The organism is Salinispora oceanensis, from assembly GCF_000383575.1.
GTDB lineage: Bacteria > Actinomycetota > Actinomycetes > Mycobacteriales > Micromonosporaceae > Micromonospora > Micromonospora oceanensis.
The window spans coordinates 1,163,768-1,218,805 of record NZ_KB911579.1; the positions used below are offsets into that span (position 1 = coordinate 1,163,768).

The 55,038-nt window shown below is 70.2% G+C and carries 60 protein-coding genes and 1 riboswitch (2 of these 61 only partly in view); of the genes, 11 read left to right on the forward strand and 49 right to left on the reverse strand.

Annotated features, from left to right (window positions below):
• The 8 genes from tsaB to glmS all read right to left on the reverse strand — a co-directional run.
• Positions 1–127 carry the beginning of a tRNA (adenosine(37)-N6)-threonylcarbamoyltransferase complex dimerization subunit type 1 TsaB gene (gene tsaB, locus SALPAC4_RS0105180; RefSeq protein WP_018729159.1) on the reverse strand. The gene continues 551 nt to the left of window position 1, outside the view, so only the first 127 of its 678 coding nucleotides appear in the window; the start codon lies at positions 125–127; the stop codon falls past the left edge of the window.
• A 79-nt stretch (positions 128–206) separates the two neighbouring features.
• Positions 207–908, reverse strand: coding sequence for a uracil-DNA glycosylase (gene ung, locus SALPAC4_RS0105185; RefSeq protein WP_019869436.1), 702 nt, complete (start codon positions 906–908; stop codon positions 207–209).
• 112 nt (positions 909–1,020) lie between these two features.
• Positions 1,021–1,530: a tRNA (adenosine(37)-N6)-threonylcarbamoyltransferase complex ATPase subunit type 1 TsaE gene (tsaE, locus tag SALPAC4_RS0105190; protein WP_018734103.1), complete on the reverse strand. Its 510-nt coding sequence runs from the start codon at positions 1,528–1,530 to the stop codon at positions 1,021–1,023.
• Positions 1,527–2,621, reverse strand: a complete 1,095-nt coding sequence (locus SALPAC4_RS0105195; protein WP_019869437.1) for an alpha/beta fold hydrolase — start codon at positions 2,619–2,621, stop codon at positions 1,527–1,529. Before SALPAC4_RS0105195 ends, tsaE begins: the two co-directional genes overlap by 4 nt.
• The gene (alr, locus tag SALPAC4_RS0105200) at positions 2,618–3,736 is read right to left on the reverse strand and encodes an alanine racemase (protein ID WP_019869438.1); all 1,119 of its coding nucleotides are present in this window, start codon (positions 3,734–3,736) and stop codon (positions 2,618–2,620) included. Before alr ends, SALPAC4_RS0105195 begins: the two co-directional genes overlap by 4 nt.
• Before the next feature lie 21 nt (positions 3,737–3,757).
• On the reverse strand, positions 3,758–5,263 hold the full coding sequence (locus SALPAC4_RS0105205; protein ID WP_027644388.1) for an NAD(P)H-hydrate dehydratase: 1,506 nt from the start codon (positions 5,261–5,263) through the stop codon (positions 3,758–3,760).
• Between the two features lie 43 nt (positions 5,264–5,306).
• A complete protein-coding gene (locus SALPAC4_RS0105210) occupies positions 5,307–5,675 on the reverse strand; it encodes a holo-ACP synthase (protein ID WP_018252420.1) in 369 nt (122 codons plus the stop codon).
• A 127-nt stretch (positions 5,676–5,802) separates the two neighbouring features.
• On the reverse strand, positions 5,803–7,716 hold the full coding sequence (gene glmS, locus SALPAC4_RS0105215) for a glutamine--fructose-6-phosphate transaminase (isomerizing) (RefSeq protein WP_018729153.1): 1,914 nt from the start codon (positions 7,714–7,716) through the stop codon (positions 5,803–5,805).
• Between the two features lie 162 nt (positions 7,717–7,878).
• On the opposite strand from glmS, the gene SALPAC4_RS0105220 reads away from it, so the two are divergent.
• The gene (locus SALPAC4_RS0105220; protein WP_027644387.1) at positions 7,879–9,069 is read left to right on the forward strand and encodes a pyridoxal phosphate-dependent aminotransferase; all 1,191 of its coding nucleotides are present in this window, start codon (positions 7,879–7,881) and stop codon (positions 9,067–9,069) included.
• Between the two features lie 113 nt (positions 9,070–9,182).
• Here the strand turns inward: SALPAC4_RS0105220 and glmM are convergent, their stop codons facing one another.
• From glmM to SALPAC4_RS0105250, 6 genes are all read right to left on the reverse strand, one after another.
• Positions 9,183–10,538, reverse strand: coding sequence for a phosphoglucosamine mutase (glmM, locus tag SALPAC4_RS0105225; protein ID WP_019869441.1), 1,356 nt, complete (start codon positions 10,536–10,538; stop codon positions 9,183–9,185).
• Positions 10,539–10,650: 112 nt separating this feature from the next.
• Positions 10,651–11,115 carry a 30S ribosomal protein S9 gene (gene rpsI, locus SALPAC4_RS0105230; RefSeq protein WP_018222625.1) on the reverse strand — a complete coding sequence of 155 codons (465 nt, stop codon included), beginning with the start codon at positions 11,113–11,115 and terminating at the stop codon, positions 10,651–10,653.
• Between the two features lie 20 nt (positions 11,116–11,135).
• Complete coding sequence (gene rplM / locus SALPAC4_RS0105235) at positions 11,136–11,579, reverse strand: 50S ribosomal protein L13 (RefSeq protein ID WP_019869442.1); 444 nt, start codon at positions 11,577–11,579, stop codon at positions 11,136–11,138.
• A gap of 243 nt (positions 11,580–11,822) precedes the next feature.
• Positions 11,823–13,193, reverse strand: a complete 1,371-nt coding sequence (locus SALPAC4_RS0105240; protein WP_019869443.1) for a NarK family nitrate/nitrite MFS transporter — start codon at positions 13,191–13,193, stop codon at positions 11,823–11,825.
• A gap of 198 nt (positions 13,194–13,391) precedes the next feature.
• The gene (locus tag SALPAC4_RS0105245; RefSeq protein ID WP_018735892.1) at positions 13,392–13,685 is read right to left on the reverse strand and encodes a type II toxin-antitoxin system PemK/MazF family toxin; all 294 of its coding nucleotides are present in this window, start codon (positions 13,683–13,685) and stop codon (positions 13,392–13,394) included.
• Positions 13,675–13,932: a hypothetical protein gene (locus SALPAC4_RS0105250; RefSeq protein ID WP_019869444.1), complete on the reverse strand. Its 258-nt coding sequence runs from the start codon at positions 13,930–13,932 to the stop codon at positions 13,675–13,677. Before SALPAC4_RS0105250 ends, SALPAC4_RS0105245 begins: the two co-directional genes overlap by 11 nt.
• 120 nt (positions 13,933–14,052) lie before the next feature.
• Here SALPAC4_RS0105250 and SALPAC4_RS0105255 point away from each other — a divergent pair, with 120 nt between their 5' ends.
• Genes SALPAC4_RS0105255 through SALPAC4_RS0105275 form a run of 5 tightly spaced genes read left to right on the forward strand, consistent with a single transcriptional unit; the run spans position 14,053 to position 21,573 of the window.
• Positions 14,053–16,200, forward strand: coding sequence for a molybdopterin oxidoreductase family protein (locus SALPAC4_RS0105255; RefSeq protein WP_050564967.1), 2,148 nt, complete (start codon positions 14,053–14,055; stop codon positions 16,198–16,200).
• On the forward strand, positions 16,197–17,633 hold the full coding sequence (locus tag SALPAC4_RS0105260) for an FAD-dependent oxidoreductase (RefSeq protein WP_019869446.1): 1,437 nt from the start codon (positions 16,197–16,199) through the stop codon (positions 17,631–17,633). Before SALPAC4_RS0105255 ends, SALPAC4_RS0105260 begins: the two co-directional genes overlap by 4 nt.
• Positions 17,630–20,143, forward strand: coding sequence for a nitrite reductase large subunit NirB (gene nirB / locus SALPAC4_RS0105265; RefSeq protein WP_019869447.1), 2,514 nt, complete (start codon positions 17,630–17,632; stop codon positions 20,141–20,143). The genes SALPAC4_RS0105260 and nirB overlap by 4 nt, the downstream gene beginning before the upstream one ends.
• Positions 20,140–20,484 (forward strand): nitrite reductase small subunit NirD, encoded by a 345-nt coding sequence (nirD, locus tag SALPAC4_RS0105270; RefSeq protein ID WP_019869448.1) that lies wholly within the window; start codon positions 20,140–20,142, stop codon positions 20,482–20,484. The genes nirB and nirD overlap by 4 nt, the downstream gene beginning before the upstream one ends.
• Positions 20,485–21,573, forward strand: coding sequence for a uroporphyrinogen-III synthase (locus SALPAC4_RS0105275; protein WP_019869449.1), 1,089 nt, complete (start codon positions 20,485–20,487; stop codon positions 21,571–21,573).
• A gap of 89 nt (positions 21,574–21,662) precedes the next feature.
• Here the strand turns inward: SALPAC4_RS0105275 and SALPAC4_RS0105280 are convergent, their stop codons facing one another.
• The 5 genes from SALPAC4_RS0105280 to SALPAC4_RS27700 all read right to left on the reverse strand — a co-directional run bounded on the left by SALPAC4_RS0105280 (position 21,663) and on the right by SALPAC4_RS27700 (position 26,376).
• Positions 21,663–22,280 carry a GTP-binding protein gene (locus tag SALPAC4_RS0105280; RefSeq protein WP_018729141.1) on the reverse strand — a complete coding sequence of 206 codons (618 nt, stop codon included), beginning with the start codon at positions 22,278–22,280 and terminating at the stop codon, positions 21,663–21,665.
• A complete protein-coding gene (locus tag SALPAC4_RS0105285) occupies positions 22,261–22,626 on the reverse strand; it encodes a DUF742 domain-containing protein (protein ID WP_018252433.1) in 366 nt (121 codons plus the stop codon). Before SALPAC4_RS0105285 ends, SALPAC4_RS0105280 begins: the two co-directional genes overlap by 20 nt.
• A gap of 86 nt (positions 22,627–22,712) precedes the next feature.
• Positions 22,713–23,120, reverse strand: coding sequence for a roadblock/LC7 domain-containing protein (locus SALPAC4_RS0105290; RefSeq protein ID WP_012015079.1), 408 nt, complete (start codon positions 23,118–23,120; stop codon positions 22,713–22,715).
• Entirely contained in the window at positions 23,120–26,197 is a 3,078-nt protein-coding gene (locus tag SALPAC4_RS0105295; protein ID WP_019869450.1) for a sensor histidine kinase, read from the reverse strand. The genes SALPAC4_RS0105290 and SALPAC4_RS0105295 overlap by 1 nt, the downstream gene beginning before the upstream one ends.
• Positions 26,194–26,376, reverse strand: coding sequence for a hypothetical protein (locus SALPAC4_RS27700; protein WP_155252730.1), 183 nt, complete (start codon positions 26,374–26,376; stop codon positions 26,194–26,196). The genes SALPAC4_RS0105295 and SALPAC4_RS27700 overlap by 4 nt, the downstream gene beginning before the upstream one ends.
• Before the next feature lie 260 nt (positions 26,377–26,636).
• Here SALPAC4_RS27700 and SALPAC4_RS0105300 point away from each other — a divergent pair, with 260 nt between their 5' ends.
• Positions 26,637–27,815, forward strand: a complete 1,179-nt coding sequence (locus tag SALPAC4_RS0105300) for an ABC transporter substrate-binding protein (protein ID WP_019869452.1) — start codon at positions 26,637–26,639, stop codon at positions 27,813–27,815.
• 56 nt (positions 27,816–27,871) lie between these two features.
• Here SALPAC4_RS0105300 and SALPAC4_RS0105305 read toward each other — a convergent pair whose 3' ends face one another.
• Together SALPAC4_RS0105305 and SALPAC4_RS0105310 are read right to left on the reverse strand one after the other, a co-directional pair.
• A complete protein-coding gene (locus SALPAC4_RS0105305; RefSeq protein ID WP_019869453.1) occupies positions 27,872–28,720 on the reverse strand; it encodes an ABC transporter permease in 849 nt (282 codons plus the stop codon).
• 88 nt (positions 28,721–28,808) lie between these two features.
• Positions 28,809–29,828: an ABC transporter substrate-binding protein gene (locus SALPAC4_RS0105310; protein WP_027644386.1), complete on the reverse strand. Its 1,020-nt coding sequence runs from the start codon at positions 29,826–29,828 to the stop codon at positions 28,809–28,811.
• Positions 29,829–30,089: 261 nt separating this feature from the next.
• Between SALPAC4_RS0105310 and SALPAC4_RS0105315 the strand changes: the two genes are divergently transcribed.
• The 4 genes from SALPAC4_RS0105315 to SALPAC4_RS0105330 all read left to right on the forward strand — a co-directional run bounded on the left by SALPAC4_RS0105315 (position 30,090) and on the right by SALPAC4_RS0105330 (position 33,601).
• A complete protein-coding gene (locus tag SALPAC4_RS0105315; RefSeq protein ID WP_019869455.1) occupies positions 30,090–30,866 on the forward strand; it encodes an ABC transporter ATP-binding protein in 777 nt (258 codons plus the stop codon).
• A complete protein-coding gene (locus tag SALPAC4_RS0105320) occupies positions 30,866–31,816 on the forward strand; it encodes an LLM class F420-dependent oxidoreductase (protein ID WP_019869456.1) in 951 nt (316 codons plus the stop codon). The genes SALPAC4_RS0105315 and SALPAC4_RS0105320 overlap by 1 nt, the downstream gene beginning before the upstream one ends.
• On the forward strand, positions 31,813–32,115 hold the full coding sequence (locus SALPAC4_RS0105325; protein ID WP_018222607.1) for a cupin domain-containing protein: 303 nt from the start codon (positions 31,813–31,815) through the stop codon (positions 32,113–32,115). The genes SALPAC4_RS0105320 and SALPAC4_RS0105325 overlap by 4 nt, the downstream gene beginning before the upstream one ends.
• 82 nt (positions 32,116–32,197) lie before the next feature.
• A complete protein-coding gene (locus SALPAC4_RS0105330; RefSeq protein ID WP_027644385.1) occupies positions 32,198–33,601 on the forward strand; it encodes a hypothetical protein in 1,404 nt (467 codons plus the stop codon).
• A 129-nt stretch (positions 33,602–33,730) separates the two neighbouring features.
• On the opposite strand, the gene thiC is transcribed toward SALPAC4_RS0105330, so the two are convergent.
• The 28 genes from thiC to rpsH all read right to left on the reverse strand — a co-directional run.
• A complete protein-coding gene (gene thiC, locus SALPAC4_RS0105335) occupies positions 33,731–35,323 on the reverse strand; it encodes a phosphomethylpyrimidine synthase ThiC (protein WP_019869457.1) in 1,593 nt (530 codons plus the stop codon).
• A 17-nt stretch (positions 35,324–35,340) separates the two neighbouring features.
• A complete protein-coding gene (gene thiD / locus SALPAC4_RS0105340) occupies positions 35,341–36,129 on the reverse strand; it encodes a bifunctional hydroxymethylpyrimidine kinase/phosphomethylpyrimidine kinase (RefSeq protein WP_019869458.1) in 789 nt (262 codons plus the stop codon).
• Positions 36,126–36,734, reverse strand: coding sequence for a thiamine phosphate synthase (locus SALPAC4_RS0105345; protein WP_019869459.1), 609 nt, complete (start codon positions 36,732–36,734; stop codon positions 36,126–36,128). The genes thiD and SALPAC4_RS0105345 overlap by 4 nt, the downstream gene beginning before the upstream one ends.
• Positions 36,731–37,510 (reverse strand): thiazole synthase, encoded by a 780-nt coding sequence (locus SALPAC4_RS0105350; RefSeq protein WP_019869460.1) that lies wholly within the window; start codon positions 37,508–37,510, stop codon positions 36,731–36,733. The genes SALPAC4_RS0105345 and SALPAC4_RS0105350 overlap by 4 nt, the downstream gene beginning before the upstream one ends.
• A complete protein-coding gene (gene thiS, locus SALPAC4_RS0105355) occupies positions 37,507–37,707 on the reverse strand; it encodes a sulfur carrier protein ThiS (protein WP_019869461.1) in 201 nt (66 codons plus the stop codon). The genes SALPAC4_RS0105350 and thiS overlap by 4 nt, the downstream gene beginning before the upstream one ends.
• A complete protein-coding gene (gene thiO, locus SALPAC4_RS0105360) occupies positions 37,698–38,888 on the reverse strand; it encodes a glycine oxidase ThiO (protein ID WP_019869462.1) in 1,191 nt (396 codons plus the stop codon). The genes thiS and thiO overlap by 10 nt, the downstream gene beginning before the upstream one ends.
• Positions 38,882–39,508 (reverse strand): thiamine phosphate synthase, encoded by a 627-nt coding sequence (gene thiE, locus SALPAC4_RS0105365; protein ID WP_027644383.1) that lies wholly within the window; start codon positions 39,506–39,508, stop codon positions 38,882–38,884. The genes thiO and thiE overlap by 7 nt, the downstream gene beginning before the upstream one ends.
• Positions 39,503–39,612, reverse strand: a riboswitch (TPP riboswitch). Its footprint overlaps the gene before it by 6 nt.
• A gap of 142 nt (positions 39,613–39,754) precedes the next feature.
• Positions 39,755–40,723, reverse strand: a complete 969-nt coding sequence (locus tag SALPAC4_RS0105370) for an aldo/keto reductase (protein WP_019869463.1) — start codon at positions 40,721–40,723, stop codon at positions 39,755–39,757.
• A gap of 15 nt (positions 40,724–40,738) precedes the next feature.
• A complete protein-coding gene (locus SALPAC4_RS0105375) occupies positions 40,739–42,418 on the reverse strand; it encodes an ABC-F family ATP-binding cassette domain-containing protein (RefSeq protein ID WP_019869464.1) in 1,680 nt (559 codons plus the stop codon).
• A 40-nt stretch (positions 42,419–42,458) separates the two neighbouring features.
• On the reverse strand, positions 42,459–43,064 hold the full coding sequence (locus SALPAC4_RS0105380; protein WP_019869465.1) for a class I SAM-dependent methyltransferase: 606 nt from the start codon (positions 43,062–43,064) through the stop codon (positions 42,459–42,461).
• A 38-nt stretch (positions 43,065–43,102) separates the two neighbouring features.
• Positions 43,103–43,933, reverse strand: a complete 831-nt coding sequence (truA, locus tag SALPAC4_RS0105385) for a tRNA pseudouridine(38-40) synthase TruA (protein ID WP_019869466.1) — start codon at positions 43,931–43,933, stop codon at positions 43,103–43,105.
• A 68-nt stretch (positions 43,934–44,001) separates the two neighbouring features.
• Positions 44,002–44,574: a 50S ribosomal protein L17 gene (rplQ, locus tag SALPAC4_RS0105390; RefSeq protein ID WP_018729123.1), complete on the reverse strand. Its 573-nt coding sequence runs from the start codon at positions 44,572–44,574 to the stop codon at positions 44,002–44,004.
• Positions 44,575–44,606: 32 nt separating this feature from the next.
• The gene (locus tag SALPAC4_RS0105395; protein ID WP_018217041.1) at positions 44,607–45,629 is read right to left on the reverse strand and encodes a DNA-directed RNA polymerase subunit alpha; all 1,023 of its coding nucleotides are present in this window, start codon (positions 45,627–45,629) and stop codon (positions 44,607–44,609) included.
• A gap of 95 nt (positions 45,630–45,724) precedes the next feature.
• On the reverse strand, positions 45,725–46,351 hold the full coding sequence (rpsD, locus tag SALPAC4_RS0105400) for a 30S ribosomal protein S4 (RefSeq protein WP_018222594.1): 627 nt from the start codon (positions 46,349–46,351) through the stop codon (positions 45,725–45,727).
• Between the two features lie 13 nt (positions 46,352–46,364).
• Positions 46,365–46,772 (reverse strand): 30S ribosomal protein S11, encoded by a 408-nt coding sequence (gene rpsK, locus SALPAC4_RS0105405; protein WP_012015102.1) that lies wholly within the window; start codon positions 46,770–46,772, stop codon positions 46,365–46,367.
• Positions 46,773–46,790: 18 nt separating this feature from the next.
• Positions 46,791–47,171 (reverse strand): 30S ribosomal protein S13, encoded by a 381-nt coding sequence (rpsM, locus tag SALPAC4_RS0105410; protein ID WP_019869467.1) that lies wholly within the window; start codon positions 47,169–47,171, stop codon positions 46,791–46,793.
• A 266-nt stretch (positions 47,172–47,437) separates the two neighbouring features.
• On the reverse strand, positions 47,438–47,551 hold the full coding sequence (gene rpmJ, locus SALPAC4_RS0105415; RefSeq protein WP_012015104.1) for a 50S ribosomal protein L36: 114 nt from the start codon (positions 47,549–47,551) through the stop codon (positions 47,438–47,440).
• A 92-nt stretch (positions 47,552–47,643) separates the two neighbouring features.
• Positions 47,644–47,865, reverse strand: coding sequence for a translation initiation factor IF-1 (gene infA / locus SALPAC4_RS0105420; protein WP_007073013.1), 222 nt, complete (start codon positions 47,863–47,865; stop codon positions 47,644–47,646).
• 272 nt (positions 47,866–48,137) lie between these two features.
• Entirely contained in the window at positions 48,138–48,734 is a 597-nt protein-coding gene (locus SALPAC4_RS0105425; protein WP_027644382.1) for a DUF1707 SHOCT-like domain-containing protein, read from the reverse strand.
• Positions 48,735–48,795: 61 nt separating this feature from the next.
• Complete coding sequence (gene map, locus SALPAC4_RS0105430; RefSeq protein ID WP_019869469.1) at positions 48,796–49,641, reverse strand: type I methionyl aminopeptidase; 846 nt, start codon at positions 49,639–49,641, stop codon at positions 48,796–48,798.
• 80 nt (positions 49,642–49,721) lie between these two features.
• Positions 49,722–50,375 (reverse strand): adenylate kinase, encoded by a 654-nt coding sequence (locus SALPAC4_RS0105435; protein ID WP_018729120.1) that lies wholly within the window; start codon positions 50,373–50,375, stop codon positions 49,722–49,724.
• The gene (secY, locus tag SALPAC4_RS0105440; protein ID WP_018729119.1) at positions 50,376–51,701 is read right to left on the reverse strand and encodes a preprotein translocase subunit SecY; all 1,326 of its coding nucleotides are present in this window, start codon (positions 51,699–51,701) and stop codon (positions 50,376–50,378) included. It lies immediately after the preceding gene.
• 949 nt (positions 51,702–52,650) lie between these two features.
• On the reverse strand, positions 52,651–53,094 hold the full coding sequence (rplO, locus tag SALPAC4_RS0105445; RefSeq protein ID WP_018252461.1) for a 50S ribosomal protein L15: 444 nt from the start codon (positions 53,092–53,094) through the stop codon (positions 52,651–52,653).
• Entirely contained in the window at positions 53,094–53,276 is a 183-nt protein-coding gene (gene rpmD, locus SALPAC4_RS0105450; RefSeq protein WP_018217049.1) for a 50S ribosomal protein L30, read from the reverse strand. Before rpmD ends, rplO begins: the two co-directional genes overlap by 1 nt.
• The gene (rpsE, locus tag SALPAC4_RS0105455) at positions 53,276–53,890 is read right to left on the reverse strand and encodes a 30S ribosomal protein S5 (protein ID WP_018217050.1); all 615 of its coding nucleotides are present in this window, start codon (positions 53,888–53,890) and stop codon (positions 53,276–53,278) included. The genes rpmD and rpsE overlap by 1 nt, the downstream gene beginning before the upstream one ends.
• Positions 53,891–53,924: 34 nt before the next feature.
• Positions 53,925–54,314 (reverse strand): 50S ribosomal protein L18, encoded by a 390-nt coding sequence (rplR, locus tag SALPAC4_RS0105460; RefSeq protein WP_018217051.1) that lies wholly within the window; start codon positions 54,312–54,314, stop codon positions 53,925–53,927.
• Positions 54,311–54,853: a 50S ribosomal protein L6 gene (gene rplF, locus SALPAC4_RS0105465; protein WP_018729116.1), complete on the reverse strand. Its 543-nt coding sequence runs from the start codon at positions 54,851–54,853 to the stop codon at positions 54,311–54,313. Before rplF ends, rplR begins: the two co-directional genes overlap by 4 nt.
• Positions 54,854–54,869: 16 nt before the next feature.
• Positions 54,870–55,038: the 3' portion of a 30S ribosomal protein S8 gene (rpsH, locus tag SALPAC4_RS0105470; protein ID WP_018729115.1), read on the reverse strand. Its footprint extends 239 nt past the window's final position; 169 of the gene's 408 nt are visible here — the last part of the coding sequence; the start codon falls outside the window, past its right edge — the gene reads right to left on this strand; its stop codon occupies positions 54,870–54,872.

Sequence of the window (55,038 nt, forward strand, 5' to 3'; positions counted from 1 at the left end):
GCAACTCGCCATGGGCTCGGGCGTCAACGGCGCAGCGCTGCGCCCGCATCTCGACGCCGGCCGCCGTGACCTCCACCAACGCGGCGATCACCGCGGGGGTCGAGCTGTCCACCACCAGTACGAGCACGGTGAACCAGCCTAGCCGCCCGGCCGCCGGACCCGGCCCCGCCCCGGCCGAGTGGTCAGGCGGCGGCGCGGCCGAGTGGTCAGGCGGCGGCGCGTTCCCAGTCGATCGTCGGCAGACCGGCGTCGGCGAGTGCCTTGTTGGCCGCGCTGAACGGGCGGCTGCCCAGGAAACCCCGCGGGTTCATCGGGCTGGGGTGCCCCGCCTCCAGCACCACGTGGCTCGGGTTTGTCACCAACGCCGCCTTCTTCCGCGCATACCCGCCCCAGAGCAGGAAGACCACCCGGTGCTGCACCGCGTTCAGCGCCCGAATCGTCGCGTTGGTGAAGTCCTCCCAGCCGCGGTTGGCGTGCGAGCCGGGGCTGGCCTCGCGGACCGTCAACACCGAGTTGAGCAGCAGCACACCCTGCTCGGCCCAGCCACCCAGATTTCCACCGGCCGGCCTCGGCACGCCCAGGTCGGCACCGAGCTCCTTGAAGACGTTGCGCAGTGAGGGCGGCGTCGGCACCCCGGGGCGGACGCTGAAGCTCAGCCCGTGCGCCTGCCCGGCCCGGTGATAGGGGTCCTGGCCGAGAATCACCACCCGGGTCTCCGTCGGCGGGCAGAGCTGGTAGGCCGAGAAGAGGTCCGCCACGGGCGGAAAGACGGTCTGGGTGGCGTACTCCTGCGCGACGAAACCGGCGAGCGCCGCGGTGCGGGCCGGGTCGAGCTGTGGGGCGAGCGCGGACCGCCACTCCGGCGGCAGCAAGGCCAGCAGATCCAGGGTGGGTGCGTCGTCGGGCATCAGCGGCCTTTCCGGTCGGGGCGTCCCGCGCACTCTAGTCGCCGGCTCCGACAGCACCGGCCGCCTCCCCGCGCCACCGGACGAGGCTGCCCCGGGTGGTTTGTCGCTGCTGTCAGCTGTCGATGAATCCGGGGGCGCCGGTCAACCGGGCACTCCAGTCGCCACCGACCGGTTCCAGGTCGACCAGCCGGGTGTCGTCCTCGCGCCGGTCGATCCGAACCCAGAGGTGCTCCGCGACGAGTTGCTCGGCGAGCCCTTCGCCCCACTCGACCACGGTCACCGCCTCGTCCACCGACGCGTCCAGGTCCAGGTCGTCAAGCTCGGCACGGGGGTCGCTCGCATCGCCCAGGCGGTACGCGTCGGCGTGTACGAGGGGCAGCGAGCCGCCCCGAACCGGATCGGGCTGGTGTACCCGCGCGATCACGAAGGTCGGGGAGGTTACCGCCCCGGCCACTCCCAGACCGGCGCCGATGCCCTGGGTGAGGGCCGTCTTGCCGGCACCGAGGGGACCCGTCAGCAGCAGCAGGTCCCCCGCCCGGAGGAGGCCGGCCAGCCGACGGCCGAAGGCGTGCGTGTCCGCGGCGGTCGGCAGGGTGAATCGGATCGGCCGGCCGGGGTTCACAGCTCCTCCAGGAACCGGGTCAACGCCGCGTTCACCTCGTCGGCGTGCTCCAACATCACCACATGCCCACTGTCGGGGATCTTGACGAACTCAGCGTGCGGCAGCCGGCGGACGATCTCTTCCGAGTGCGCCACCGGCGTGATCATGTCTTTCTCGCCAACCAGCACCAGCACCGGCGCGCTGGCGAGCGCCGCCAATGCCGGGAACCGGGAGTGGGTGGCGAGCGTTCGCAGATAGCGGGTGACGGTGTCGGCGGAGGTCCGGGAATTCATCTCCTCGACGTAGGAGACCAGAGCCGGGCTGGGGTGACCGGCGCCGAAGCCATACCGGCGGGTGAGCAGCCAGGCCACGTTGGAGGTGGACCGACGCGCTCGGTCGATCACTGGGCTCCCGTAGCGGGCGGCGTTGCTCATCAGGTGCAGCACCGGCGAACCGACCCGCCCCAGCAGTGCCGGGGCGACCAGCTTGGTCTCGGCGAGCAGCCCGCCCGAGGTGGCCAACAACACGGTGCCCACCACCCGGTCCCCGAACAGCTCCGGGAAGAGTTCCGCGAACGCCATGATGGTCATGCCACCCATCGAGTGGCCGACCAGCACCAGCGGGCCCTCCGGCGCGGCCCGGTCGATCACCGCGCGCAGGGTCCGGCCGAGCGCGGTCAGGTCGTACTCGCCGGTTTCCAGCTGGCCGGAGCGCCCGTGCCCCGGCTGGTCGTACGCCACGATTCGGTGCTCGCCCCGGGCGGCGAGCACCTTGCGCTGGAAGTGGAAGGTGCCCTGGTCCAGGCAGAACCCGTGCACCAGCACGATGGTGGGGTTCCCGCTGATCGGCCGCGCCGGCTCGACCACCTCCACGTGGATGTCGGTGCCGTCCGGCATCTCCACCCGCAGCGCCTCGTCGAACCGCTGCGCACCGAAGTCCTCGCCGGCGTACCGGTCGGTGGGATCGGCCTTCAGCCGACGGACCAGCGCGCGTTCGGTCGCGACGCCGGCGACGAGACCGGCGGCCGCGACACCAACGGCGGCCAACGCGCCGATCGCAGCCCGGGGGTGGCTGGCTCGGGGCAGCGGAACCCGGAACCGGGACGACGTCATGGCCGCTCGCCGTCGTAGCAGCGGGGCACCCGGGTGCTGCCGAATCGGGTGACGATCTCATAGTTGATCGTGCCGACCGCCTCGGCCCAGTCGTCGGCGGTGGGCTCCCCGTTCCGGCCGGCGCCGAAGAGGGTGGCCACATCTCCCGGCGCCACCGCATCATCGCCGCAGTCGAGCACGAACTGGTCCATGCAGACCCGACCGGAGATGGTCCGCCGGACGCCACCGAGCTGCACCGGGCCGCTGTTGGACGCGTCCCGGGGAACCCCGTCGGCGTACCCGAGTGGAATCACGGCGAGGTTGCTCACCCGTTCGGTGGTGTACGTGTGGCCGTAGGAGACCCCGGTCCCCGCCGGGACCTGCTTGGTGAGCATCACCCGGGCCCGAGCGGTCATGGCCGGTCGCAGGCCGAAGCGCTCCCCGGCCACCGGTGAGAGCCCGTAGACGGCCAGCCCGGGACGGACCAGGTCGAAGTGGGCGTCCGGCCGGGTCAGTGTGGCCGCCGAGTTGGCCAGGTGGCGGTAGCGCGGGCGCAGCCCCGCCCTCTCCACCATGCTCAGCCCTTCGTGGAAAACAGCGAGCTGCCGGTCGGTGGTCGGGTGTCCGGGCGCGTCGGCGTACACGAAGTGGCTCCACACCCCCACCACCTCAACCGCGCCGTCAGCCTGCGCCTTCGCCGCGGCATCGAGCAGCTCCGGCCACTGCGAGACGGTCGCGCCACCCCGGGACAGCCCAGTGTCGATCTTGAGGTGCAGTCGGGCTGGACGCCCGGCCACCCGGCCCGCCTCGACCATCTCGTCGAGCTGCGCCACGCTGGCCGCACCGAGGTCAACACCGGCCAGCACCCCTTGGTGTAACGGCAGGCCCGGCGCGAGCAGCCAGGCCAAAATCGGCACGGTGATCCCGGCCCGGCGCAGGGTGAGGGCCTCGTCGAGGGTGCAGACACCGAGCCAGTCGGCACCACCATCCAGCGCGGCGTGGGCGGCCGGGACCATGCCGTGGCCGTACCCGTCCCCCTTGACCACCGCCATCAACTCGGCGGCGCTGCCGGAGCGCAACCAACTCACGTTCTCACGGATCGCGTCAAGGTCGACGCGTACCTCGGCCTGCCACATGCCCACAGCCTACTGAGTTGATCAGGAGTTGGGCCCGGCCCAGGTCGATCCACCGATCCACCCGAGCCCGGCCAGCACCGGGCGCAGGGCGGCGGCGACATCGGGCGAGGCCACCGGGCCGCCCTGCGCTGCCTCCCGACCGGCGAGCCCGTGCAGGTACGCCGCCGCGGCGGCGGCCCGCTCCGGCGCCAGACCCGCGGCGAGCAAGGAGCCGAGCAAGCCGGCCAGCACGTCGCCCGTACCACCGGTGGCCAGGGCCGCGGTCCCGGTCTGGTTGACGTAGACCCGGCCGTCTGGCGTGCCGATCACCGTCCGGTCGCCCTTGAGTAACACCACGGCGTTCATCCGGGCGGCCAGGCGCAACGCGGCAGCGACCCGGTCGTCGCCGGGAGTCTCGCCGTAGAGCCGGGCGAACTCCCGGTCATGCGGGGTGACCACGACCGGGGCGTCCCGCCGCCGGAGTTGGTCGGCGAGGGAGCCCTTGACGAGCAGCGTCAACGCATCCGCGTCGAGCACCGCCGGCACCGGTGCCGCGAGTACCGCCCGCAGTTCACCAGCCGCCTCGTCACCGGTACCCAGCCCGGAACCACACACCCACGCCTGCACCCGACCGGCCTCGGCGACCCGGTCGGTGGCGATCACCGACGGGTGTTGGCGCAGCACCTCCGCCTGGGCGCTGCCGGCGTAGCGGACCAGGCCGGTCGGGCCGGCCAACGCACCGGCGACCGAGAGCACCGCGGCACCGGGGTAGACGGCCGAGCCGGTGGCGACACCGACCACGCCCCGGCTGTACTTCTCCGCCGCCGGTCCGGGCCGGGGCCACCAGTCGGTCACATCCGCCCGCTCGGTTACCTGCAGCGCCGCGGTGCCACGCAGCCAGGGCGTGAGCCCGATGTCGACCAACTCAACCTGGCCGGCCAACGGCGCCGCCGCTCCCACCACCAGCGCGGGCTTCAAGGCACCGAAGGTCACCGTGACGTCGGCGCGGATCGCGGCCGGCTGACCAGCCGCGGTCAGCGGAACCTGCCCGGTGTCGACCGACACCCCACTCGGCACGTCCACCGCGACCACGGTCGCCCGATCACCGGCTCGCCCGCGACACTGCGCCAGGCCCGCCGTGAGCTGCGCTGCCGGTGCGCGGAGCCCACCGCTGCCACCGAGCCCGACGATGCCGTCGAGCACCAGGTCTACCCGGGCCGGCGGGCGGTCAACCAGCCGGCCGCCGGCGGCCCGAAACGCCGCCAACGCCTCGGCGTGCGCCCGGTCCGGAGCTAGCAACAGCGCCGAAACCGCCGCCCCGCGTCGGGCCAGCCGGGCGCCGGCGAAGAGCGCGTCGCCGCCGTTGTCGCCCGAGCCGACCAGCAGCAGCACCGGAGCGCCGTAGACACCACCCCGGTCGGTGAGGAGCAGCGCACAGCGGCGGGCGAGCCCGGCGGCGGCCCGCTGCATCAGCGTCCCGGGTGGGAGCGTCGCCAGCAAGCCCGCCTCGGCGGCGCGTACGTCCGCCACCCGCCACACCGGTCTCATCCCACTCCGTCCCCGTGCCCGACTCGACGGGGCACGCCACCGATCAGCGTTCCGCGACCACCATGGCCGACGCGATCCCGCCGTCGTGCGACAGCGACAAATGCCACCGGTTGGCCCCCCGCTCGACCGCTGCCGCCGCGACCGTGCCGGAGACGGTCAACCACGGCCGGCCATCCGGATCCGGCACGATCTCGCAGTCGTGCCAGCTCAGCCCGCTCGGTGCACCGAGCGCCTTGGCCACGGCCTCCTTCGCCGCGAAGCGGGCGGCGAGCGACTCGGGCGAACGGGGGTTACCAGAACGGGTGTACCGCTCGGCTTCGGTGAAGAGCCGGTCGGCGAGCAGCGGCGTCCGGGTCAGCGCTCGGGCGAACCGCTCCACCAGGACCACGTCGATGCCGACCCCGACGATCATGCACTCAGCCTACCGGCGCGACGGCCCGTTCGCGCTGCCGTCGCCTCCACTCGGGACACCCCGCCGCGCCGGCATGCGTGGGCACGTCGGCCAGCGTGCCCGCCGCATTCCCGGCAACTCTCGGTACTCACTCGACCGTAACGGACTTCGCCAGGTTGCGGGGCTGGTCAACGTCGTGGCCCCGAGCAGCGGCGATCTCCGCGGCGAAAACCTGCAACGACACGGTGGTCACCAGCGGCGCGAGCAGGGTCGGCGTACGCGGTACGAAGATCAGGTGGTCGGCGTACCGGACGACGGACTCATCCCCCTCCTCCGCGATCACGATGGTCCGGGCACCCCGGGCCCGCACCTCCTGGATGTTGGAGACGATCTTGTCGTGCAGCATGCCGCGGCCGATCGGCGACGGCACGATGCAGATCACCGGGGTGCCCTCGTCAATGAGGGAGATCGGGCCGTGCTTCAACTCGCCCGCGGCGAAGCCCTCGGCGTGCATGTACGCCAGTTCCTTTAGCTTCAGCGCACCCTCCAGGGCCACCGGGTAGCCGACGTGCCGACCGATAAAGAGCACGGTCGACTCGGATTTCAAGTCGCGGGCCAACTCACGTACCGGCTCGATCCGCCCCAGCAGCTCGCGCAGCTTGCCCGGCACCTCCTGAAGCTGGGACACCACCGCGGCGACCTCGTCGGCGAACTTGATCCCCCGCACCTGGGCCAGGTGCAGGCCGATCAGGTAGCAGGCGACGAGCTGGGTCAGGAACGCCTTGGTGGAGGCGACCGCGATCTCAGGCCCACCATGGGTGTAGAGGACCGCGTCGGACTCCCGGGGAATGGTGGAGCCGTTGGTGTTACAGATCGCCAGGACGCGCGCCTTCTGCTCCTTGGCGTGCCGCAGCGCCATCAATGTGTCCATCGTCTCACCGGACTGCGAGATCACCACGATCAGAGTGGAGCGGTCGAGAACCGGGTCGCGGTAGCGGAACTCGCTGGCCAGCTCCACCTCGCAGGGGATTCGAGTCCAGTGCTCGATCGCGTACTTCGCCACCATCCCGGCGTGGTACGAGGTACCGCAGGCGACGATGAAGATCTTGTCCACATCGCGCAGGTCCTGATCGCTGAGGCGAACCTCGTCGAGCATGATCTCGCCGGTCTCGGTGAGCCGGCCCAGCAGCGTGTCGGCGACGGCCTGCGGCTGCTCCGCGATCTCCTTGAGCATGAACCAGTCGTAACCGCCCTTCTCCGCGGCGGAGGAATCCCAGTCGATGTGGAAGTCCTTGCCGGTGGCGGGCTGGCCGGCGAAGTCGGTGATCTCGATGCTGTCTGCCGTGATCAGGACGATCTGATCCTGACCCAGCTCGATCGCTTCGCGGGTGTGCTCGATGAACGCCGCGACGTCGCTCGCCAGGTAGTTCTCGCCGTCTCCCCGGCCAACGACCAGGGGCGAGTTACGCCGCGCACCGACCACCGCGCCCGGGACGCCGGCATCCGCGGCGAGCAGGGTGAAGGCGCCCTCCAGGCGCTGACAGACGACCCGCATGCCGGCGGCGAGCAGCTGCGGCCCCTCCGGATGCCCAGCGGAACGCAGGTCGGCGAGGGCCGCGGCGAGCAGGTGGGCGGTGCACTCGGTGTCGGTGTCACTGACAAACTGCACCCCGTCCGCCTCCAGCTCGGCGCGCAGCTTCGCGAAGTTCTCGATGATGCCGTTGTGGATCACCGCAACCCGTCCGTCCGGGGAGAGGTGCGGGTGGGCGTTGCGGTCGGTGGGACCGCCGTGGGTGGCCCAACGGGTGTGGCCGATCCCGGTGACCCCGTCCCCGATCCCGATCGGGGACGCGGCGCAGGCCTCCGGATCCCGTGCGGACCGCTCGGCGAGGACCTTCTCCAGGTTCGCCAACTTGCCGGCCTTCTTCTCCGCCAGCAGCTCGTCCGCGCAGATGATGGCGACCCCGGCCGAGTCGTAGCCGCGGTACTCCAGCCGTCGCAGCCCATCGAGCACAATGCCGAGCGCCGGACGCGCGCCGGCGTAACCCACGATTCCACACATGGGTGGCAGCCTAACCCAGTTTCACTCATCGGTGGTGCTCGGAAGGCGGGTAAACAAGCAAGCACATTGAGCGAATAACGCGAGTGGTTACCTAGCGTCACGAACCACGATCGACGACCGCGGCGGATTGAACCGACACGGACACTCCGTAGGCTGGCAGACGTGACGACCACCCATGTCGATCCTCTGGTAGCCCGAATGCGCCCCTTCGGGACGACAATCTTCGCCGAGATGTCCGCCCTGGCCAGCCGCACCGGGGCGGTCAATCTCGGGCAGGGATTCCCGGACACCGACGGCCCGCCGGAGATGCTGGCCGCGGCGGCTGAGGCGCTGCGCGACGGGCAGAACCAATACCCGCCCGGGCCCGGCATCCCCCAGCTCCGCGCCGCCCTGGCCGCACATCAGCAGCGGTTCTGGGGCCTCGAGTACGACCCCGACGGCGAGATCGTGGTGACAGCGGGCGCCACCGAGGCGATCGCAGCGGCGATCCTGAGCCTCTGCGAGCCCGGCGACGAGGTGGTCTGCTTCGAGCCCTACTACGACTCGTACGCCGCCTCGATCGCGCTGGCCGGCGCCCGCCGACGCCCGGTGACGTTGCGGCCCGGGGCAGCCGGCCGGTACGCGGTGGACCCGGACGAGCTGCGCGCCGCATTCGGGCCCCGCACCCGGCTGGTGCTGCTGAACTCCCCGCACAACCCCACCGGCAAGGTCTTCACCCCCGCCGAACTGGCCCTGGTCGCCGAGCTGTGCCGCGAGTACGACGCGTACGCGGTCACCGACGAGGTCTACGAACACCTCGCCTTCACCGACGCCGCCGCTGGCCGCCACGTACCCCTCGCCACCCTGCCCGGGATGCGGGCGCGGACGCTGCGGATCTCCTCGGCCGGCAAGACCTTCTCCTGCACCGGCTGGAAGGTCGGCTGGGCGAGTGGCCCGGCGTCGCTGGTGTCGGCGGTGCTGCGGGTCAAGCAGTTCCTCACCTTCGTCAACGCCGCGCCGTTGCAACCCGCGGTCGCGGTGGCCCTGGGCCTGGGCGAGCGCTACTTCACCGAGTTCCGGGCCGGGTTGCAGGCCCGCCGGGACCAGCTCGTCGCCGGCCTCGCCGACGCCGGGTTCGGCGTCGGGCCACCAGAGGGCACATACTTCGTCACCGCCGACGTGACACCGCTCGGAGCCCGGGACGGGGCGGAGTTCTGCCGCGCACTGCCGGAGCGCTGTGGCGTGGTGGCGGTCCCGACCCAGGTCTTCTACGACGACTCGGAGGCGGGCCGGCGGCTGATCCGGTTCGCCTTCTGCAAGCGCCCGGAGGTGCTGGCCGAGGCCGTCACCCGGCTACGAACGCTGGCACGGTGAGCGCGCGTCCGGTCCGGCCGCTCCCACGAGGCCGTTGACGACCCGCACCGGGGCCGTCACCAGCCAGCAGACCTCTCCCGCCGGCACCCATCGCCGGCGGGAGAGGCATCGGGTCAGCTGACCGGGCTGGCGGTCCGGACCTGCTCGGCGATCCGCTCGGCCACCGCACGCGCCATCGTCTCGGTGCCGGCCTCCACCATCACCCGGACCAGTGGCTCGGTGCCCGAGGGACGCAGCAGGACCCGCCCGGCATCGCCCAGTTCGGCCTCGGCCTGCGCGACCTCGGCCCGTACGGTCGGAGCCGCCGCGCCGACCGTACGGTCGGCGACCGGCACGTTGATCAGAACCTGAGGCAGCGAAGTAACCACGGCTGCCAGCTCGGCCAGGGGCTTGCCGGTCCCCGCCATCCGGGACATCAGGTGCAGGCCGGTCAGCACGCCGTCGCCGGTGGTCGCGTGGGCGGGCATCACGATGTGCCCGCTCTGCTCGCCACCGAGCGCCAGGCCGGAGGCGCGCAGCTCCTCCAACACGTAGCGGTCACCGACCTTCGTCTCGACCAGCCGAATCCCCTCCCGGGACATGGCTATCCGCAGGCCGAGGTTGCTCATCACGGTCGCCACCAGGGTGTCGGCGGTGAGCGTGCCGGCCTCCCGCATCGCCAGTGCGAGGATCGCCATCACCTGGTCGCCGTCAACCTCGTCACCGTCGGCGGTGACCGCCACGCAACGGTCGGCGTCACCATCATGGGCGATGCCCAGCTGCGCGCCGTGCTCGACGACGGCCTGCCGGAGCGCCGCCACGTGGTTGGAGCCACACTCGTCGTTGATGTTGAGGCCGTCGGGCTCCGCGTGGATCGCGACCACCTCGGCGCCGGCCTCCCGGTACGCCGCCGGGGCCACCTCGGCGGCGGCGCCGTTGGCGCAGTCCACCACCACCTTGATCCCGTCCAGCCGGTGCGGCACGGTGCCAACCAGGTGCTGCACGTAGTGGTCGGCGCCGTCGAGCAGGTCGTGGACCCGGCCGACACCCGCACCGACCGGACGCTCCCAGGCGGTCGTCGTGTTCGCCTCAACGGCCGCCTCGATCTTCATCTCGATCTCGTCCGGTAGCTTGTGCCCGCCCGCGGCGAAGAGCTTGATGCCGTTGTCCGGCATGGGGTTGTGCGAGGCGGAGAGCATCACCCCGATGTCGGCCTTGGCCTCCGCGGTGAGGAACGCCACCGCCGGGGTCGGCAGGACGCCGACCCGTACGACGTTGGCACCGGCACTGGTCAGCCCGGCCACCACCGCGGCCTCCAGCATCTCGCCGCTGGCCCGGGTGTCCCGGCCGACAACGGCCAACGGGGGGTGGCTCCGATCTGCCTCAGCGAGGGTGTGCGCGGCGGCGACCGCTACCGCGAGCCCCAACTCGGGCGTGAGATCCGCGTTCGCCCGTCCCCGTACCCCGTCCGTGCCGAACAACCGACCCATTCCCGCCAAACCTCCGTCGCAACTACCAATGGTAAAAACGGAACGGCCGAGCCACCTCCGTTCGCGGGAGGCGGCTCGGCCGTCCGTCAGAAGTACAACGAGCAGCTGATGGTCAGCGCTTCGAGTACTGAGGAGCCTTACGGGCCTTCTTGAGGCCGTACTTCTTGCTTTCCTTGACCCGCGCGTCCCGGGTCAGGAAGCCGGCCTTCTTGAGCGCCGGGCGGTCGTCCGGCTCACTGGCGATCAGCGCGCGGGCGATGGCCAGCCGGAGTGCACCGGCCTGACCGGTGGTGCCGCCGCCCCGCAGGTTCGCGATGACGTCGAACTCCTCCGCCTTCTCGGTGGTGACCAGCGGGTCCTTGATCAGCTGCTGGTGCACCTTGCTCGGGAAGTACGCCTCAAGGTCCCGGCCGTTGCAGGTGATCTTGCCGGTGCCCGGGACGATGCGGACCCGGACGATGGCCTCCTTGCGGCGACCCACGGTCTGGATCGGCCGGTCACCAAGGGGCGCGCGGACGACGGGCGCCAGCGCCTCGGCGGCCTCGGGGGCGACCTCGGTGGCGATGATGTCGGTCATGCTGCTTCCTTCGCCCGCGCTCACTGCGCGATCTGCTTGATCTCGAACGGCACTGGCTGCTGCGCGCCGTGCGGGTGCTCGGCACCGGCGTAGACCTTCAGCTTCTTGATGAGCTTCCGGCCCAGCTTGTTGTGCGGGAGCATGCCCTTTACGGCCAGCTCAACGGCCCGCTCGGGGCGCTTGGTCAGCAGCTCGTCGTAGCCGACCTGCTTGAGGCCGCCGGGGTAACCGGAGTGCCGGTAGGCGATCTTCTGCTGCCGCTTGTTACCGGTCAGCGCGACCTTGCCGGCGTTCACGATGACGACAAAGTCGCCCGTGTCGACGTGCGGCGCGAAAGTCGCCTTGTGCTTGCCGCGCAGCAGCGTGGCGGCGTGGGTGGCCAAGCGGCCCAGCACGACATCAGAGGCGTCGATAACGTGCCACTGACGCTCGATCTCACCCGGCTTCGGGCTGTACGTACGCACAGGTTTACCTTGTCTCGTCGTCGGTCTGGGGCCTGCGCGCCGGGGTGACCATGACTTTCAGGCCGAGCCAACGCGCACGAACGACCAAGCGCACCTCAGACGGCACGCCCCTAGATGTCGCACAACAGCAGGTAACGATACCCAACGCCGGGCCAGCCGGCAAAACGGGGTCCGGTCGGCTCGCCGGGCTAGGCCGGGACAGGCTGGTTCCCCACCCACAGCGCAGGCCGACGATGGCCGAAGTCACACCCGCGCCGAGGCCAGCCGCGCCCCCGGGCGCAGGTAGACAGCCCACGTCAGCACGGTCAGCACCAGAAAGAAACCGACATAGAACCCCAGCGCGGGCTGGATGCTGCCGTACGCCGACTTCGCCCACGCATAGCAGATCGGAACCAGGAAGCCGCCGAAGGCGCCGATCGCGGAGATGATCCCGAGCGCCCCGGCCGCCTGGCGCCGCATCGCGCGCATGATCTCCGGCGAACCGCCGAGCTCCTCCCCCCGCACCTGGAAGATCCGAGAGATCATCCGGTACGTCGATCCGTTGCCGACCCCGGTGGCCACGAACAACAGCATGAACGCCAGGAAGAAGAGCTCCAGCCAGCGCTCCCGCACCGACCACAGCGCCAGGTACGCACCGCCGGTCATCAACACGAAGCTGGCCACGGTGACCCGGGCGCCACCGATGCTGTCGGCGAGACGACCACCGAAGGGTCGGCAGAGGGAACCCACCGCCGCACCGAGAAACGCCCAGGACAGCGCGATGTCGGGCCGGCCGAAGACCCCGTTGAGTAGCGTCGGGAAGGCCGCCGAGTAGCCGATGAACGAGCCGAACGTGCCGACGTACAGCAAGGACATGATCCAGGTGTTCCGGTCCCGCAGCGAGGACCACACCGGCCCCACATCCGCCTTGGCCTCGACCAGGTTGTCCATGAACAGGTAGGCACAGACCGCGGCGATCACCGCCAGCGGGAGGTACATCAGGCCGGCTCGGGCCAGCGCGAGGCCACCGCCGAGCACGATCACCTGCGGCACCAGGAACTGCACGACGGCGACGCCGATGTTGCCGCCCGCCGCATTCAGCCCAAGTGCCCACCCCTTCTCCCGCTCCGGATAGAAGAACGAGATGTTCGCCATGCTGGAGGCGAAGTTCCCGCCGCCGAACCCGGCCGTGGCGGCGATCAGCAGTAGCGGCACGAAGCCGATCTCCGGATGCTGCACCGCCCAGGCCAACCCGGCGGCCGGGATGATCAGCAGCAGGGCGGAGATCACGGTCCAGTTCCGCCCGCCGAAGACCGGCACCGCGAAGGTGTAGGGCAGTCGCAGCAGCGCACCGACGCCGCTGGGCACGGCGGTCAGCCAGAGCGCCTGGCTGGTGGTCAGCGCCCAGCCGACATCGTCCAACCGGACCACCACGATGCTCCAGAGCAACCAGACGGAGAACCCGATGTGCTCGGCGAAGATCGAAAAGATGAGATTGCGCCGGGCGACGGGCCGGCCGACGGTCCGCCAGAAGTGATCGTCCTCCGGCGCCCAGTGGCCAACCCAGCGGCCCGGGCCGCGTTGCAGGTCGATCTCCTCCGCTGGGGTCGTCGCGGGCACACTCGTCGTCGTCATCAGGCGCTCCTTCCGGCCAGGCCGTCCTGGCCCGCCGACCGCACCGGTTGGTCGGTGTCGAGCGGGCCCGGCTGGAACCTAGGAAGCCGGCGTTACCGCAGCGTTCGTCGCCGGATTCGGGGAGGCAACGGTGCGCGCACCGAGCCGCACACCGACCCGTGAGGAGCGCTGGTGGTCAGCGGGGCGATCGGCGGGTGCTCAGAGCTGTTGCAGGATGCGCAAGGCTCGACCGACCCGGTGCATGACCTCGTGGTCGGCCACGTCCACACACTCGGAGAACCACTGCTTCATCGGCGAGGAGAGCCGGTCTGGCATGACCACCCGCCCACCCATCGACACCGCGAGGGGAGAGTCCCGCAGCAGCGCCGTCTCCACCACCTCCGCCACGATCACAATCGGTACCGCGGTGGAGTTGTAGACGTCGGAGCTGACAACCAACCCCAGCCGCTCCCGGGCCCCCGAGATCCGCCAGACCTCGCCCCTACGCAGCACGCGGACGGCCGCCGCGGAGCAGGTCGTCAACGAGCCCCACCTCGTGGGCGTCCGCGAGCGCGGCGGCCTCCCAGTCGAGACCGGCCCGACTGACCGCGTCGGCGTGGGCGGAGAAGACCGCCCGCAGCGCCTTCTCCCGGGCGGCCTGGTCCATCCAGGCGGACAGGGAGAGCCCCTCGCGTCGGGCGAACCACCGGGCCTGCTCGATCGTCTCGTCGGCGAACGAGAGGGTCACCTTGGCACTCATGCTGGCAGCCTATCCAGGGCCGGACCATCAGTCAGCCCGCCGAAGTGGTGCGCCCGACTTGACCGGACCGAAACACGCGGGAACCGGGCCGGAAACCCCCTACCGGCACGCTTCACCGGCATGACAGACGGTACGCGCCCCACTACCGCGGCCGGACAACCCCACATCGAGGCGGCGACGCACTGCCCGTACTGCGCTCTCCAGTGCGGCATGACCCTGCGCGAGGCGGACGGCGAGGTGGCCGTACTCCCCCGCTGGTTCCCCACCAACCAGGGCGGGCTCTGCCAGAAGGGCTGGACCGCCGCCGAGCTACTTGACCACCCGGATCGCCTCACCACCGCGCTGCTTCGCGACCCCGCCAGCGGCGAGCTGCGCCCGGCGAGCTGGGACGCGGCCCTGGACCGAATCGTCACGGGCATCCGTACCGTCCAGGCCAACCACGGGCGGGACGCAGTCGCCGTCTTCGGCGGCGGTGGCCTCACCAACGAGAAGGCGTACGCGCTGGGCAAGTTCGCCCGGGTGGTGCTCCGAACCCGACACATCGACTACAACGGGCGGTTCTGCATGTCGTCGGCGGCCGCCGCCGGGATGCGCGCCTTCGGTGTCGACCGGGGTCTCCCCTTCCCCCTGGCCGACCTGGGCACCGCCGACACCCTGCTGCTGGTCGGCGCGAACCCGGCCGAGACGATGCCCCCACTGGTGCGCTGGCTGACCGAGCAACGTCGCCGAGGAGGGCGGCTGATCGTGGTAGATCCGCGCGTCACCGCCACCGCCCGCCAAGCCGACCTACACCTACAGCCGCTGCCCGGCACCGACCTGGCGGTGGCCAACGCGCTGCTGCATATCGCGCTCGCCGAGGGATTCGTGGACCACAGCTACGTCGCCGGACGCACCACCGGCTTCGACGAGGTCCGCCGGGCGGTGGCGGAGTGGTGGCCAGCCCGCGCCGAGGCGCTGTCCGGGGTGTCGGTGGCCGATCTCGAGACGACCGCGCGGGCACTGGGCGGCGCCCGCCGGGCGATCATCCTCACCGCCCGCGGCGCCGAGCAACACGCCAAGGGCGTTGACACCGTCACCGGGTACGTGAACCTGGCGCTCGCCCTCGGCCTGCCCGGCCGCCCCGGCTCCGGCTACGGCTGCCTGACCGGACAGGGCAACGGCCAGGGCGGCCGGGAACACGGTCAGAAGGCCGACCAGCTTCCCGGCTACCGCCGCATCGACAACCTCGCCGACCGCGAGCACGTCGCCGCGATCTGGGGGGTACCAGCGGAGGAGATACCGGGGCCCGGGGTGCCCGCGTACCGGCTACTGGACTCGCTCGGCACCCCGGACGGGCCGAAGGCGCTGCTGGTGTTCGGCTCCAACCCGGTGGTCTCCGCGCCACGAGCGGCCCGGATCGAGGGCCGCCTGCGCGACCTCGACCTGCTGGTGGTCGTCGACTTCCTGCGCTCCGAGACGGCGGCCCTCGCCGACGTGGTGCTGCCGACCGCGCAGTGGGCCGAGGAGGACGGCACCATGACCAACCTGGAGGGACGGGTCCTGCGTCGGCGGGCGCTCCGCACACCACCCCCCGGTGTCCGCACCGACCTGGAGCTCCTCGCCGCCCTCGCCACGGCGCTGGAGCAGGGCCCCGGACGCCCGGCCGGCCGGGACCGGGGGCCCGCGCTCTCGCCCGAGCCAGCGGTGGTGTTCGAGGAGCTCCGAGCGGCCTCGGCCGGCGGGCTCGCCGACTACGCCGGGATCAGCTGGGAGCGGATCGACGCGCAGGAGGGCGTGTTCTGGCCCTGCCCGGAGCTCGACCGGCCGGACACTCCTCGACTCTTCGCCGACCGGTTTTCCACCCCCGACGGGCGCGCCCGTTTCCACGCCGTGCAGCACCGACCCGCCGCGGAGCAGGTGTGCGCGACCTATCCGCTGCACTTCACCACCGGACGGGTACTCGCCCAGTACCAGTCCGGAACTCAGACCCGCCGGGTGCCCGCGCTGCGCCGGGCCGCACCAGCGGCCTTCATCGAGCTGCATCCGGACGTGGCCGACCGGCTGGGCGTGGCCGACGGCGAACCGGTCCGGGTGCGCTCCCGCCGAGGCGAACTGATCGCACCGGCCCGGCTCAGCTCGGCGATCCGGCCGGACACCGTCTTCGCCCCGTTCCACTGGGGTGGCATCGCCCGCGCCAACACGGTCACCAACGACGCCGTCGACCCGATCTCCGGGATGCCGGAGTTCAAGATCTGTGCGGTCCGAGTGGAGAAGGTGGCGGCGACGTGACCGACCGAATCGTGATCATCGGCAACGGCATGGCCGGCACCCGTCTCGCCAGTGAGCTCTCCGCGCGCGGCGGCGACCGCAAGGTAACCGCATTCGGGACAGAACCGCACAGGGCGTACAATCGGATCATGCTCTCCACCCTGCTGGCTGGAGCGATCGGGGAGCCGGACGTACAGCTGGCCGAGGCCGCCGGACACGGAATCGACCTGCACACCGGGGTCTGCGTTACCGCGATCGACCGCGAGGACCGTGCGGTCCGCACCGACCGGGGCGACCGGGTCCACTATGACCACCTGGTCCTGGCCACCGGTAGCCGCGCCGTCGTCCCCCCACTGACCGGGCTGACCGGCGGGGAACTGCCAGCGCGGGTGGTGCCGTTTCGCACCCTGGATGACTGCCGCCGCATCCTCGCGGTTGCTGACCGAGCCCGCCGCGTGCTGGTACTCGGCGGCGGGTTACTCGGTCTGGAGGCGGCCCGCGGGCTCGCCGGCCGCGGGCTCGAGGTGACGGTGGTACACCCGGTGCCGTACCTGATGGAGCGGCAACTCGACCCGACCGCGGCGGCCGTGCTCGCCCGTACCCTCGCCGACCTCGGGGTAACCACCCAGCTAGCCGTACCGGCCACCGCCGTGCTCGCTGACTCCCACGGCGTCCGCCTCGAGCTGGCCGACGGTCGGTCGTTCGACGCCGACCTACTAGTGCTCGCCTGCGGCGTACGCCCGGACACCGCGCTCGCCACGGCCGCCAACCTGGCCGTAGGGCGGGGGGTCCTCGTTGACGACCAGCTACGCACCAGCGACCGGCGCATCTCGGCCATCGGCGACTGCGCCCAGCACGGCGACACCCTGACCGGCCTGGTGGCCCCGGCCTGGGCGCAGGCACGGGTGCTGGCACAGGTACTCAGCGGCGCGGACCCGTCGGCCCGATACCGGCCGAGGCCAGCGGTGACCCGGCTCAAGACCGCCGGCATCGACCTGGCGGCGATGGGTGACCCCGGCGACGGCCCCGGTGAGGAGCTGACCTTCACCGACCCGGCCAGTGGCACGTACGCCCGGCTGCGGATCAACCACGAGCGGCTGACCGCCGCGATCCTGGTGGGCGACAACCCCTCCGTCGGTACGGTCATCCAGCTCTTCGACCGGGGGCAGCCGGTGCCCAGCGACCGGCGGTCGCTGCTGCTCGGCCGGGCACTCGGCACGGGACCGGCGGAACCTGCCACGACACCGGCGCTGATGCCGGCCGCGGCGACGGTCTGCCACTGCAACAACGTCGACAAAGGAACGCTGGTGGAGAGTTGGCGCCGCGGGGCGCGGACGGTCGACGAGGTGGTGGCGGCCACCCGTGCCGGTACGGGCTGCGGCTCCTGCCGGGACGCGGTCGCCGGCATCACCGACTGGCTCTCCACCGTGGAATCTGTGGAGGTGGAACGATGAAGAAAGGCCGGCTGGTCGTCGTCGGCAACGGTATGGTCGGGCAGCGGTTCGTGGACGCGTTACGCGCCCGCGACAGCGACGGTCGGTGGCGGGTGACCGTGCTCGGCGAGGAGCCCCGGCCCGCGTACGACCGGGTGCGTCTCTCCGCCCTCTTCGACGGGGTGGACGCGGATGAGCTGAACCTGCACACCCCGGATCCGCAGGTACAGCTCCGGCTCGGTACGTCGGTCACCGCGATCGACCGGGCCCGACGTGTCGTGGCGACGACCGCCGGTGAGTACCCATACGACGCACTGGTGCTGGCCACCGGCTCGTACGCCTTCGTGCCGCCGATCGACGGCGTCGACCTGCCGGGCGTCTTCACCTACCGCACCCTGGACGACCTGGCCGCGATCCGCGCGCACGCCCGGGGCCGCCGGCGGGGCGCGGTGATCGGCGGTGGGCTGCTCGGCCTGGAGGCGGCGAACGCGCTGCGACTGCTCGGGCTCGCCACCAGCGTCGTGGAGGTCGCACCGCGGCTGATGCCGATGCAGGTGGACACCGCTGGCGGGGCGCTGCTGCGTCGCTACGTTGAGGAGCTGGACGTCGCCTGCCACCTCGGGGTCGCCACCAGCGCGCTGCACCCCGGTCCGGACGGCTCGGTGGCCCAGCTGGAACTGGCCGACGGCGGTCGAGTGGACGCCGACCTGGTCGTCGTGGCGACCGGTATCCGCCCCCGGGACGAGCTGGCCCGCGCCGCCGGCCTGCCCCTCGGCAGCCGGGGTGGGGTGCTGGTCGACCACACCTGCCGCAGTGCCGACGAGCGGATCTGGGCGGTCGGCGAATGCGCGGCCGTGGACGACACCTGCCACGGTCTGGTCGGCCCGGGCTACGCGATGGCGGAGACGGTGGCCGACCGGCTCGTCGGTGGGGCGGCCACCGTCCCCGACGCGGACACCGCCACCAAGCTGAAGCTACTCGGCGTGGACGTCGCCTCCTTCGGCGACGCCCACGGCACCACCCCGGGCTGTCTCGACGTGACCTTCACCGATCCGGCCACCCGGGTTTACGCGAAGCTGGTCCTCTCCGACGATGCGCAGACGCTGCTCGGCGGCGTACTGGTCGGCGACGCCGACGCGTACCCGACGTTGCGGGCCAGCGTCGGTCAGCCGCTACCCGCCGCGCCGCTCGCGCTGCTGGCCCCGGCCGGTGCGGGCGCCGGGGCGGCGGCGCTCCCCGGTTCCGCACAGGTTTGCTCCTGCAACGCGGTGACCCGCGCCGACCTGGACGCGGCGATCGCCGGCGGTGCGACCGACGTGCCGGCGCTGAAGGCGTGCACCCGGGCCGGCACCAGCTGTGGCTCCTGCGTACCGATGCTCCGGCAGCTGCTCGACGCCGCCGGAGTTGGGCAGCCCCGCGGGCTCTGCGAACACTTCGACGTGAGCCGCCAGGAACTCTTCGACCTCATCCGGGTCCGGGAGATCCGCACCTTCTCCAGCCTGATCGCCGAGCACGGCCGCGGCGATGGCTGTGACATCTGCAAACCGGTGGTGGCGTCGATCCTGGCCTCCCTCGGCACCGGGCACCTCCTTGACGGCGAGCGGGCGTCGCTACAGGACACCAATGACCACTTCCTGGCCAACCTGCAGCGGGACGGCAGCTACTCGGTCGTGCCCCGCATCCCCGGCGGCGAGATCACCCCGGAGAAGCTGATCGTGCTCGGCGAGGTGGCCCGGGACTTCGCGCTCTACACGAAGATCACCGGCGGGCAGCGCATCGACCTGTTCGGCGCCCGGGTGGAGCAGTTACCGCAGATCTGGCGCCGGCTGGTCGACGCGGGCTTCGAGTCCGGCCACGCGTACGGCAAGGCACTGCGGACGGTGAAGTCGTGCGTCGGGTCCACCTGGTGCCGGTACGGGGTGCAGGACTCGGTCGGGTTGGCCATCGCGCTGGAGCTGCGCTACCGCGGGCTCCGCGCCCCCCACAAGATCAAATCAGCGGTCTCCGGCTGCGCCCGGGAGTGCGCCGAGGCGCGCGGCAAGGACTTCGGCATCATCGCCACCGACGCCGGCTGGAACCTCTACGTCGGCGGCAACGGCGGCTTCCGGCCCCGGCACGCCGACCTCTTCGCCACCGACCTGACGACCGAGGCACTGGTACGGCTGGTCGACCGGTTCCTGATGTACTACATCCGCACCGCGGACCGGCTGCAACGTACCGCCGCCTGGATCGAGGCGATGGACGGCGGCCTGGCGCACCTTAACGCGGTCATCGTGGACGACTCGCTCGGGCTCTGCGCCGAGCTGGACGCGGCGATGGCGCGGCACGTGGGGTCGTACTCCGACGAGTGGCGCGACGTCCTCGAGGATCCGGCCCGGCTGGACCGGTTCACCTCGTTCGTCAACGCTCCCCAGGTGCCCGACCCCTCCATCCGGTTCACCGAGGAACGTGGACAACGGATACCGGCGCGAGCCGGGGGGACCGGAAACCAACAGCCGGTCGGGCTGGGCACGCCGGAGGTGCGGCGATGACCGGCCAGCCGCGGGGGTGGACGGCGGTCTGTCCACTGACCCGCCTGGACCCGGGTCGGGGGATGGCAGCGCTCGTTGACGGCGTCCAGGTGGCGCTGTTCCGTACCGCCGCCGACCTCTTCGCCCTCGACAACCGAGACCCGGTCACCGATGCGTACGTGCTCTCGCGCGGAATCGTGGGCAGCCGAGACGGGGTGCCGACAGTCGCCTCCCCACTACACAAACAGGCATACGACCTGCGGACCGGAGCCTGCCTGGACCTACCGGGCGTCGCGGTCCGGTGGCACGAGGTGCGGTGCCGGGCCGGACTGGTCGAGATACGGCTGCGAGAGGAGGCGTAGATGCGGGACGCACTGACCGGCTTCACCGTCGGGGTGACCGCCGACCGGCGTCGGGACGAACTGGCGGCGCTACTCCAGCGGTACGGGGCGCGGGTGGTCTTCGCGCCTGCCCTACGGATCGTGCCCCTCGCCGACGACACCGAGCTGCGGGCGGCGACCCGGGCCTGCCTCGATCGACCACCGGATGTCCTGATGGCCGACACCGGGATCGGGATGCGCGGCTGGCTGGAGGCGGCCGAGGGCTGGGGGCTGGCTGAGCCGCTGCGCGCGGCCCTGCGCGGAGCGTACGTGGTGGCCCGCGGCCCGAAGGCCCGCGGCGCGATCCGGGCCGCCGGCCTGCACGATCAGTGGTCGCCCGCCTCGGAGAGCTGCGCCGAGGTGGTGGAGCACCTGCGTGACCGGGGTGTGGCCGGCCAGGTGGTCGCCATGCAGCTGCACGGTGGAGCGCAACCCGAGTGCACGAGGGCGCTGGCCGCAGCCGGCGCGACCGTGATCACGGTCCCGGTCTATCGCTGGGCGCCGCCGACCGACCCGACACCGCTGCATCGGCTGATCGACCTGGTCGCCGACCGGATGGTGGACGCGGTGACGTTCACCTCGGCACCGGCCGCCGAGGCGCTGCTCCACGCCGCCGGAGACCGGACCGACCGGGTACTCGACGCGTTCCGGGGTGCGGTGCTGGCGAGTTGCGTGGGGACGGTGACCGCGGAGCCGCTGCGCCGACGGGGGGTACCGGTTAGCGCTCCCGAGCGGGCCCGGCTGGGCGCACTGGTCCGAACGATCGTTGCGGAGTTGCCGCGGCGTGCGGTCACCTTGAACGCCGCCGGCCACCTCCTCACCCTGCGCGGGCACGCCGCCGTGGTCGATGGTGAGCTGCGACCGCTGGCCCCGGCCCCGATGGCGGTGCTGCGGACGCTGGCGGCGTCCCCGGGGCGGGTCCTGTCCCGGGCGGCGCTGCTCCGGACGTTGCCGCGTGGGGCCGACGAACACGCGGTGGAGATGGCGGTGGCGCGGTTGCGCGCCGGGCTGAAGGCTCCCGGGGCGGTGCAGACGGTGGTCAAGCGCGGCTACCGCCTCCGGGTCGACTGACGTATGGCCGACCGGAGCCGCGGCCCGCCAGTTAGCTGGCGGGCCGCGGCTCCGGACCGATGCCGGGGGTGCCGGTCACCGGCGTCGGCTCACCCGACCGGAGTCGGGAAACCGCGGTCATGCTCGGCCTGCAGGCGGCTCATGGCGTGCTCGACGACGGTCACCAGCACCTGCTTGACCGATTCCCGGCTACGCGCATCGGTCAGCACGAGCGGCACGTCCGCCGGGATGGCGAGCGCCTCGCGCACCTCGGCCAACTCGTAGTTGGGTGCGCCGTCAAACCGGTTGAGCGCGACCACGTACGGCAGTTTACGGTTCTCGAAGTAGTCCAGCGGGGCGAAGGCGTCGGTGATCCGGCGGGTGTCCACCAGGACGGCCGCGCCGACCGCACCACGAATGATCTCGTCCCACATGAACCAGAAGCGGGTCTGGCCGGGCGTCCCGAACAGGTACAGGATCAGATCCTGTGCCATGGTGATCCGGCCGAAGTCCATTGCGACGGTCGTCGTCTCTTTGCCCGGCACTTTGGACGGATCGTCGATGCCGACACCGGCTGCGGTCATGATCGCCTCGGTGGTCAGCGGTGTGATCTCCGAGATCGCCCCAACCAGCGTCGTCTTTCCGACGCCGAAGCCCCCCGCGACGACGATCTTCGCGGAGATGATCTCCCGGCTCGCCCTGGCGGGGTCATAGTTCGCGAAGTCCACTTAGCACCCTTCCAAGCAGGTTCATCCGCTCCACAAACCCCATCGTGGGAGCGGCAGTGTGTAGCGTCAGCAAGCCCTCGGCCACCATGTCGGCCACCAGTACCCGGGTAACGCCGAGGGGCATCCGGGTGTAGGCGGCGATCTCCGCCAGCGACTGCGCCCGGCCCTCACAAATCGTCGCGATGCGGTGCTTGTCGTGCCCCGCGAAACGTGACTCGGCGGCCGCCGTGGCGCTCGCGGACAGCACCGCCTCCAGGGTGATGTCCCGCTGCGGCTCGGTCCGGCCCCGAGTGACCGCATACGGGCGCACCAGTTCCCCACGCGGTTCGGTCCGCCGGCCTTCCATCCGCTGTCACCTCCCCTCTCGCCGGTTCGGTGCCCCTTCGGCGCCGGATCTACTCTCCTCGGGCGGCGCTGTCCGGAGCCTAATGATCATGAGGACACCGCGTCCCGAGGCAACGGCACCAGTGCGGCACCGACCCGTTCCACCAAGAGCGCCATCTCGTAGCCGACCTGCCCGACGTCGCAGCTGCGGGCAGCGAGTACCGCCATAGACGACCCGTCACTGATCGACATCAGGAAGAGGTAGCCGCTGTCCATCTCGATGACCGTCTGAAGTACGCCGCCGGCGCTGAACATGCGGGACGCGCCGTCGGTCAGGCTCACCACTCCGGAGGTGATGGCCGCGAGCTGATCTGCACGGTCCGCGGGCAGATCCCGGGACGAAGCGAGCAGTAGCCCGTCGGCGGACACCGCGACCACGTGAGCGATGCCCGCCACGCTGTCGGCGAAGTTACTGAGCAGCCAACCCATGTCCTGCATGGTCGCTGGCCTGTTCATCAGCTCGTCTCCTTGCTCGAGGTGCTGTTGGGGTCCGACCCGGCCGAACGGCCGCGCTGCACGCCACGGTGATACGCCGACAGCAGGCCGCGGACGTTGTCCGGCGTCCGGCGGGTCCGTTCCCGGGCCCGGGGCTCGATTCCACCGGGGACGAGTTGGGCCTTCGGCACCCGCTTCGGCAGCCCGGAACGGGTGATACCACCATTGGTCGGCTCGGCAGCCTGGGTGGCCCGGCTCCAACCCTCATCCGCGATGGTGCGCCACGCATTGCCACCGCCGGCCGAGGCTCCAGAGGCACTCGGCGACGCTGGCGGCTCGCTGGCCGGCGGCACGCTGATTGGCGGCACGCTGATCGGCGGCACGGCGGGCGGCGGTCCGGCGGGGGCGGAAGCCGAAGCGGGAGCGGGGGGATACGACGGCGCCGGGGTGGCGGCCGGCGGAGTCATCGTCGTTCCGGGCGCCCGGGTGGGTAGCTGCGGCAAGACCGGGGAGCTCGTTGTCGCGGACGGGTCCGGGGCTGCCTTGTCGAAATCCGGCCGGGTGAAGATGGCGGTCGCATCGTTGCCGTGCGTCCGGAACCAGACCGCCTCCATCTCCCGGAAGATCGGCGCCTCCGCCGGTGCCTCTGCCGGGGCCTCCGCCGGCGGCGCGGACAAAGGTGCGGCATCGATCGATGCGGTGGCGGCCAAATCCGCGCCGAGCCCGCCGGTCAGCGTGCTGTCAGTGCCGAGCGTGTTGGCTGGCGGCTCGACTGGCGACGGCGGGGTAGCGGCCACGGTGGGGAAGGCCGCAGTCGCCACCGACGACTCACCCGTGGGGTTCCGTTGGGGCAGTGGGTGCGACGTGGTGGGCGCTGCGCCCAGACCGCTGGCGGCGCTGAGGCTGGGCTCGGTCCCGGTTACCCCGAAGGTCTGGTCCGGCACCACGCTGGTAACCGCCGGCGCCGGCCAGGGGGTCGGCTCGGGCTGCCGCTGCTCCGGCAGGGTGGCGGCGCTCGTGGCTACCGCCACCGGGTCACCAAAGCCGACCGAGGCTGACGGGCCCGGCTCCACCGCAAGCGGCGGGCGAGGTCGGGTGAGCTGGGCTGGCCCCCGCCCAACGGGCAACACAACCGCAGCCGTCGGCAGGGTCACCTGGGCGACGATGCCCCCCTCAACGTTGCGGCGCAGCTCGACCCGAATGCTGTGCCGCTCAGCGAGCCGGCTCACCACGGCGAGACCCATCAGCCGGAACGCCGCGACATCGACGCTCTGCGGCTCCGCCAGCCGCCGGTTGAGCGACTCCAGCTGCTCGTCGGAGAGGCCGAGACCACGATCTTCGACCTGGATGAGCACGTAGTCGCGAATCCGCCGCCCGTCAGCGACCACGGTGGTATTCGGCGGCGAGAAGCGGGTGGCGTTGTCGAGTAGTTCGGCGACGAGCCGGACCGCGTCGTTGACCACGTGGGCGGCCACCGACACGTCCGTGTCAACGGTGCCGAACTCGATCCGGTTGTAGAGCTCGACCTCGGACTGCGCGGCTCGTAGCACGTCCACCAGGAGAGCGTCCTCCTGTCGGGGTGCGGTCGAGTCAGCTCCAGCGAGGACCAGCAGGTTCTCGTCGTTGCGACGCATTCGGGTGGCCAGGTGGTCCAGTTCGAAGAGTCGGGCCAGCCGCTTCGGGTCCTCCTCACCACGCTCGATCGCGTCCAGTTCCCCGATCATGCGGTCAACCAGCGTCTGGCTCCGCCGGGCCAGGTTGAGGAACATCGCCGAGACGCTGGTCCGCAGGGCGGCCTGCTCCGCCGCCACCCGGACCGCCTCCCGGTGCACGACGTTGAAGGCGACGGCGACCTGACCAACCTCGTCCTGGTTGGTCAGCCGGATCGGATCCCGAATCTCCCGGACGATCTCGTCAACCCCGCCCTCGTCAACCGCCTCCATGCTCTGCAGGCGACGTACCGCTTCCGGCAGATCGTGGTTGGCCACGGCGAGGGCACCCTCCCGCAGCCGGTGCAGCGAGTGGTTCAGCGAACGGGCCAGCACCACGGCGAGGGTGACCGCGATGATCAGGGTCAAGAGCACCAGTAGCGACTCGATGACGGCCTGCCGGAGGACGTCCGCACGGTCCTGCTCGGTATCGGCGAGCAGCTCCGCCTGGAGCCGGGCCTCAGTCCACCGCATCAGGTCGTGGACGGCACCGATGGCGGCGCTGGCCTCCGCCGCGCTCACCAGAGACTGCTGCCCGACCGAGCGGCCGATGTCCACGGCGACCGTGTCCGACAGCGTGACCGCGTCGCCCGAGATGGTGTTCTCCACGAACGAGCGTTGCCACGGCTCCGCGGCGAGGGCGAAGGCGAGTAGCGCCTCCTGCTGGCTGGTCAACGTCGCCACGAAGGAGGAGTGCTGCTCCTCGTCGAAGCCGCCGGCGCTCAACGCGGTGTAGGCGACGGATTCTTGCTCGGCGACTGCTGTCTTGGCCCGGGCGAAGGCCGCGACCGCCCGCCGGGCCTCCGCCAACCGCTCGTCGCCGGGGAGCTGGGCGAGGCCGTCGCCGTAGGCCACCAGGTCGGTCAGGATGACGCCATAGCGCAACGCCGACTCGGCGACCGCCATCTGCTTACGGTCCAGCACCTGCTGTCGAATCGCGTCCAGGGTCTCGAGGTGCCCGTCAATGGCCGCCACCCGGTCGCTGACAGCGGTGGGCAACTCGTCGAAGAGCTCGCGCTCCTCCCGGTAGGCCTGCACCCGCTCGTCGGTGCTGCGCACCCGCAGGTTGTAGGCGTCAGCGGCGGCTTCCGCCTCTCCCGTTGACGAGATATAGACCGCAGCCGCCATTCGTTCGGTGTGCAAGTCCTGGGAAAGGGCCGAGATGTCGACGGAGAGTTCGGTGAGCGCTTTGGCCCGCGTGGCGTCGTACGCACCCTCGCCGACTGTGATCAGACGAACAGTGGCCAGCGCGATGACCGCGGCGACCGGCACGACCAAGATCAGCGCCAGCTTCGAGCGGATTCGCGCATTGCGGAGCTGAGGCAGCCAGCGCCGCTTGGGCTGCTGAATGCCACTGCTTGCGGGCAGGGTCGTCGGTCCGGTGCTCACGACATCGCCTCCGTCATTTCATCCACGCTTGAACCGCCGACCCAGGTCTGGTCCAGCAGAAGAGAAACCATGCGCGGCACGGCCGCGATTTCATCAGACGAGACGGGATTTGGGAAGTCGAGCTGGAGCCAGAAAGGACCGGATGCGGGCCAGGCGATGCCACAGTCCACAAATGCCACCAATTCAACACCGCTCTGAACAGGCAATGTAGACACGTATTGCTATACCAATGCACTATTGTAGTCAGGCGCAAACTTTACGTCACCCCAGCATGTGAGATGTTCGTCCCGAAACACCTCCGCCCCGCCCGCTTGACCACGGGGGCCCGACATTGGCAAGGTCTTCCAGGCTGCGCGCACACCGTACGGGAAAAGTGATCGACCTCCCAGCGAAAAAACGGACGATCCGCCGGCTCCCGTGCCGTACCTGGAGGACAACGTTGAGCCCCATCCGCTCCGCAACCGCGGCACTCACCTCGGCCGTCCTGGCCGCCACGCTCACCGCCTGCCAGCTCGGCACGGAGGAGCAAGACACCAGCCCGATCATCATCGCCGCCGACCTCGAACTGTCCGGGCCCGGCGCACCACTAGGCAAGACCTACCAACGGGCGCTCGAGCTCAAAGCCGAACAGCTCAACTCATCCGGCGCGCTGAACGGACGGCAGATCGAGCTCCGGGTCAAGGACAACCGCTCCGACGCGAGCGAGTCCCTCCGCAACGTCACCGACTTCAGCACCGACCCCCAGGTAAGCGCGATCGTCATGGGCGGTTGCAACGAGTGCGCGATGGGTGCGGTGGAGACCGTCAACGGGCAGCAGATGCCGACGGTGGCGCTGGCCGCCGCCGAGGCCATCGGCAGCCCGGCGACGGAGCGCCGCTACGTGTTCAAGCTGGCTCCGAGCGCACCTGACAGCGCCGAAGCCCTCGCTGTCGAGCTTCACCGCAACAAGATCGGTGAGGTGGGAGTACTGCGCAGCGACGACGCCTACGGCGAAGAGGGGCTCACCGTCCTCGAGGCCGCGCTGGACAAGGCCGACATCGAGGTCCGGGGTGTGCAGACCGTCCGCGCCACCGACACCGACGTCTCCAGCCAGATCACCGCGCTGACTGAGGACGAGCCCGAAGCACTGGTGCTCTGGGCCCGCGCCGAGCAGGCTGATCTCGCCGCCGTCGCCGCCCGAAAGGCCGACTACGAGGGCGCGCTCTACTTTGATGCCTCGGCCGCGGGCGAGCTCTTCCTCGGTACGACGGCCCAGGCCGCGGAGAACGCCACGATGGTCTTCACCCAGACCATGGTGATCGACGACGTGATCGCCACCACCCCGGCGAAGGCGGCCCGACGCCAATGGTTCCAGGACTACACCGCCCGCTTCGGCGGATACCACGGCTCGTCCTCGTTCGCCGCCGACGCCCTCCAGCTCATCGCCGATGCCGCCGTACGGTCCGGCAGCAGCGGTGACAAGCCCGACCGGGAGGGCATCCGGGCCGTGCTGGAGACCACCCAGATGGACGGTCTCTCGGGTCCGATCCGACTGACTCCGGACAACCACTCCGGCCTCATGCCGCAGGCACTGACCACTCTGGTCGTGCGCAACGGCCGCTGGCATCTGGCCGGTTGACACCTCGGCCCGGCCCGGTGTCACCGGGCCGGGCGGGCCCGGTCATGGCGGCTGGTTCATCGAGCCGACGTGGTCGCGCGAACCCAGGGCAGGGCGAGGCGCTCGACGAGGTAGAGCACGGAGTAGAGCCCGATGCTCATCGCAGCAATCAACACGATCGCCGCCCATGCCGTCGCGGTCTCCCCGATCCCGTTGTACTGCAGGATCTGGTAGCCCAGGCCTGGCTGGTCCGAGTAGAACTCCCCGATCACCGCCCCGATGGCCGCCAGCGGCATGGCCACCTTGAGGCCGACGAAGACCTGCGGTAGCGCGGCCGGGAAGCGCACCTTCCGGAACGACTGCCACCAGGAGGCGTGCAGCGACCGCGCCAGTTCGGCGAGGTCTGCCGGGGTGGTCGTCAGACCAGTCGCGGTGGAGAGCACGATCGGGAAGAAGCAGAGCAGGAACACCATCGTCAGGACCGGCTTCGCACCCCAGCCGAAAGACACCACGAGGAGCGGGCCAAGCGCGATCTTCGGCACCGCGTTGACGGCGACGAGCAGCGGCGCGAACATCCGCTCGAGTTGTCGAGACGCGGCCAGCGCAATCCCGATCAGCACCCCGGCGGCCGCCGAGAGCAGGAAGCCCACCACCGTCATCAAGGTGGTAATCCCGAGTGCGGGCAGGAGCACATCGCTCTGCGCGACCATCGAGGCCCCGACGGACTGCGGTGACGGCAGGGCGGCCGGATGCACAAGGCCGAACCCGGTGGTGACCAGCCACCAACAGGCCAGTGCGATCACCAGTCCGAGGAACGGAAGCCCGGCAGCCCCGACCGGGATCGCCCGCCGTCGGCGGGCGGCCGACGCGGGCGGATCCACCACCCCTGCCGACGATCCCTCGAGGCGGGTCCGGGTCTCGGTCACAGCCTTCCCTCCTTCCTGCCGGCGGCGAGCCGGCACACGGCGGGGGTGTGGACCGGGGCCCCGGTCCACACCCCCGAACGGTGGTCGATCAGGCCTTCGGGGCGAGACTGAAGTCGATGACCTGGTCGGGCTCGAGCTCCTGCTTGAGCTGTCCCGCACCCCGCAGGATGGCGATGCTCTTCGCCACTCGGGCACTGTCCAGCGTGCCCAGCGTCGCACCGCTGTTGCTGGACCGGACGTAGCCGGCCATCAACTCCAGCTCCGCCTGGGCAGACTCGACGTTCGTCGAGTCAACGTTCTTCTTCAGCAGCTCGGCCGACTCCTGCGGGTTGTCCAACGCGTAGTCCAAGCCCTTCAACAGGGCTTCGCTGAACCGCTTGACCATCTCCGGCTTCTCTTCGGCGATCTTCGTGGAGGTGATCAGTGCGTTGCCGTAGAGGTCCTGCATGTACTGGCTGTACGGCAGCATGAACGCCTTCTTCTTGGCGATCGCCTCGATGGTCGGCTGGCCCACGACGAACTGCCCGATGCCATCGACCGTGCCGGCGGCGAGGGTGCCCATCAGGTCCTGCGGCTGACCGTTGACCCAGGTCACCTTGCTCGCGTCAACCCCGGCCAACTCCGCGTACGTGGGGAAGAGGTTACGGACCACCGAGGTGGGGGAGTCCGCGATCTTCTTGCCCTCGAGGTCCTTCGGCGTGGCGATGTTCGTACCCTCGACGGTGGCGATGCCGGCCATCGTGCGCTGCTGGATCGCGGCGACGACGACGAAGTCCTTGGCCTCGCCGTTGCCGAACTGGAGCAGGCTACCGGTGAGGTCGACCGGCCCGAAGTCCGCCTTGCCACCAGAGACCATCTGAATAGTGCTGCCGGTGCCCTGCCCCGGCTTGATCTCGACATCAAAACCCGCGTCGCGGAAGAAGCCCTTCTCCTTCGCCACCCAGGCGTAGGAGTCCCGGCCGAAGTTTCCGAAGGAAGTGAGGTAGGTTACCTTCTCCATCGCGCCGTCACCCCCCTCGGTGGAGTCCGAGTCGCTGCTACACGCCCCAACCATCGCCAGCGCAGCGGCCATCGTGGCCGCGGCGACCGTACGGGTCAGCCTTCTCATCAGTGCACCTTGTCCTTTCCGACCGGGGCCGAGCGCCACCGGCGGGGTAGTCGGGTGGCGGCGACCCGAAGGGTGAAGCCGGTGCCGCCATCGTGAGGGGACTCTTCGGTGGCACAGCGTACGAGAAATCCGTCGCCGCGCCACCAGGCATATCGGGTTGCGGAACGGACACAACTAATCCCACCCCAGCCAGCATCATTGCCACGCCCGACCGGTACTCTGTCCCTTGATCACTGACTGTCAACTCAGGAAGGTCCGCGGATGATCCGGCTGTCCGGGGTATCCCGGAGCTTCGATGGCCGCTCCGGCCAGGTCGAGGCCCTGCGCGACATCGACCTCGACATCGGCGACGGCGAGTTCGTTGCCGTACTCGGTCGCTCCGGCTGCGGCAAATCCACTCTGCTCCGACTCATCGCCGGACTACTCCCGGTCACGATCGGGGAGGTCACCGTCGCTGGCGCACCGGTCACCCACCCCCGACCGGACGTCGCGATGCTGTTCCAGCGACCGGCCCTACTGCCCTGGCGCACGGTGCTCGACAACGTCCTCCTCCCGGTGGAGATCTTCGGCTGGAAACGGGCCCAACACCGCGATCGGGCCCGGCAGCTACTGGAGTTGACCGGCCTCGCCGGGTTCGAGAAGCGGCTGCCACACGAGCTCTCCGGCGGCATGCAACAGCGGGTCTCGCTCTGCCGCTCACTGATCGGCGAACCCCGGGTGATGCTGATGGACGAGCCCTTCTCCGCACTGGATGCGCTCACCCGCGAGGAACTCTCCGGCGAACTACAACGGGTGCACATGGAGACATCGGCGACGGTCGTCTTCGTCACCCACTCCATCGAAGAAGCGGTCCTACTGGCCGACCGTGTGGTCGTGCTCAGCCCTCGCCCCGGCCGCATCCGCGACATCGTCGACGTCTCCATCCCCCGTCCGCGCACGCTTGGCCGCAACGCACATCTGGCCGATGTCGCCCGGGTCAGCGCCGACCTGCACGAACTGCTCGCGGAGAAGGAACCCGCATCGATGGAGGTGCCCTGATGCTCGTCTCGGTATTCACCGAACCACACCGTGGCGCCAGCTACGACGACCAGCTCCAGTTCGCCCGCCACGCGGAGCGCTGCGGCTACGACGCCTTCCTCCGCGCCGACCACTACCGGGCGATGGGCGACGACCCGGCGCTGCCGGGTCCCACGGATGCCTGGCTGACGCTGGCCGCGCTGGCCCGCGAGACCAGCCGGATCCGGCTCGGCACGCTGGTCACATCGGCTACCTTCCGGCTACCCGGCCCACTGGCCGTCATGGTGGCGCAGGTCGACCAGATGAGCGGTGGCCGGGTCGAGCTGGGGATCGGCGCCGGCTGGTACGAACGGGAGCACACCGCGTACGGGATTCCCTTCCCCAGCGTCAGCGAACGGTTCGACCGGCTGGCCGAACAGCTGGAGATTGTCACCGGCCTGTGGGGTACCCCGCAGGGGGTCGGGTTCAGCTACACCGGAGAGCATTACCAACTCGTTGACGCGCCAGCATTGCCGAAGCCGGTCCAGCGCCCCGGACCACCGGTGATCGTGGGCGGTCGCGGCGCGAAGCGTACCCCGGACCTGGCCGCCCGGTATGCCGACGAGTTCAACATGCCGTTCACCACCGTCGCGCAGACGGCGGCGGCGTATGAGCGGGTCCGGGAGGCGTGCGATGCCGCTGGCCGGGCCGAGTCCGGGCGGCAACCACTGACGCTCTCGGCGGGGATTGTGGTGGCCGTCGGCCGCACCGACGCCGAGGCACGCCACCGCGCCGCTCCGCTACACCGACCGAGCGCCCTGCCCCCGGAGGACGCGGTCGTGGGCTCGCCCGCGCAGCTCGTCCAACGCATCGGCGAGTTCGCTGCGATCGGAGCGAGCCGCGTCCACCTGCGCCTCCTCGACCTCGCCGACCTCGACCACCTGGAGCTCATCGCCGCCGAGGTGCTCCCCCAACTGGATGGACTGCAATGACCACAACCGACCTTGAGCTGGGCCCGGTGGGCCAGGAGATCGTTTTCGAGAACGACCGGGTCCGGGTCTGGCACATCAGGCTGGCACCCGGTGAGCGGCAGCCGCTACATCGGCACGACCACCCGTATCTGGTGGTGGCGATCCAGGGTGCCAAGAACGTCGTGCAGACGATCGACGGCGACCGGATCGACGCCGACGAGCCAACCGGCGGCGTCGTCTACCGGGATCCGGGAGCGGTGCACATGCTCACCAACACGGGCGACACGACCTACCTGGCCCGGCTGGTCGAGCTCAAGTAACCCAACGCCGGGGGGCGGGCTACCGCACCCGCCCCGGCGTGCCAGTGGCGCCCGCCCGCACCGGGACCGTAACGTGCCCGGCATGGCGTTTCGGACCTTGGGCAAGCTACTGCTCACGGCGCTCGCGGTAAGCCTGCTGGCCGGAGCTGGACAGCTCGGCGTCGCATTCGGCTTCGGCATCGTGCGCTTCTCCGGCGCCTTCACCGGTGCGGGCGTCAACCAGTGGCCCGCACAACTCGCCTGGGTCGCCTGGTTGGCGGCGAACGCCGCTGTCATCGGTGCCATCTGCGCCGAACGGCTGGCGCGCCGGGAAGCCCCACTGATCAGCGTTGGTCGGCGGGCCGCCGTGGCGGGCGCCGCCGCGCTCGGCGCCACGGTCGTCGCGCCGCTGGGAATGCAGTCCGCCCGAGCCGCCGACGTGGGTGTCGTGGAGCCGGTCTGGTCCGTCGCCACTGGTGCACTCCTCGGCGCGGTGCTCGGCGGGGGCGCGGCGCTGGCCGTCCTCATCCGACCCCCGCTGCGCTGGAACATGGCGTTCGTCGCCGGCCTGGTCTGGTTCCTCGCCCTGGCCTCGGTTGCCCCGTCGCTGAACGACACCGGCCCACTTCGGGCAGTACGCCTCGGGGTGTGGGAACCCTCCTGGCTCGATCCCGCCGCGGCGGACCGCCTCTGCCTGCTGGGCCTTCCGGTGGCGGCACTGCTGGCCGGAGCCGGCACGGGCGGCCTCGCCCGTCGGCGCGGGCAGGCCACACCCGTCGGCGCGCTGACCGGGCTCCCCGGGCCGATGCTGTTAGCCGGCGCGTACCTGGTCGCGGGCCCCGGGGCGGACGCGGACCGTTACCAGGCCACGCCGTACTACGCCGCCCTACTCACGGTGGTCGCCGGCGGGCTCGGCTCGGCCGCTGCCGCGATGCTGCGCTGGCCACTGATCGAACGTCCAGTCGAACGAGCCACCACGATACTGCGCTGGCCACCGAGGAAACGCCTACCGGAATCGGAGCCCGAGCCGACGCCCGGCCCCGACCAGGCACCCGGCGCCAAGCCGACCTCCAAGCCCGAGCCGACACCCAGCCCCGCACCGACACCCAGCCCCGCACCGCTGCTCGCCCCCGAGCCGACGGCAGTCCCCCCGATACCTCCAGCTCCGGCCGAGGTCGACTCGGCCGCGCCGACCACCGGCAGCCCCGTACCGGCGGCCCGGCCGCGTCCGGTAGCGGACGAGGACGAGGCCGACCCGGGCACCGCGGACAACCCGGTGGTGGCCGGCGCAACGCCTCCCGCCCCGCGCCGCCGAGGCCTGTTCCGGCGCAGTCGTTCCCGGGCCGACGAGGCAGCGGAGTCGACAGCGGAGGTCCGGCTACCAGCACAGGACGAGGAGTTCGTTGACTGGGTCGCCGGGCTGAGCGAGCCGGTGCCCAACAACGAACCCGATCGGGAAAGCGCTCGCCGCTCGTTGCGCTCTGTCGGCCGGCATCACGCCGACTGACCGGGCACCGTTACCCCGAGCCCGTCCCATCCTTCGACCGCCCGGTCTCGACGGCCCCGGTCAACGTGGGTGTCCCGCTCAGCACCGTGGCACCCCGCCTGCTGGTCGGGGTGCCACGGTGGTCGGAGATCAGGCAAGCGGAAGGTAGACCCGACCGCCGGACTCGACGAACTCCTCCGACTTCTCCTTCATGCCGCGTGCGGCGTACTCCTTGAGATCCTGGGTGATCTTCATGGAGCAGAACTTCGGACCACACATCGAGCAGAAGTGGGCCGTCTTCGCTGGCTCAGCCGGCAGGGTGGCGTCGTGGTAGGCACGCGCGGTCTCCGGGTCCAACGCAAGGTTGAACTGGTCCTCCCAGCGGAACTCGAACCGTGCTTTGGAGAGCGCGTCGTCCCACTCCTGGGCGCCCGGGTGCCCCTTGGCCAGGTCCGCGGCGTGCGCGGCGATCTTGTAGGCGATCACGCCGGCCTTCACGTCGTCCCGGTCCGGCAACCCGAGGTGTTCCTTCGGGGTGACATAGCAGAGCATCGCGGTACCGAACCAGGAACTCATCGCCGCGCCGATAGCGGAGGTGATGTGGTCGTACGCGGGCGCGATGTCCGTGGCCAGTGGACCAAGCGTGTAGAACGGCGCCTCGTGACACCACTCCTGCTGCAGTTCCACATTTTCTTTGATCTTGTGCATCGGCACGTGCCCGGGGCCCTCGATCATCACCTGGACGTCGTACTCCCAGGCGATTTTTGTCAGCTCACCGAGGGTACGCAGCTCGGCGAACTGCGCCTCGTCGTTGGCGTCCGCGATGGAGCCGGGGCGCAGCCCGTCGCCGAGCGAGAAGGTCACGTCGTAGCGGGCCAGGATCTCGCAGAGCTCCCGGTAGTTGGTGTAGAGGAAGTTCTCCTCGTGGTGGGCCAGGCACCACGCCGCCATGATCGAACCACCACGGGAGACGATCCCGGTCACCCGCTCCACGGCGAGCGGCACGTATGCCAGCAGCACCCCGGCGTGCACGGTCATGTAGTCGACGCCCTGCTCGGCCTGCTCGATGACGGTCTCCCGGAACACCTCCCAGCTCAACTTCGTGGGATCGCCACCGACCTTCTCCAAGGCCTGGTAGACCGGCACGGTGCCGATCGGCACCGGGGAGTTCCGCACGACCGCCTCGCGGGTTTCGTGGATCCGCTTACCGGTCGACAGATCCATCACCGCGTCCGCGCCCCACCGGGTCGCCCAGGTCAGCTTCTCCACCTCCTCGGCGATCGAGGAGCTGACCGCCGAGGTGCCGATATTCGCATTGATCTTCACCAGGAAGGCCTTGCCGATGATCGCCGGCTCGCACTCCGGGTGGTTGACGTTCAGCGGCAGCACGGCCCGGCCGGACGCGATCTCCTCCCGCACCAGCTCCGGCGCCACCCCCTCACGGATCGCCACGAACTCCATCTCCGGCGTCACCACACCGGCCCGGGCGTACGCGAGCTGGGTCGGCCGTTGGCCGTCCACCCCCGCCAACGGCGTACCCGCGCCGCGAACCGGGGCGACGTCCCCCCGCGACGCGATCCACTTGCCGCGCATCGGCAGTAGCCCCACCTCCGGGTCGGAGCCCGGTCCCGAGGTGTCGTAGAGCCGCGCCGGCGGGTTGTCTCCGGCGAGGTCAACCTCGGCGAAGGGCACCTGGATGTCCGGCCGCGACCCCTCGACGTAGACCTTGCGACGTTTCTGCATGACAGCCTCCCTATAGGTCAGACGGACCAGCTGAAGTGATCGAGTGGTCCGCGTCCCGCGCCCAACTCCCAGCCCCGAGCGCCGATCAGCGCCCGGGTCACGTATTCCTTGGCCGCCGCGACGGCTACCGGCACCGAATCACCGAGCGCCAGCCGGGCGGCGATGGCCGCCGAGTACGAGCATCCGGTCCCGTGGTTGTGCCGGGTCGACACCCGGGCCGCCCGGAACTGGGTGGTGTCGTCCTCGCCGTGAAGCACGTCCACCGCCGCTTCATCACCGTCGGTGTCCCCGCCGGTGACCACGACATACTCCGGTCCGCCGGCGGCCAGTGCCTTCGCCGCGACGACCATCTCCTCGACCGTCTCGACCCGGGCGCCGGTGAGGGCCGCGGCCTCCGCCCGATTCGGCGTCGCCACCCGGGCGAACGGCAGCAACCGCTCCACCGCCGCGACCGTCCCCAGCCGACGCCCACTGGTCGCCACCAGCACCGGGTCGACGACGAGTTGCGGCAGTCGACCCTCCCCCGCCGCGACAGCGACCGCGTCGGCGATCGCCGGGCTACCGAGCGTGCCGGTCTTCACCGCCCGCACCGTGAAGTCGGTAAGCACGCTCTCCAGTTGGTCGGTGACGGTCTGCGGGGGCAACGACAGCACGGCGTCAACACCGCAGGTGTTCTGCGCGGTGACGGAGGTGATGACGCTGGTGCCATACGCCCCCAGCGCCGCGAAGACCTTCAGGTCGGCCTGGATGCCGGCGCCCCCGCCGGAGTCCGAGCCAGCGATGGTGAGGACGGTGCGGGGCGTCATCGCACACCTGCGCTGGAGACGGTGTCGAAGGCTCCCTGAAGGGCGGCGGCTACGGCGCCCGGGTCCTCGGCCCGCATGATCGCACCCAGGACCGCCACCCCGGCGGCTCCCGCCGTCACACAGTCGCGCACCTGCCCGGACGTCTCGATCCCGCCCAGCGCCACCACCGGGACCGGACTGGCCTTGATCAGCGTTGCCAGCCCAGACGGAAGCAGCGGTGGGCCGTAGCCGGGCTTCGTCGGCGTTGGATAGACGGGGGAGAGAACGGCGTAGTCCTCAACCGTGAGCCGGCCCAGCTCCGCCTCGTCGTGGCAGGAACGGCCGATCAGTCCGAGTCGCGGTGGCGGATACGGACCCGCCGCCGGCAGGTGCACCGCGTCGCCGCCGAGCGGATCCGGGCCGGCGACGACCAACGTACCGCCGACCGGGGTGAGGACCTGACGCAGCTCATCGGCGAGGGCGGCCCGCTCGGCCCGGGGAAGGTCCCGCTCCCGCAGCACCACCCAGCGCGTACCGCCGGCCACCGCCGCGGCGACAACCTCAACGAGCGGTCGCCGCGCAGCCCGGCGATCGGTGAGCACCACCAGGCCGGTCGGCCCGATCACAGCTCTGGCCGCCCATCGTCTGGAGTCGAGGCGAGGGCGTGAAAGCGGCGCGGTATCCGACCCGCCTGGTACGCGAGCCGGCCGGATTCGACCGCGTACCGCATCGCCGTCGCCATCGCCACCGGATCGGCGGCCCGGGTCACCGCGCTCGCCAGCAGCACCGCGTCACAGCCCAGTTCCATGGCGAGCGCCGCATCGGAGGCGGTGCCGATCCCCGCATCCAAGATCACCGGAACCGTCACGCTTTGCCGGATGAGCCGGATGTGGTGCGGGTTCGACACCCCGAGCCCCGACCCGATCGGCGAGCCCGCCGGCATCACCGCCGCGCAGCCGACATCGGCGAGCCGACGCGCCAGAATCGGGTCGTCCGAGGTGTACGGCAGCACGGTGAAACCGTCGGCGACCAACTCCTCCGCGGCCCGCAGGAGTTCCACCCCGTCGGGTAGCAGGGTGCGCTCATCGCCGATCACCTCGAGCTTCACCCAGTCGGTCTCGAACGCGTCCCGGGCCAGCTGAGCCACCTTCACCGCCTCACCCGCCGTGTAGCAGCCGGCGGTATTCGGCAGCAGCCGAACGCCACAGCGGTCAACCAGGTCCAGTAGGCCGCCCGAGGTGCCGTGGGTGGTGTCGACCCGGCGCAGCGCCACGGTGACCAGGCCGGTGCCGGAAGCCCGGATCGCCTGTTCCAGGACGGTCAGGTTGGCCGCCCCGCCGGTACCGAGGACCAGGCGCGACGGGATCGGTACCCCGCCCAGTTCGAAGGACACCCCGCTCACCCGCCCTGCGCGGCGCTGAGCACCTCGACCCGGTCGCCGTCACACAGCAGGGTTACCGACCAGCCGCCCCGCGGCACGACCTCGCCGTTGACTGCGACCGCCAGGCCACGCTTCTGTTCGGTCACCGTCCGGACCAGGTCCGCGAGAGTGGAGCCAATGGGCAGGCTGTGCCCAAGGCCATTCACCGTCAGTTCCACGACTCCTCCTGTCGGGTCAGCCGGGGCCCGGCGACTCCGCACGCCGGGTCGGCGGTGGCGGGTGGATCGGGCAGCCCCGGGCCGAGGCGTTCCGGGGTGAAGGCAGCGAGTAGCGGATCCGGCGTACCGGTGGTGATCAGGTCGGCGATCAGGTCGGCGGTGACCGGGGTGAGCACCACCCCGTGCCGGTGGTGCCCGGTCGCGGCGAGCACCGCCGGCCGGCCCGGGAGCGGGCCCAGGATCGGCGCGTTGTCGGGGCTGCCCGGGCGGAGCCCGGCGACCGCCTCGATCAGCTCGTACTCAGCCACCTCGGGTACCAGGTCGGTGGCGGCCCGGAGTAGTCGCAGCACCGCACCGCTGGTCACCAACGTGTCGGTGCGCTCCTCCGAGGTGGCCCCGACCACCACCTCCCCGTCCTGCCGAGGGACCAGGTAGACCTGCTCCCCGTCGGCGAAGCCCCGGATCACATGCTGGAAGCCCGGCGCACCGGGAGCACGGAGCCGAAGCACCTGGCCCTTGACCGGGCGAACCGGCAGCCCCGTCAAGGCAGCGGTGCCGCAGCCGGCCGCGACCACCGTGATCTCCGCGGTCACCTCGGTCAACTGCTGGACCGGCGTCGGCACCAGCACTCCCCCGGCCCGCTCGGTGGCGATGCGCAACGCCGACACCAGCCGTCGCGGGTCCACCTGGTGATCGGTGCCGGCGTAGGCGCCACCGCGCATCCGGGGTGACAGCGCCGGCTCGCGGTCTCGAAGCTCGGAGGGGCGCAGTGGGGTGACCGGCAGTCCAAGACCCTGCTGGTAGGCCCAGAGCCGGCGGGCCGCCGCGTGATCGTCGGCGGTGAGCCCGACCATCAGGGTGCCCTCGCTGCGATAGCCGAGTTCGGTGCCGGAGGCGGCGGCCAGCTCGGTGGCGAACGCCGGCCAGCGCGCCGCCGACTCGGTGAGCAGGCCGGTCAGCTCGTGCTCCCCGAAGTACGCCTCGGCGACCGGCGCGAGCATTCCCGCGGCGGCGTGCACCGCACCCGAGCCGGGATCCGGGTCGTGTACGACGACCCGCAGCCCGCGGGCCGCGCACCGCCAGGCGATGGCCAAGCCGATCGGCCCGGCCCCGACCACCGCGACGTCGGGCCTGGACGGGAGGTGCCGGTCGCCGCCCGCGGCGACGAGATCACTCACCACGTCAGTGCCGCCATCAGCTCGGTGGCGGCACGGGCGGGGTCGGCGGCGTGCGAGAGCGCACCGATCACCGCCACTCCGTACGCGCCAGCTGCCCGCAGCGCGGGCACGTCCGCTGCCGTCACCGCCCCGATGGCGATCGCCGGTACGGAGACCGCGGCGGCGACCGCTCGCACCCCCGCCACACCGATCGCGGGCGGCAGACCATCCTTTGTGGTCGTGGGGTGCACCGGCCCGACCCCGATGTAGCTGGCCCCGGCGGCGACCGCTTCGACGGCGGTGTCCGCGTCCCGGGCGGTGGCGCCGAGGACGGCGGCGGAGCCGAGCACCGTGCGGGCCGCCCCGACCGGCAGGTCCTCGGCGCCCACGTGGCCACCGGCAGCACCGACCGCCAGGGCCACGTGTAGCCGATCGTTCACCAGGCAGGTCGCACCGTACGGGGCGCAGAGCGCGCTCACCTGACGGGCCAGGTCGTACGCCTGCCGGTCGGTCGCGTCATCGGTCACGCGGACCTGGACGACCAATTCGGTTCGGGCCACCGACAGGGCAGCCCGCACCACGGTGAGCGGGTTGTGCCCAGGTCGAGTGTCAGTAATCAGATGTAGACGCCCAAGGGACGACACGGCAACTCTCCTCCCTGCGCCGGCACTATCCGGATCAGGTTCAACGGTCGGGGGCTCTCAGCCCCCCTCTCAGCCCGGTTTACCGGGCTCCCGTGGGTTACTACCTACCACCGTACGGCAGACGCCGTGAGGCTGCCAAGACGGGCGTCCTCGGCGCAGGGTGCGGACCGGCAGCCGCCGGAGCCGGCCCGGACACGAATCGGCCTCCCACCGTCGAGACGATGGGAGGCCCGGATTCTCCACTTTCTAGCTGTCAAGTACCGCCCGTAGGGCGTCGAAATCATCGGCGTCGGGCTGCCAGGCGCCCGCCGCCGCGTTGGCCCGAACCTGGTCGGGCGTGGTGGCACCGGCGATCACCGAAGTCACCGCGGGCTGGGCGGCGAGCCCGCCGATGGCGACCTGAAGCAGGCTGAGCCCACGCTCGGCCGCGTAGGCCTCGAGCGCCTCGATGGTGTCCCAGTTGGCCGCCGCCAGCCGGGCCGCGTACCGACCGCCGCCGGCGAGCCGGCTGCCCGACGGCGCCGCCTCACCGCGCTTGTACTTGCCGGTGAGCAGGCCGTTGGCGAGGGGGAAGAAGGGCAGCAGGCCCAGCCCGAACCGCTCACACGCCGGGACGACCTCAGCCTCGACACCCCGTTCGAGCAACGAGTAGTGGTTCTGTGCGGAGATGAACCGGGTCGACCCGCGCGAGCTGGCGGTCCAGTCGGCGTCGGCGATCTGCCAGCCGTCGAAGTTGGAGTTGCCCAGGTAACGCACCTTGCCGGCGGTGACCAGGTCGTCCAGTGCGGCGAGCGTCTCGTCGATCGGGGTGCCGGGGTCCGGTTCATGCAGCTGATACAGGTCAATGTGGTCGGTCTGCAGCCGACGCAGCGAAGCCTCCACCGCCCGCATGACGTAGCGCCGGGCACCGCGGGCACCGTAGTCCGGCCCGTTGTGGCCGTCCATGTCCATCCCGAACTTGGTGGCGATCACCACATCGTCCCGGCGCCCCTTGAGCACCTGGCCGAGGAGTTCCTCGGAGCCACCCGGTGGAGCACCATAGATGTCGGCGGTGTCGAAGAAGTTGATCCCGGAATCGAGGGCGGCCGCCACCACCGCCCGGGTCCCGTCCAGGTCGACCCGACGACCAAAGTTGTTGCAGCCAACGCCGACTGCGGACACCACGAGCCCGGAATCGCCCAACCGGCGGTACGTCATCTCAGTCACGAAATCCACCCTATGCGCCCGTGCTCAAGCCATCTCCCAGACCGGCTCGGCGGCCTCCACCACCTCGCCGTCCCCTTGGAACAGGAGGAATCGATCAAACGAGCGGGTGAACCATCGATCATGGGTCACCGCCACCACCGTCCCCGCGAAAGCGGCCAGCCCCAGCTCGAGCGCCTCCGCCGAGGCCAGGTCCAGGTTGTCCGTCGGCTCGTCAAGCAGCAGCAAGGTCGCCCCGGACAGCTCCAGCAGCAGCACCAGGAACCGAGCCTGCTGGCCGCCGGAGAGAGTGCCGAACCGCTGGTCCCCCTGCCCGGCCAGCTCGTACCGGGAGAGCGCGGCCATCGCCGCGTGCCGATCCATGCCGACGCGGTGCTCGTCGCCCCGCCAGAGAATGTCGGCCAGCGTCCGCTCCATCAGCTCCGGCCGGTCGTGGGTCTGGGAGAAGTGACCGGGTCGGACCCGGGCACCGAGGCGAGCCACCCCGTCGTGCCCGACGGGGGCGAGCCCCGCTCCGCCGTCGACCGGCTGGTTCACCGGATCGGGATCGGTTCCGCCCCGGGCGATCAGGCGGAGGAAGTGCGACTTCCCGGTCCCGTTGGCACCGAGCACGGCGAGCCGGTCGCCGTACCAGAGCTCCAGGTCAAAGGGGTAGGTCAGACCATCGAGCTCCAACTGCTCGCAGATCAGGGCCCGCTTACCGGTGCGGCCACCGGCCAGCCGCATCCGGATGTCCTGCTCCTTCGGGGGTACGGGCGGCGGCCCGGCCTCCTCGAACTTCCGCAACCGGGTCTGGGCCGCCTGGTAGCGGGAGGCCATACCCGAGTTGTACGCGGCCTTCTGCTTGTACATCAGCACCAGTTCCCGCAGCTTCTGGTGTTCCTCGTCCCACCGCCGACGCTGCTCGTCGAGACGGTCGTGCCGGGCGAGGCGGGCCTCGTGCCAGCTGGCGAAGCCACCGGGGTGCACCCACGCGCCACCGCCCTCAACGGCCACCACCCGGTCCGCGGTGCGGGCCAGCAGCTCCCGGTCGTGCGAGACATACAGCACCGACTTACCAGACTCCTGTAGCCGCGCCTCCAACCAGCGCTTGCCGGGCACGTCGAGGAAGTTGTCCGGCTCGTCGAGCAGGAGCACCTCCTCGGGACCACGCAGGAGCAGTTCCAGGGCGAAGCGCTTCTGCTGGCCGCCTGAGAGCGTCCGGACCGGACGGTGCCGCACGGTGTCCCACGGCAGGTCGAGCACGATCGTGGTGACGGTGTCGAAGAGCACCTCCGCGTCGTACCCACCGGCCTCCCCCCAGGCGGCGAGCGCGTCCGCGTACGCGAGCTGGGCCTTGCCGGCGGCGGTGCTGTACTTGCCGCGCACCTCGGCCGCCCGCATCGCCGTCTCGGTCCCGGCGACCCGCTGGCCAGCCTCACGCAGCCGAGGCGTGGCGAGGGAGAGAGCCAGGTCGGCGAGGGTTGACTCGTCGCCGATCATCCCGATGAACTGACGCATCACCCCCAGCCCGCCGGCTCGGGCGATCGCGCCGCGCTGCACCGGCAGGTCGCCGGCGACCATGCGCAACAGGGTCGTCTTGCCCGCGCCGTTCGGCCCGACCAGGGCGATCTTGGATCCATCAGCGACCCGGAACGACACATCGCCGAAGAGCTGTCGCCCGTCGGGCAGCCAGTGCCCAACGGCTGCCACATCCACGTAACCCACGTTGGCATCCTGCCGGGCCGACCCGGCCGGGCCAACCCGTTTACCGGGTCACCCGCAGCACCCGGTAGCCCTTCTGACTCGCCGGCCGCGCGACCTCCCAGCCCCGCTCGGAGAGCCAGCGCTGCAACGAGTCACCGCCGAGGTGCCGGGCGACGACCAGCCAGGCCACCCCGTCCGGTGCCAGCCGGGGCAGCCAACGCAGCAGGAGCTGATGCAGCTCGTTCTTGCCGATCCGGATCGGCGGGTTCGACCAGATCTGGTCGAATGTCACCGCTGCTGGAACCGCGTCCGGCGGCACGACCCGGACCCGGCCCGCCGCCCCGACCCGCGCGGCGTTGGCCGTGGTCAGCTCCCGAGCCCGCTCGTTGACATCGACTGCCCAGACGACGGCCGACGGCACCGAGGTGGCGAGCACACACGTGATCGGCCCGAATCCGCAGCCGAGGTCGAGCAGGTGACCGGTGCTCTCCGGCGCCGGTAGCTCGGCCTTGCGCAGCAGCACCGCCGTCCCCGGGTCGAGTCGCCCGGCGGAGAAGACACCACCGGCCGAGGCCAGGGTGTAGTCGCGGCCGGCCGCGGAGAAGACCACCTCCCGGGGTTGGGCGGCAGCCGACGGTTCAGCAGTGAAGTAGTGGTCGCCGGTCACGGCATGGATTCTCGCACCGGCCCCGCCAGCGCCGCGCCTCAGGCCGGCGGCGGTACCCGCAACCGGCGGGTCAGGGTAGCCCGGCGGGCATACTCAGCCGGGTCGTCCGGGTAACCCACCGCCACCAGGGTCAAGCCGTGTGCCGGGGCGACGTTCACCTCGCTGGCGCGCTCCCGACGGGTCAGCAGACCGGTCGGCCAGTCGGCGGGGCGGCGACCGTCCCCGACGGCCAGCATCGCACCGACCAGACTGCGCACCATCGCCTGGCAGAAGGCGTCGGCCTGCACGTTCGCCACGAGAATCCCGTCCGGGGCACGCCGCCAGTCCAGCCGGGTCACCTCCCGCAGCGTCGTCGCGTTCTCCTTACGCCGGCAGTACGCGGCGAAGTCGTGCTCCCCCACCAACCCGTCGGCGGCCGTGTTCAGCGCCGCCAGGTCGAGCCGGCTCGGCCAGGCCAGGGTGTCGTGGCGCCGCAACGGCTCGGCACCCCAGGGCGCGTCGGTGACCCGGTACTCGTACCGCCGGAAGGTCGCCGAGAAGCGGGCGTCGAAGTCGTCCGGCGCTCCCGTCATCGCCCGGACCCGTACGTCAACGGGGAGTAGCCGGGCCAGCCGCCGCAGCAGAGTGGTCTCATGCTGGTGCCACACCTCGGTCAGCAGATCGACGTGGCAGACCTGCCCGGTGGCGTGCACGCCGGCATCGGTCCGGCCGGCGACGGTGAGCCCGGTCGCCGCGCCAGCACCGAGTATCAGGTCAAGCGCGGCCACGAGGGCACCGGCGACCGTACGCCGCTGCGGCTGGACCGCCCAGCCGGAGAAGTCGGTGCCGTCGTACGAGACATCCAGCCGTACCCGGGTGCGCTCCTGCACTCTTGTCCCCTTCCGCGCGTCGGGCCCGACACCCGGGTGGGTGTCGGGCCCGACGGGAGCCTGGCCGATCAGGCCTTGTTCTGCTCGTTGTTCTCCTCGACAGCGAGGTCGCTGTCCGCGCGGGCCGCAGCGGTGTCACCCGAGACCGAGACGGGCGCCTCGGCGTCCTGGTCGCCGCTGGCCGGCGCCGGGGGTTCCGCAGCCGGGGCGAGTGCCTCGACCTTGTCCTGCTGCGCGGCCTTACGGCCGGCGGTCTTCTTGTTCGCCTTCGGCTCCGCGACCTCCAGCTCCTCAACCAGCTCGATGATCGCCATCGGAGCGGCGTCACCCTTGCGCGGACCGGTCTTCACGATCCGGGTGTAGCCACCGTTGCGGTTGGCGTACCGGGGCGCGATCTGGTCGAACAGGGTGTAGACCACGTCCTTGTCCTTGACGACCGCGAGCACCCGACGCCGGGCGGCCAGGTCACCGCGCTTCGCCTTGGTGATCAGCTGCTCCGCGAGCGGGCGCAGCCGCCGGGCCTTGGTCTCGGTGGTCTGAATCTTGCCGTGCTGGAACAGCGACGTGGCCAGGTTGGCCAGCATCAACCGCTCGTGCGCCGGGCTGCCGCCGAGGCGGGCACCCTTGGTGGGCGTGGGCATTCTCGGTGCTCCTCGTCAATCCTCAGCCGCGCTTACAGCTGCTCAGTCTCGCGGTAGTCCTCGGTGTCGTAGTCGGCCTCACCGAAGGCGTCCACGACGTTCGCCGGGTCGAAGTTCGGGGCCGAGTCCTTCAGCCCCAAGCCCATCCCAGCGAGCTTCATCTTGACCTCGTCGATCGACTTTTGGCCGAAGTTACGGATGTCGAGGAGGTCAGCCTCGGTACGCCCAATGAGCTCACCAACGGTGTTGATGCCCTCGCGCTTGAGGCAGTTGTAGGAGCGGACGGTGAGGTCCAACTCCTCGATCGGCAGCGCCAGATCCGCTGCCAGCTGGGCGTCCTGCGGGGACGGCCCGATGTCGATGCCCTCCGCGGTCTCGTCCAGCTCCCGGGCCAGGCCGAAGAGCTCGACCAGGGTGGAACCGGCCGAGGCCAGAGCCGTGCGGGGCCCCATCGACGGCTTGGACTCGACGTCGATGATCAGCCGATCGAAGTCGGTCCGCTGCTCGACCCGGGTCGCCTCGACCCGGTAGGTGACCCGGAGAACTGGCGAGTAGATCGAGTCGACCGGGATCCGACCGATCTCGGCACCCGCCTGCTTGTTCTGCGCCGCGGTGACGTAACCACGGCCCCGCTCGACGGTCAGCTCCATGTCGAGCCGGCCCTTGCCGTTGAGGGTGGCGAGCTTCAGGTCCGGGTTATGCACCGAGACGCCAGCCGGGGGCTGGATGTCACCCGCGGTCACGTCACCCGGGCCCTGCTTACGCAGGTACATGCTGACCGGCTCGTCATGCTCGGAGCTGACGCAGAGCTCCTTGATGTTCATGACGAGCTCGACCACATCCTCCTTGACCCCGGGGATCGTGGTGAACTCGTGCAGCACACCGTCGATCTTGATCGAGGTCACCGCCGCGCCGGGGATGGACGACAACAGCGTCCGGCGCAGCGAGTTACCCAGGGTGTAGCCGAAGCCGGGCTCCAGCGGCTCAATGGTGAACCGGGACCGGGTCTCGTTGATCGACTCCTCGGAGAGCGAGGGCCGCTGGGAGATGAGCATCTCTTCTCTTTTCTTCCGGGGCGCCCGCCATATGACGCCCACGACACACCGTTGCGGTGGTCCGCCCCGGAAGGGGCGGACCACCACCCGAGCTCCTACTTGGAGTAGAGCTCGACGATCAGCTGCTCCTGGACCTGGGTGTCGATCACCTGGCGGCTCGGGAGCGAGTGCACGAGCACCTTCATCTGGCTCGGGATGGCCTCCAGCCACGCCGGCACGCTCTTGGAGCCGGCCTCGGCCTGCGCCACCAGGAACGGGGTGAGCTCCTTGCTCTTGCCCCGGACCTCGATGATGTCGTGCTCCTTGACGCGGTACGACGGGATGTCGACCTTCTTGCCATTCACCGTGAAGTGACCGTGCTTGACCAGCTGCCGGGCCATGTCCCGGGACTTGGCGTAGCCAGCCCGGTAGACCACGTTGTCCAGCCGCGACTCGAGGATCTGCAGGAGGACCTCACCGGTCTTGGCCTGCTTCGCCACGGCCTCGTCGTAGTAACCGCGGAACTGCTTCTCCAGCACGCCGTAGACCCGGCGGGCCTTCTGCTTCTCGCGGTGCTGGAGCAGGTACTCCGTCTCCTTCGTGCGGCCACGGCCGTGCTGTCCGGGCGGGAACGGCCGGGACTCGAACGGGCACTTCGGGCCATCGCACTTGCTGCCCTTGAGGAACAGCTTCATCTTCTCCCGCCGGCAACGGCGGCAGTCAGCACCGGTGTAACGAGCCATCTCTTCCTACCTCTCAGACCCGGCGACGCTTCGGCGGACGGCACCCGTTGTGCGGCTGCGGGGTCACGTCGGAGATCTGACCGACCTCAAGGCCGACGGCCTGCAGCGAACGGATGGCGGTCTCCCGGCCGGAACCGGGGCCCTTGACGAACACGTCGACCTTGCGCATGCCGTGCTCCATCGCGCGACGCGCGGCGGCCTCGGCGGCCAGCTGAGCGGCGAACGGAGTCGACTTGCGCGAGCCCTTGAAGCCAACCTGGCCGGCGGAGGCCCAGGAGATGACCGCACCAGTCGGGTCCGTGACGGACACGATGGTGTTGTTGAAGGTGCTCTTGATGTGCGCCTGGCCGTGGGCGACATTCTTGCGTTCCTTGCGCCGGACCTTCTTGACGGCGGCTCCGGCACGAGCCTTCGGTGGCATAAGTCTTCTGCGCTCCTATTACTTCCTGCCGGGCTTCTTCTTGCCGGCGACGGTCCGCTTCGGGCCCTTGCGGCTGCGGGCGTTGGTCCGCGTCCGCTGACCACGAACCGGTAGGCCCCGGCGGTGCCGGATACCGGCGTAGCAGCCGATCTCGACCTTGCGACGGATGTCCGCGGCGACCTCGCGGCGCAGGTCACCCTCGACTTTGTAGCTGGCCTCGATGTGGTCGCGGAGCTGCACGAGCTCCTCGTCCGTGAGGTCCCGGGCGCGCTTGTCCGGCGAGATGCCGGTAGCGGCGAGCGTCTCCAGGGCGCGGGTGCGACCCACGCCGAAGATGTAGGTGAGCGCGATCTCCAACCGCTTCTCGCGGGGGAGATCCACGCCGACTAGCCGTGCCATGTGCGGGCGTACTCCTCGTGGTTTCTGGCGGAGGTGTGGTCCCGTCCCATCCCGCTACCGACCAACTCGATCTCCGACGCCGATACCGACGCCGGCGACCGGTTCGGTCGCTGCCCGAGCGGGCCCCGGCCTCCGACCGGGGGTCAACCACGACGAGGTACGCGCTGCGCACTCCCTGCGGCTGGAACGAGCATGTGCTGTGTTGTGACGGAATCTGCGGCCGGGGCCGGTGTCGACCGGTCGCGTTGTCACGACCGGCCGGACAGTCAGCCCTGACGCTGCTTGTGGCGCGGGTCGGCGCAGATGACCATGACCCGGCCGTGCCGGCGGATCACCCGGCACTTGTTGCAGATCCGCTTGACGCTCGGCTTGACCTTCACGGTTGCCTTACTTCCGATCTGGCCCGGCGACGCGACGAGCGCGACTCCAGGCGACGAAGACGGACACGGGAATCACCCGGCCGCCGTCAGGCTTACTTGTAGCGGTAGACGATGCGCCCTCGGGTCAGGTCGTACGGCGAAAGTTCGACGACGACCCGGTCCTCCGGCAGGATACGGATGTAGTGCTGCCGCATCTTGCCGCTGATGTGAGCCAGCACCTTGTGCCCGTTCGCGAGCTCCACCCGGAACATGGCGTTCGGCAGGGGCTCGATGACCCGGCCCTCGATCTCGATGGCTCCGTCTTTTTTCGGCATGTCCTCCGCTGTCCTGACGTCGGTTGCTCCGGACGGCCCACAACGTCTTTCACGGGATGACTGATCGAAATCAGGTGGCCCGCGCCAGCCGCGGCTCCAGCACCCACCGAAGCGCGGGCGGGCATGCCGGAGTGGACGCTGTGCGCCGATCAGAAAGTGTACGCCGGCCCGTAGGCCGTCGCCAAACCGACCACCCGACCGGGCAGTTGACCTCACCGAACCGGACTGTCGAGCAGCCAACTCCCCGGGCCCACCCGGACATTGAGGGACGATCAACCAGACGTGCCCGGAAGCTCCCAGCCATCCGGTTCAGCGGGCCGCCTCGCCTCTTTACGGAGTTGCCTCTCCCGCTTGCGCTGCCGCCGGCGCTCGCGCCGGGCCGCCCAACGCGCCGGCTCCCCTGTCGCGAGCCCCTGAACCGTCCGAACCGCTAACACCACGCCCCAAGGGCCAGCCACCCAGCCAGGCCAGAAGAAGAGGAGATTCTGGGCTAACAGCGACGTCACCGCCCAGATGCCGACGACGATCGGTACCGCCCTCAGCCACGGCCCCCACACCTCGACGACCCACCTCCGGGTGACCGACCTCCCCCCGGAGGTCGAGAGCACGGTCGAATCGACCGCCCCAGTTGCCACCAGCTCACCCGACAGGGCCGTACCGGCGCCACTCGCAACAACGGGCGCCGATCCAGTCGGTAGGTCGGCCAGCAGGACATCAAGCTCGCCATAGGTCTTCGCAGCGTACGCCTGGTGCAGGCGCTCGTCGTACTCGTGCAGGTCGAGCCGGCCCTCGTCAACAGCCACCCGCAACTGGTCAGCGACCGCCTGCCGATCGTCGTCGGCCGCCCGCATCCCGGCACGATCCCGCATGTATTCAGAATGCCATCGCTTTGCAAACCAGGCGATACCCGAGCCCGGGTCCGATTTCAGCTCAAGCGGTAACCGCTGGTTGTCGGGCGGTCACCAGGTCACCGAGGCGCTCCCGCCCGCCGTCAACCGCGGTGAGCACCCACACCCCGTCCGGCAACAGTGCCATGCTGTGCTCCACGTGCACCGCCCGAGAGCCGTCCCGCGTCACCACCGTCCAGCCGTCGGCCAGCTCTGCCGTCCGCGGCGAGCCCAGGGTGATCATCGGCTCGATGGCCAGCGCCATCCCCGGCACCAACCGGGGCCCCTTACCCGGACGGCCGTAGTTGAGCACATGCGGATCCTGGTGCATCTCGGTGCCGATTCCGTGACCGCCGTACCCGTCAACGATGCCGTACCGCCCGCCCTTGCGGACCGCTGTCTCGACGGCGTGGGAGATGTCAGTAAGGCGTCCCCTGCCACTGGCAGCGCCGCGGGCGGCCGCGGCGATGCCGGCCCACATCGCGTCCTCGGCGACCGCCGCCATCTTCAGCAACGCCGGATCCACCTCGCCCACCGCGACGGTGATGGCCGCATCCCCGTGCCAGCCGTCCAGCACCGCACCGCAGTCGAGGGAGATGATGTCTCCATCCCGAAGTACCTGGGCGGGGGCCGGGATGCCGTGCACGACCTGCTCGTTGACAGAGGCGCAGATCGAGGCGGGAAAGCCATGATAGCCCTGGAAGGACGGGGTTGCCCCCGCCGCCCGGATCGTCGACTCGGCGATCGCGTCCAACTCCGCGGTACTGACGCCGGGAGCCACCGCCTCCCGCATCCGGCGCAACGCCTCCGCGACCACCAACCCGGCGGCGCGCATCTTCTCGATCTGGTCAGGGGTCTTCAGCTGGATATCCAGCTGGGGACGACGCATCGGGGTAAACCTTTCTCACCGAAGAGCGGAGCACGCCGCCACGTACCCCGCTACCGGGTCTCTATCCGCGGTGCGGGGTCTCAGCCGCTGTAGGACCGCAGAGCGTCGATTGCACGAACGGTGACATCCTCCACCGGGCCGGTGGCGTCGATGCCCACCAGCTTGCTCTGGGCGCCGTAATAATCCACCAGTGGCGCGGTCTTGTCCGCGTACTCCCGCAACCGGGTGGCGATGGTCTCCGGCTTGTCGTCGTCACGCTGGAACAACTCGGCACCGCACCGGTCGCAGCGCCCCTCCTGACTGGGGGCGTCGAACTCGACGTGCCAGACCTTGCCGCAGCCCCGGCAGGTACGCCGGCCGGAGAGCCGTCGAATGACTTCGTCGTCGTCAACCACCAATTCCAGCACCAGGTCCAACGCGGCGCCCAGGTCAACGAGGAGCTTGTCCAACGCGGCCGCCTGTGGGGTGGTCCGCGGGAAGCCATCGAGGAGGAACCCCGCACCGGCGTCCGGTTCGGCGAGCCGGTCCCGGACCATGTTGATGGTCACCTCGTCCGGCACCAACTCGCCGGCGTCCATGTACCGCTTGGCCTGGACCCCGAGGGGCGTGCCCTGCGAGACGTTGGACCGGAAGATATCCCCAGTCGAGATCTTCGGCACCGCGAGGTGTGCGGCGACGAACTCTGCCTGCGTGCCCTTGCCCGCACCCGGCGGGCCAACCAGAACGAGTCTCATCTACCGCAGGAACCCTTCGTAGTTCCGCTGCATCAGCTGGCTCTCGATCTGCTTGGTGGTTTCCAGACCGACACCAACCATGATCAGCACTGCGGTACCGCCGAACGGGAAGTTCAGGTATTGCTGGCGGTCGAGCCAGATGAAGAAGAAGTTCGGCAGGATCGAGACGACGGCCAGGTAGAGCGCACCGGCCAGGGTGATCCGGCTGAGGATGAAGTCGAGGTAGTCGGCGGTCGGCTTGCCCGGACGGATACCCGGGACGAAACCGCCGTACTTCTTCATGTTGTCCGCGACCTCGGTCGGGTTGAAGGTGATCGAGACGTAGAAGTACGTGAAGAAGATGATCAGCAGGAAGTAGACCACGATGTAGATCGGGCTGGTCGGATCGACCAGGTTGTCCCGGATCCACACCTGGGTCCGACCCGGGTCGGTCTGGTCGAAGAACTGCAGGGCCAGCTGCGGCAGGTAGAGCAGTGACGAACCGAAGATGACCGGGATGACACCCGCCTGGTTCACCTTCAGCGGGATGTAGGTCGACGTGCCGCCGTACATCCGCCGGCCAATCATCCGCTTGGCGTACTGCACCGGGATCCGACGCTGCGACTGCTCGATGAAGGTGACCGCAGTGATGATGACCAGCACCAGGGCAACGACGAGCAGGAACTTGGCCCAGCCCTGACTCTCCTTGATCGTCCAGCCCTCGGCGGGGAGCCGGGCCGCGATCGAGGTGAAGATCAGCACGGACATGCCGTTGCCGACGCCCCGGTCGGTGATCAGCTCGCCGAGCCACATCACCACGCCGGTGCCCGCGGTCATCGTCATGACCAGGATGCTCAGGGTCAGCCAGTCCGGGACACCGGTCCCTTCCGGGATGATCGGGAACTGGTCGCACTGGTTGTTGAAGAGCTGCCCGGAGCGGGCCAGCGCCACGAAGGCCGACGCCTGCAGGACACCGAGCCCAAGGGTCAGGTAGCGGGTGTACTGCGTGATCTTCGCTTGGCCGGCCTGGCCCTCCTTACGGAGCTGCTCCAACCGGGGGATCACCACAGTCAACAGCTGCAGGATGATCGACGCGGTGATGTAGGGCATGATGCCCAGCGCGAAGACCGAGAGCTGCAGCAACGCCCCACCGGAGAAGAGGTTGAGCAGGTTCAGTACGCCGGTGCTGCCCTGGGTCGCATCGATGCACTTCTGCACGTTGGTGTACGACACACCGGGGCTGGGCAGTGCGGCACCCAAGCGGTAGATCGCAATGATACCGATCGTGAACAGCAGCTTCTTGCGCAGGTCAGGCGTACGGAACGCACTGAGAAAGGCAGACAGCAAGTTCTTCCTCCTGCGCGAAGGCCGCGTGGCCATTCGCCAACACGGGCACCATCAGACTGGCGACCTAGACGACGCCGAGGTCACACCTTAACAGGCTTGCCCAACACCACACCACTGGGTGCCTACATGTCTGGTTCCACCAGGCGCGGCATACGAAGATGACAGCCGAGGGACCGAACCCCTACGGCCTCCTGGATCGGGGCCCGGAGCACCCCACCCGCACATCAGGCCACAAGAGAGCGACGCAACGATTATCAAGTCTAAAATCTTCTATTGACCCGGTACCACCCGTGCGCTAGCGTGCAGAATTGTTGCAACTATAGCGAACAGCTATGGGCGACTCCGGTGCGCCTCGACCCGACTCCAGCTCCGGTCTCGATCTCGGCAGCGAGCTCAGCCTCGATGGCGAGCTTGGCCTTGGCCCGATCTCGGCCTCGGTCTTCGCTGCAACCGCCATGCTGGTGCTCGCTGCAGTCCAGCAAAGCCGCACCCACCGCCCCGCCATGATCGGTGCGGTCCAATCAGGTACGCCCCTCCGCCAACGCGAGAGCGGTATCGCTCACCATTACCGGATCGGGGCTTGGAGTGTGGCCGGATCTTAGCGCGGCAGCCCCTGGAAACAGGGTTCACGCCGCCGGTCGGTAGGTTCGCACAAAACATACCCGCGATTAATACGACCAGTTTTCCCGAAGCTACCGCAGCTACGGCGGAGGCGGGCCGTAAAACCACGGCCTCACTCTTTCGGGAAACAAATCTGAACGTGGCCGCGATCGGCCACGACCAAACGCTGCGCGCTTCTCCGGTCGTCCAATCAGCCAGCTGAACCACACTGAAGCCGATTCGGGAGTCTTCACGTTTCCCGGGAACCAAGCCCACGCCGGAAAACGAGGGACAACGAGTTGCGGCGTGGGCAGGACCGGTTTCCCGACCTGCCCACGCCGCGGAACTCTTACAGCTCGGTGATCGAACCACCGGCAGCAGTGATCTTCTCCTTGGCCGACGCGCTGAACGCCTGCGCCGAGACCTGGAGAGTCACGCCACCGAGGTCACCGGTCCCGAGAATCTTGACCGGCTGGCCCTTGCGGACCGCACCGGCATCAACCAGCTCGGCCGGGCCAACCTGGCCGCCGTTCGGGAACAGCTCGGCGAGCCGCTCCAGATTGACGACCTGGAAGGTCACCTTGAACTTGTTCTTGAAGCCCTTCATCTTCGGCAACCGCATGTGGATAGGCATCTGCCCACCCTCGAACGCCGCCGAGATGTTCTTCCGGGCCTTCGACCCCTTGGTACCGCGACCGGCGGTCTTGCCCTTGGAGCCCTCACCACGACCCACCCGGGTCTTGGCCATCTTGGCACCCGGCGCCGGACGCAGGTGGTGGACCTTGATCGTCATTACTCGACCTCCTCGACCTTCACGAGGTGGTTGACCGTGAAGATCATGCCGCGAATCTCCGGACGGTCCTCCTTGACCACCACGTCATTGATCCGCTTGAGCCCGAGCGAACGCAGCGAGTTCCGCTGGTTCTGCTTGGTCCCAATCTCGGACCGGACCTGGGTGACCTTCAGGCGAGCCATCAGGACGCCACCTCCGCCCGCGATGCCAGCATCGCCGCCGGCGCAACGTCCTCAACCGGCAGGCCCCGCCGGGAGGCGACGGCCTCGGGGGACTCGAGCCCCTTCAGCGCCGCCAGCGTGGCGTGCACGATGTTGATCGGGTTGGACGACCCGAGGCTCTTCGAGAGCACATCGTGAATGCCGGCGCACTCCAGCACGGCACGGACCGGACCGCCGGCGATGACGCCGGTACCGGCCGAAGCGGGCTTCAGCAGCACGACACCAGCGGCGTCCTCGCCCTGGACCGGGTGCGGGATCGACTGACCGATCCGCGGCACCTTGAAGAAGTGCTTCTTGGCCTCCTCGACACCCTTGGCGATCGCCGCGGGCACCTCCTTGGCCTTTCCGTAGCCCACACCGACGGTGCCGTCGCCGTCGCCCACGATCACCAGGGCGGTGAAGCTGAAGCGACGACCACCCTTCACGACCTTTGCGACGCGGTTGATTGCGACGACCCGCTCAAGGTGCGGGGTCTTCTCGACGGGCGCGTTTCCGCGGCCGCCCTCACGGCGGTTGTCGCGGCGACCACCCTCGTTGCCACCGGACCCGCCGCCACGGCGCTGTTGACCTGGCATCAGCAGCCTTCCTTCTCTCTCGTGACGGGGTTTGTCAGAACTCGAGCCCGGCTTCGCGGGCAGCGTCGGCTAGCGCGGCGACCCGCCCCGCGTACCGGTTGCCACCGCGGTCGAAGACGACCTTGGCGATACCAGCGGCCTTCGCCCGCTCGGCGAGCAGGACGCCGACCTTGCCGGCCAGAACACTCTTGTCGCCCTCGGTGCCTCGCAGCGAGGCATCCAGGGTCGAGGCCGACACCAGGGTGTGCCCCTTGGTGTCGTCCACGATCTGGGCAACGATGTGCCGCAGCGAGCGGGTGACCACCAGGCGGGGACGCGCGGGCGTCCCACTGACCTGCCGGCGGACCCGGAAGTGCCGGCGCGCCCGCCCGACGGCGCGCTTGGCGGCGACACCGCGGCGACGCTTGAGCAGCGTGGCGCTCACTTCTTACCTGCCTTTCCGGCCTTACGGCGGATCACTTCACCCTGGTACTTCACGCCCTTGCCCTTGTAGGGCTCCGGCGGCCGGATCTTCCGGATGTTCGCGGCGACCTCACCGACCAGCTGCTTGTTGATGCCGGCCACGTGGAACAGCGTCGGCTTTTCCACCGAGAAGGTGATGCCCTCCGGCGCCACCACGGTGACCGGGTGCGAGAACCCGAGCGCGAACTCGAGGTCCTTGCCCTTCGCGGTCACCCGGTAACCGGTGCCCGCGATCTCCAGACTCTTCCGGTACCCCTCGGTTACACCGACGATCATGTTGGCGACCAGGGTGCGGCTCAGTCCGTGCAGCTCCTTGGCCTTGCGCTCGTCGTTCGGGCGAGCCACGTTCAGCTGCCCATCCTCCGCCTGCTCGATCGTGATCGGCTCGGCGACGGTGTGCGAGAGTTCGCCCTTGGGGCCCTTGACCGTGACGGTCTGGCCGGCGATCGTGACGTCAACGCCGGCTGGCACCGGGATCGACTTACGTCCAATACGCGACATTTCTACCTGTCTCCCGTTACCAGACGAAGGCGAGGACTTCCCCGCCAACGCTCCGCTTGCGGGCCTGCCGATCGGTGAGCAGACCCTGGGACGTCGAAATGATCGCCACGCCAAGCCCGCCGAGCACCCGCGGGAGCTCACCCGACTTGGCGTACACCCGAAGGCCGGGCTTGGACACGCGCTTG

Excerpts from the sequence above, each read along its gene's own strand:
- ung (WP_019869436.1), bottom strand. The coding sequence starts at position 908 with ATGCCCGACGACGCACCCACCCTGGATCTGCTGGCCTTGCTGCCGCCG.
- SALPAC4_RS0105195 (WP_019869437.1), bottom strand. The coding sequence starts at position 2,621 with ATGACGTCGTCCCGGTTCCGGGTTCCGCTGCCCCGAGCCAGCCACCCC.
- alr (WP_019869438.1), bottom strand. The coding sequence starts at position 3,736 with ATGTGGCAGGCCGAGGTACGCGTCGACCTTGACGCGATCCGTGAGAAC.
- SALPAC4_RS0105205 (WP_027644388.1), bottom strand. The coding sequence starts at position 5,263 with ATGAGACCGGTGTGGCGGGTGGCGGACGTACGCGCCGCCGAGGCGGGC.
- SALPAC4_RS0105210 (WP_018252420.1), bottom strand. The coding sequence starts at position 5,675 with ATGATCGTCGGGGTCGGCATCGACGTGGTCCTGGTGGAGCGGTTCGCC.
- glmS (WP_018729153.1), bottom strand. The coding sequence starts at position 7,716 with ATGTGTGGAATCGTGGGTTACGCCGGCGCGCGTCCGGCGCTCGGCATT.
- glmM (WP_019869441.1), bottom strand. The coding sequence starts at position 10,538 with ATGGGTCGGTTGTTCGGCACGGACGGGGTACGGGGACGGGCGAACGCG.
- rpsI (WP_018222625.1), bottom strand. The coding sequence starts at position 11,115 with ATGACCGACATCATCGCCACCGAGGTCGCCCCCGAGGCCGCCGAGGCG.
- SALPAC4_RS0105240 (WP_019869443.1), bottom strand. The coding sequence starts at position 13,193 with ATGACGACGACGAGTGTGCCCGCGACGACCCCAGCGGAGGAGATCGAC.
- SALPAC4_RS0105250 (WP_019869444.1), bottom strand. The coding sequence starts at position 13,932 with ATGAGTGCCAAGGTGACCCTCTCGTTCGCCGACGAGACGATCGAGCAG.
- SALPAC4_RS0105255 (WP_050564967.1), top strand. The coding sequence starts at position 14,053 with ATGACAGACGGTACGCGCCCCACTACCGCGGCCGGACAACCCCACATC.
- nirB (WP_019869447.1), top strand. The coding sequence starts at position 17,630 with ATGAAGAAAGGCCGGCTGGTCGTCGTCGGCAACGGTATGGTCGGGCAG.
- nirD (WP_019869448.1), top strand. The coding sequence starts at position 20,140 with ATGACCGGCCAGCCGCGGGGGTGGACGGCGGTCTGTCCACTGACCCGC.
- SALPAC4_RS0105275 (WP_019869449.1), top strand. The coding sequence starts at position 20,485 with ATGCGGGACGCACTGACCGGCTTCACCGTCGGGGTGACCGCCGACCGG.
- SALPAC4_RS0105285 (WP_018252433.1), bottom strand. The coding sequence starts at position 22,626 with ATGGAAGGCCGGCGGACCGAACCGCGTGGGGAACTGGTGCGCCCGTAT.
- SALPAC4_RS0105290 (WP_012015079.1), bottom strand. The coding sequence starts at position 23,120 with ATGAACAGGCCAGCGACCATGCAGGACATGGGTTGGCTGCTCAGTAAC.
- SALPAC4_RS0105310 (WP_027644386.1), bottom strand. The coding sequence starts at position 29,828 with ATGAGAAGGCTGACCCGTACGGTCGCCGCGGCCACGATGGCCGCTGCG.
- SALPAC4_RS0105315 (WP_019869455.1), top strand. The coding sequence starts at position 30,090 with ATGATCCGGCTGTCCGGGGTATCCCGGAGCTTCGATGGCCGCTCCGGC.
- SALPAC4_RS0105320 (WP_019869456.1), top strand. The coding sequence starts at position 30,866 with ATGCTCGTCTCGGTATTCACCGAACCACACCGTGGCGCCAGCTACGAC.
- SALPAC4_RS0105325 (WP_018222607.1), top strand. The coding sequence starts at position 31,813 with ATGACCACAACCGACCTTGAGCTGGGCCCGGTGGGCCAGGAGATCGTT.
- SALPAC4_RS0105330 (WP_027644385.1), top strand. The coding sequence starts at position 32,198 with ATGGCGTTTCGGACCTTGGGCAAGCTACTGCTCACGGCGCTCGCGGTA.
- thiC (WP_019869457.1), bottom strand. The coding sequence starts at position 35,323 with ATGCAGAAACGTCGCAAGGTCTACGTCGAGGGGTCGCGGCCGGACATC.
- thiD (WP_019869458.1), bottom strand. The coding sequence starts at position 36,129 with ATGACGCCCCGCACCGTCCTCACCATCGCTGGCTCGGACTCCGGCGGG.
- rplQ (WP_018729123.1), bottom strand. The coding sequence starts at position 44,574 with ATGCCCACGCCCACCAAGGGTGCCCGCCTCGGCGGCAGCCCGGCGCAC.
- SALPAC4_RS0105395 (WP_018217041.1), bottom strand. The coding sequence starts at position 45,629 with ATGCTCATCTCCCAGCGGCCCTCGCTCTCCGAGGAGTCGATCAACGAG.
- rpsD (WP_018222594.1), bottom strand. The coding sequence starts at position 46,351 with ATGGCTCGTTACACCGGTGCTGACTGCCGCCGTTGCCGGCGGGAGAAG.
- rpsK (WP_012015102.1), bottom strand. The coding sequence starts at position 46,772 with ATGCCACCGAAGGCTCGTGCCGGAGCCGCCGTCAAGAAGGTCCGGCGC.
- rpsM (WP_019869467.1), bottom strand. The coding sequence starts at position 47,171 with ATGGCACGGCTAGTCGGCGTGGATCTCCCCCGCGAGAAGCGGTTGGAG.
- infA (WP_007073013.1), bottom strand. The coding sequence starts at position 47,865 with ATGCCGAAAAAAGACGGAGCCATCGAGATCGAGGGCCGGGTCATCGAG.
- SALPAC4_RS0105425 (WP_027644382.1), bottom strand. The coding sequence starts at position 48,734 with ATGCGGGATCGTGCCGGGATGCGGGCGGCCGACGACGATCGGCAGGCG.
- map (WP_019869469.1), bottom strand. The coding sequence starts at position 49,641 with ATGCGTCGTCCCCAGCTGGATATCCAGCTGAAGACCCCTGACCAGATC.
- SALPAC4_RS0105435 (WP_018729120.1), bottom strand. The coding sequence starts at position 50,375 with ATGAGACTCGTTCTGGTTGGCCCGCCGGGTGCGGGCAAGGGCACGCAG.
- rplO (WP_018252461.1), bottom strand. The coding sequence starts at position 53,094 with ATGACGATCAAGGTCCACCACCTGCGTCCGGCGCCGGGTGCCAAGATG.
- rpmD (WP_018217049.1), bottom strand. The coding sequence starts at position 53,276 with ATGGCTCGCCTGAAGGTCACCCAGGTCCGGTCCGAGATTGGGACCAAG.
- rpsE (WP_018217050.1), bottom strand. The coding sequence starts at position 53,890 with ATGCCAGGTCAACAGCGCCGTGGCGGCGGGTCCGGTGGCAACGAGGGT.
- rplF (WP_018729116.1), bottom strand. The coding sequence starts at position 54,853 with ATGTCGCGTATTGGACGTAAGTCGATCCCGGTGCCAGCCGGCGTTGAC.